This window comes from Flavobacterium salmonis (assembly GCF_903819435.1).
GTDB lineage: Bacteria > Bacteroidota > Bacteroidia > Flavobacteriales > Flavobacteriaceae > Flavobacterium > Flavobacterium chungangense.
Genome location: NZ_CAIJDP010000090.1, coordinates 57,514 through 115,184, shown reverse-complemented (window position 1 = coordinate 115,184; position 57,671 = coordinate 57,514). Strand labels below are relative to the sequence as shown.

The 57,671-nt window shown below is 33.6% G+C and carries 56 protein-coding genes and 1 pseudogene (1 of these 57 running past the window's edge); 36 read left to right on the top strand and 21 right to left on the bottom strand.

Annotated elements, in window-relative coordinates:
- On the bottom strand, nt 1–763 hold the start of the coding sequence (locus FLACHUCJ7_RS24155) for an FUSC family protein (protein ID WP_078229587.1). The gene continues 1,460 nt to the left of window position 1, outside the view; only the first 763 of its 2,223 coding nucleotides appear in the window; its start codon is at nt 761–763; its stop codon lies beyond the left edge, outside the window.
- A 197-nt stretch (nt 764–960) separates the two neighbouring features.
- Between FLACHUCJ7_RS24155 and def the strand changes: the two genes are divergently transcribed.
- The 3 genes from def (at nt 961) to mazG (ending at nt 2,938) form a co-directional block, all read left to right on the top strand.
- A complete protein-coding gene (gene def, locus FLACHUCJ7_RS24150; RefSeq protein ID WP_180910839.1) occupies nt 961–1,551 on the top strand; it encodes a peptide deformylase in 591 nt (196 codons plus the stop codon).
- Nucleotides 1,552–1,591: 40 nt separating this feature from the next.
- Nucleotides 1,592–2,071 carry a DUF5606 family protein gene (locus tag FLACHUCJ7_RS24145; RefSeq protein WP_078229586.1) on the top strand — a complete coding sequence of 160 codons (480 nt, stop codon included), beginning with the start codon at nt 1,592–1,594 and terminating at the stop codon, nt 2,069–2,071.
- 96 nt (nt 2,072–2,167) lie between these two features.
- A complete protein-coding gene (gene mazG / locus FLACHUCJ7_RS24140; protein ID WP_078229746.1) occupies nt 2,168–2,938 on the top strand; it encodes a nucleoside triphosphate pyrophosphohydrolase in 771 nt (256 codons plus the stop codon).
- Here the strand turns inward: mazG and FLACHUCJ7_RS24135 are convergent.
- Nucleotides 2,933–3,619 (bottom strand): Crp/Fnr family transcriptional regulator, encoded by a 687-nt coding sequence (locus FLACHUCJ7_RS24135; RefSeq protein WP_078229745.1) that lies wholly within the window; start codon nt 3,617–3,619, stop codon nt 2,933–2,935. The genes mazG and FLACHUCJ7_RS24135 overlap by 6 nt on opposite strands.
- A gap of 201 nt (nt 3,620–3,820) precedes the next feature.
- Between FLACHUCJ7_RS24135 and FLACHUCJ7_RS24130 the strand changes: the two genes are divergently transcribed.
- The 8 genes from FLACHUCJ7_RS24130 to FLACHUCJ7_RS24095 all read left to right on the top strand — a co-directional run bounded on the left by FLACHUCJ7_RS24130 (nt 3,821) and on the right by FLACHUCJ7_RS24095 (nt 12,602).
- The gene (locus tag FLACHUCJ7_RS24130) at nt 3,821–6,199 is read left to right on the top strand and encodes a heavy metal translocating P-type ATPase (RefSeq protein ID WP_180910838.1); all 2,379 of its coding nucleotides are present in this window, start codon (nt 3,821–3,823) and stop codon (nt 6,197–6,199) included.
- A 119-nt stretch (nt 6,200–6,318) separates the two neighbouring features.
- Nucleotides 6,319–6,510, top strand: coding sequence for a cbb3-type cytochrome oxidase assembly protein CcoS (gene ccoS, locus FLACHUCJ7_RS24125; protein ID WP_031454816.1), 192 nt, complete (start codon nt 6,319–6,321; stop codon nt 6,508–6,510).
- 93 nt (nt 6,511–6,603) lie between these two features.
- On the top strand, nt 6,604–8,790 hold the full coding sequence (ccoN, locus tag FLACHUCJ7_RS24120; protein WP_180910837.1) for a cytochrome-c oxidase, cbb3-type subunit I: 2,187 nt from the start codon (nt 6,604–6,606) through the stop codon (nt 8,788–8,790).
- Between the two features lie 7 nt (nt 8,791–8,797).
- Nucleotides 8,798–8,992 carry a cytochrome c oxidase subunit IV gene (locus FLACHUCJ7_RS24115; protein WP_031454814.1) on the top strand — a complete coding sequence of 65 codons (195 nt, stop codon included), beginning with the start codon at nt 8,798–8,800 and terminating at the stop codon, nt 8,990–8,992.
- 2 nt (nt 8,993–8,994) lie between these two features.
- On the top strand, nt 8,995–9,906 hold the full coding sequence (locus tag FLACHUCJ7_RS24110) for a cbb3-type cytochrome c oxidase N-terminal domain-containing protein (protein WP_180910836.1): 912 nt from the start codon (nt 8,995–8,997) through the stop codon (nt 9,904–9,906).
- Nucleotides 9,907–9,942: 36 nt separating this feature from the next.
- Nucleotides 9,943–11,361 (top strand): cytochrome c oxidase accessory protein CcoG, encoded by a 1,419-nt coding sequence (ccoG, locus tag FLACHUCJ7_RS24105; protein ID WP_180910835.1) that lies wholly within the window; start codon nt 9,943–9,945, stop codon nt 11,359–11,361.
- Nucleotides 11,362–11,373: 12 nt separating this feature from the next.
- Nucleotides 11,374–11,823, top strand: coding sequence for a FixH family protein (locus FLACHUCJ7_RS24100; RefSeq protein ID WP_180910834.1), 450 nt, complete (start codon nt 11,374–11,376; stop codon nt 11,821–11,823).
- Between the two features lie 77 nt (nt 11,824–11,900).
- Nucleotides 11,901–12,602, top strand: coding sequence for a sulfite exporter TauE/SafE family protein (locus FLACHUCJ7_RS24095; RefSeq protein ID WP_180910833.1), 702 nt, complete (start codon nt 11,901–11,903; stop codon nt 12,600–12,602).
- Between the two features lie 55 nt (nt 12,603–12,657).
- On the opposite strand, the gene FLACHUCJ7_RS24090 is transcribed toward FLACHUCJ7_RS24095, so the two are convergent.
- From FLACHUCJ7_RS24090 to prfB, 12 genes are all read right to left on the bottom strand, one after another.
- On the bottom strand, nt 12,658–12,963 hold the full coding sequence (locus tag FLACHUCJ7_RS24090) for a type II toxin-antitoxin system RelE/ParE family toxin (RefSeq protein ID WP_180910832.1): 306 nt from the start codon (nt 12,961–12,963) through the stop codon (nt 12,658–12,660).
- Complete coding sequence (locus FLACHUCJ7_RS24085) at nt 12,947–13,186, bottom strand: hypothetical protein (RefSeq protein WP_078229579.1); 240 nt, start codon at nt 13,184–13,186, stop codon at nt 12,947–12,949. The genes FLACHUCJ7_RS24090 and FLACHUCJ7_RS24085 overlap by 17 nt, the downstream gene beginning before the upstream one ends.
- 347 nt (nt 13,187–13,533) lie before the next feature.
- Nucleotides 13,534–13,944, bottom strand: a complete 411-nt coding sequence (locus tag FLACHUCJ7_RS24080; protein WP_180910831.1) for a hypothetical protein — start codon at nt 13,942–13,944, stop codon at nt 13,534–13,536.
- 541 nt (nt 13,945–14,485) lie between these two features.
- Complete coding sequence (locus FLACHUCJ7_RS24075) at nt 14,486–15,895, bottom strand: leucine-rich repeat domain-containing protein (RefSeq protein ID WP_180910830.1); 1,410 nt, start codon at nt 15,893–15,895, stop codon at nt 14,486–14,488.
- 206 nt (nt 15,896–16,101) lie between these two features.
- A complete protein-coding gene (gene hemN, locus FLACHUCJ7_RS24070) occupies nt 16,102–17,466 on the bottom strand; it encodes an oxygen-independent coproporphyrinogen III oxidase (protein ID WP_180910829.1) in 1,365 nt (454 codons plus the stop codon).
- 119 nt (nt 17,467–17,585) lie between these two features.
- Nucleotides 17,586–18,062 (bottom strand): hypothetical protein, encoded by a 477-nt coding sequence (locus FLACHUCJ7_RS24065; RefSeq protein WP_180910828.1) that lies wholly within the window; start codon nt 18,060–18,062, stop codon nt 17,586–17,588.
- Between the two features lie 105 nt (nt 18,063–18,167).
- Nucleotides 18,168–18,515: a hypothetical protein gene (locus FLACHUCJ7_RS24060; RefSeq protein ID WP_078229574.1), complete on the bottom strand. Its 348-nt coding sequence runs from the start codon at nt 18,513–18,515 to the stop codon at nt 18,168–18,170.
- 100 nt (nt 18,516–18,615) lie between these two features.
- A complete protein-coding gene (locus FLACHUCJ7_RS24055; RefSeq protein ID WP_078229573.1) occupies nt 18,616–19,038 on the bottom strand; it encodes a DoxX family protein in 423 nt (140 codons plus the stop codon).
- 118 nt (nt 19,039–19,156) lie between these two features.
- Nucleotides 19,157–20,785 carry an acyl-CoA carboxylase subunit beta gene (locus FLACHUCJ7_RS24050; RefSeq protein WP_180910827.1) on the bottom strand — a complete coding sequence of 543 codons (1,629 nt, stop codon included), beginning with the start codon at nt 20,783–20,785 and terminating at the stop codon, nt 19,157–19,159.
- Between the two features lie 215 nt (nt 20,786–21,000).
- Nucleotides 21,001–21,999 (bottom strand): UDP-3-O-(3-hydroxymyristoyl)glucosamine N-acyltransferase, encoded by a 999-nt coding sequence (gene lpxD, locus FLACHUCJ7_RS24045; RefSeq protein ID WP_078229571.1) that lies wholly within the window; start codon nt 21,997–21,999, stop codon nt 21,001–21,003.
- 328 nt (nt 22,000–22,327) lie between these two features.
- Nucleotides 22,328–22,771, bottom strand: coding sequence for a peptide-methionine (R)-S-oxide reductase MsrB (msrB, locus tag FLACHUCJ7_RS24040; protein WP_180910826.1), 444 nt, complete (start codon nt 22,769–22,771; stop codon nt 22,328–22,330).
- Between the two features lie 121 nt (nt 22,772–22,892).
- Nucleotides 22,893–23,991 (bottom strand): peptide chain release factor 2 gene (prfB, locus tag FLACHUCJ7_RS24035; protein WP_123922078.1). Its coding sequence is split into 2 segments (ribosomal slippage): nt 22,893–23,927 and nt 23,929–23,991, totalling 1,098 coding nucleotides; the frame shifts between segments, so codons are not numbered across the junction.
- Nucleotides 23,992–24,142: 151 nt separating this feature from the next.
- Between prfB and FLACHUCJ7_RS24030 the strand changes: the two genes are divergently transcribed.
- Nucleotides 24,143–25,162, top strand: coding sequence for a threonine aldolase family protein (locus FLACHUCJ7_RS24030; protein ID WP_180910825.1), 1,020 nt, complete (start codon nt 24,143–24,145; stop codon nt 25,160–25,162).
- Between the two features lie 46 nt (nt 25,163–25,208).
- Here FLACHUCJ7_RS24030 and FLACHUCJ7_RS24025 read toward each other — a convergent pair whose 3' ends face one another.
- Together FLACHUCJ7_RS24025 and FLACHUCJ7_RS24020 are read right to left on the bottom strand one after the other, a co-directional pair.
- Nucleotides 25,209–26,183, bottom strand: coding sequence for a hypothetical protein (locus FLACHUCJ7_RS24025; RefSeq protein ID WP_180910824.1), 975 nt, complete (start codon nt 26,181–26,183; stop codon nt 25,209–25,211).
- Between the two features lie 12 nt (nt 26,184–26,195).
- On the bottom strand, nt 26,196–26,516 hold the full coding sequence (locus FLACHUCJ7_RS24020; protein ID WP_031454795.1) for a YbaB/EbfC family nucleoid-associated protein: 321 nt from the start codon (nt 26,514–26,516) through the stop codon (nt 26,196–26,198).
- Between the two features lie 65 nt (nt 26,517–26,581).
- On the opposite strand from FLACHUCJ7_RS24020, the gene FLACHUCJ7_RS24015 reads away from it, so the two are divergent.
- On the top strand, nt 26,582–28,717 hold the full coding sequence (locus FLACHUCJ7_RS24015; RefSeq protein WP_180910823.1) for a S9 family peptidase: 2,136 nt from the start codon (nt 26,582–26,584) through the stop codon (nt 28,715–28,717).
- 70 nt (nt 28,718–28,787) lie between these two features.
- The gene (locus tag FLACHUCJ7_RS24010; protein WP_031454793.1) at nt 28,788–29,828 is read left to right on the top strand and encodes a PLP-dependent cysteine synthase family protein; all 1,041 of its coding nucleotides are present in this window, start codon (nt 28,788–28,790) and stop codon (nt 29,826–29,828) included.
- 63 nt (nt 29,829–29,891) lie between these two features.
- Here the strand turns inward: FLACHUCJ7_RS24010 and FLACHUCJ7_RS25670 are convergent.
- The 4 genes and pseudogenes from FLACHUCJ7_RS25670 to FLACHUCJ7_RS23990 all read right to left on the bottom strand — a co-directional run.
- Nucleotides 29,892–30,278: pseudogene (locus tag FLACHUCJ7_RS25670) on the bottom strand (peroxiredoxin family protein); the annotation flags it as partial.
- An 18-nt stretch (nt 30,279–30,296) separates the two neighbouring features.
- Nucleotides 30,297–31,058 carry a DUF4369 domain-containing protein gene (locus FLACHUCJ7_RS24000; protein WP_180910822.1) on the bottom strand — a complete coding sequence of 254 codons (762 nt, stop codon included), beginning with the start codon at nt 31,056–31,058 and terminating at the stop codon, nt 30,297–30,299.
- 260 nt (nt 31,059–31,318) lie between these two features.
- Nucleotides 31,319–31,759, bottom strand: coding sequence for a KTSC domain-containing protein (locus tag FLACHUCJ7_RS23995; RefSeq protein WP_026983258.1), 441 nt, complete (start codon nt 31,757–31,759; stop codon nt 31,319–31,321).
- Nucleotides 31,760–32,056: 297 nt separating this feature from the next.
- A complete protein-coding gene (locus FLACHUCJ7_RS23990) occupies nt 32,057–32,308 on the bottom strand; it encodes a hypothetical protein (RefSeq protein ID WP_078229564.1) in 252 nt (83 codons plus the stop codon).
- A 269-nt stretch (nt 32,309–32,577) separates the two neighbouring features.
- Here FLACHUCJ7_RS23990 and FLACHUCJ7_RS23985 point away from each other — a divergent pair, with 269 nt between their 5' ends.
- The 12 genes from FLACHUCJ7_RS23985 (at nt 32,578) to FLACHUCJ7_RS23930 (ending at nt 41,891) form a co-directional block, all read left to right on the top strand.
- Entirely contained in the window at nt 32,578–33,120 is a 543-nt protein-coding gene (locus FLACHUCJ7_RS23985) for a hypothetical protein (RefSeq protein ID WP_078229563.1), read from the top strand.
- Nucleotides 33,120–33,266: a hypothetical protein gene (locus FLACHUCJ7_RS23980; RefSeq protein ID WP_167343422.1), complete on the top strand. Its 147-nt coding sequence runs from the start codon at nt 33,120–33,122 to the stop codon at nt 33,264–33,266. The genes FLACHUCJ7_RS23985 and FLACHUCJ7_RS23980 overlap by 1 nt, the downstream gene beginning before the upstream one ends.
- A gap of 86 nt (nt 33,267–33,352) precedes the next feature.
- A complete protein-coding gene (locus tag FLACHUCJ7_RS23975) occupies nt 33,353–33,586 on the top strand; it encodes a hypothetical protein (protein ID WP_031454789.1) in 234 nt (77 codons plus the stop codon).
- The gene (locus FLACHUCJ7_RS23970; protein ID WP_180910821.1) at nt 33,576–33,956 is read left to right on the top strand and encodes a YchJ family protein; all 381 of its coding nucleotides are present in this window, start codon (nt 33,576–33,578) and stop codon (nt 33,954–33,956) included. Before FLACHUCJ7_RS23975 ends, FLACHUCJ7_RS23970 begins: the two co-directional genes overlap by 11 nt.
- Nucleotides 33,957–34,062: 106 nt before the next feature.
- Nucleotides 34,063–35,181 carry a vWA domain-containing protein gene (locus tag FLACHUCJ7_RS23965; RefSeq protein WP_078229561.1) on the top strand — a complete coding sequence of 373 codons (1,119 nt, stop codon included), beginning with the start codon at nt 34,063–34,065 and terminating at the stop codon, nt 35,179–35,181.
- An 88-nt stretch (nt 35,182–35,269) separates the two neighbouring features.
- Nucleotides 35,270–36,733 (top strand): AAA family ATPase, encoded by a 1,464-nt coding sequence (locus tag FLACHUCJ7_RS23960; protein ID WP_180910820.1) that lies wholly within the window; start codon nt 35,270–35,272, stop codon nt 36,731–36,733.
- A 5-nt stretch (nt 36,734–36,738) separates the two neighbouring features.
- Nucleotides 36,739–37,089 carry a hypothetical protein gene (locus FLACHUCJ7_RS23955; protein WP_180910819.1) on the top strand — a complete coding sequence of 117 codons (351 nt, stop codon included), beginning with the start codon at nt 36,739–36,741 and terminating at the stop codon, nt 37,087–37,089.
- Nucleotides 37,090–37,240: 151 nt separating this feature from the next.
- Nucleotides 37,241–37,834 carry a 2OG-Fe(II) oxygenase gene (locus FLACHUCJ7_RS23950; RefSeq protein ID WP_180910818.1) on the top strand — a complete coding sequence of 198 codons (594 nt, stop codon included), beginning with the start codon at nt 37,241–37,243 and terminating at the stop codon, nt 37,832–37,834.
- Nucleotides 37,835–37,951: 117 nt separating this feature from the next.
- A complete protein-coding gene (locus tag FLACHUCJ7_RS23945) occupies nt 37,952–38,626 on the top strand; it encodes a response regulator transcription factor (RefSeq protein ID WP_078229557.1) in 675 nt (224 codons plus the stop codon).
- A 1-nt stretch (nt 38,627) separates the two neighbouring features.
- Nucleotides 38,628–40,031, top strand: coding sequence for a sensor histidine kinase (locus tag FLACHUCJ7_RS23940; protein WP_031454783.1), 1,404 nt, complete (start codon nt 38,628–38,630; stop codon nt 40,029–40,031).
- 77 nt (nt 40,032–40,108) lie between these two features.
- Nucleotides 40,109–40,825: a universal stress protein gene (locus tag FLACHUCJ7_RS23935; RefSeq protein ID WP_180910817.1), complete on the top strand. Its 717-nt coding sequence runs from the start codon at nt 40,109–40,111 to the stop codon at nt 40,823–40,825.
- 118 nt (nt 40,826–40,943) lie between these two features.
- Nucleotides 40,944–41,891, top strand: a complete 948-nt coding sequence (locus FLACHUCJ7_RS23930; protein WP_180910816.1) for a bestrophin family protein — start codon at nt 40,944–40,946, stop codon at nt 41,889–41,891.
- A gap of 220 nt (nt 41,892–42,111) precedes the next feature.
- Here the strand turns inward: FLACHUCJ7_RS23930 and FLACHUCJ7_RS23925 are convergent, their stop codons facing one another.
- Nucleotides 42,112–43,536: an aminotransferase-like domain-containing protein gene (locus tag FLACHUCJ7_RS23925; RefSeq protein WP_180910815.1), complete on the bottom strand. Its 1,425-nt coding sequence runs from the start codon at nt 43,534–43,536 to the stop codon at nt 42,112–42,114.
- Nucleotides 43,537–43,712: 176 nt separating this feature from the next.
- On the opposite strand from FLACHUCJ7_RS23925, the gene FLACHUCJ7_RS23920 reads away from it, so the two are divergent.
- The 10 genes from FLACHUCJ7_RS23920 to FLACHUCJ7_RS23875 all read left to right on the top strand — a co-directional run bounded on the left by FLACHUCJ7_RS23920 (nt 43,713) and on the right by FLACHUCJ7_RS23875 (nt 57,621).
- Nucleotides 43,713–44,624 (top strand): EamA family transporter, encoded by a 912-nt coding sequence (locus FLACHUCJ7_RS23920; RefSeq protein WP_078229554.1) that lies wholly within the window; start codon nt 43,713–43,715, stop codon nt 44,622–44,624.
- Nucleotides 44,625–44,720: 96 nt separating this feature from the next.
- A complete protein-coding gene (locus FLACHUCJ7_RS23915; protein WP_180910814.1) occupies nt 44,721–45,575 on the top strand; it encodes an EamA family transporter in 855 nt (284 codons plus the stop codon).
- A 464-nt stretch (nt 45,576–46,039) separates the two neighbouring features.
- A complete protein-coding gene (locus FLACHUCJ7_RS23910) occupies nt 46,040–47,326 on the top strand; it encodes a Glu/Leu/Phe/Val family dehydrogenase (RefSeq protein ID WP_180910813.1) in 1,287 nt (428 codons plus the stop codon).
- A gap of 139 nt (nt 47,327–47,465) precedes the next feature.
- On the top strand, nt 47,466–48,689 hold the full coding sequence (locus FLACHUCJ7_RS23905) for a sterol desaturase family protein (protein WP_180910812.1): 1,224 nt from the start codon (nt 47,466–47,468) through the stop codon (nt 48,687–48,689).
- Nucleotides 48,690–48,984: 295 nt separating this feature from the next.
- Nucleotides 48,985–50,082, top strand: coding sequence for a hypothetical protein (locus FLACHUCJ7_RS23900; RefSeq protein WP_180910811.1), 1,098 nt, complete (start codon nt 48,985–48,987; stop codon nt 50,080–50,082).
- Between the two features lie 41 nt (nt 50,083–50,123).
- Nucleotides 50,124–51,602, top strand: a complete 1,479-nt coding sequence (locus tag FLACHUCJ7_RS23895) for a T9SS type A sorting domain-containing protein (protein WP_180910810.1) — start codon at nt 50,124–50,126, stop codon at nt 51,600–51,602.
- A gap of 5 nt (nt 51,603–51,607) precedes the next feature.
- Complete coding sequence (locus tag FLACHUCJ7_RS23890; RefSeq protein ID WP_180910809.1) at nt 51,608–53,320, top strand: hypothetical protein; 1,713 nt, start codon at nt 51,608–51,610, stop codon at nt 53,318–53,320.
- Nucleotides 53,310–53,795: a hypothetical protein gene (locus FLACHUCJ7_RS23885; protein ID WP_180910808.1), complete on the top strand. Its 486-nt coding sequence runs from the start codon at nt 53,310–53,312 to the stop codon at nt 53,793–53,795. The genes FLACHUCJ7_RS23890 and FLACHUCJ7_RS23885 overlap by 11 nt, the downstream gene beginning before the upstream one ends.
- 422 nt (nt 53,796–54,217) lie before the next feature.
- Nucleotides 54,218–55,750 (top strand): transglutaminase-like domain-containing protein, encoded by a 1,533-nt coding sequence (locus FLACHUCJ7_RS23880; protein WP_180910807.1) that lies wholly within the window; start codon nt 54,218–54,220, stop codon nt 55,748–55,750.
- Between the two features lie 59 nt (nt 55,751–55,809).
- The gene (locus FLACHUCJ7_RS23875) at nt 55,810–57,621 is read left to right on the top strand and encodes an O-antigen ligase family protein (protein ID WP_180910806.1); all 1,812 of its coding nucleotides are present in this window, start codon (nt 55,810–55,812) and stop codon (nt 57,619–57,621) included.
- The last annotated feature ends 50 nt before the right edge of the window (nt 57,622–57,671 follow it).

The window sequence follows — 57,671 nt, the reverse complement described above, 5'->3', positions numbered from 1 at the left end:
GGTCAAAAGAAGTGTATAAGGCTAATTCCTGAATTTCAACCAAAGTAATAAAAACCAACAGCATTTTTCGGTTTTGACTGCTTCCTACCGTAGCAGTTTGGTTACCAAATAATACTTCACGTAAATCTTCATGAATCTGATTCAGTTCAACCTGAATGGTTAATTGTTTTTCGATGATTACTTTTCTGTCGGCTTCAGGATTCCATAAATCGCCTCTTAGTTTTAGATATTTTGCTGTTAATCGTATTCCGTCAGCAATTTGAAGTTCAATATATTTATAAGGCTGTGCAAAATGAAATAGCAGGGATACTATTAAATACAATATTCCTCCGGTAAAAATATAAGATGAATAGTATACAGCTTCCATCCCCTGATGCAAATGACCGAATGACAATGAAATAGAGAGTAAGGCCGAAAACGAAACCAAAGTTGCCCGCTGTCCATAAACCGAAATCATAGAGCATAAAAAAAGTAATATTGCCAGAAAGGGATAAAATAAGTAAGGAAATGGATAGGCCAGATTTACTAATAAATTCACTCCTGAAACAATAAATGAAGTAACAACTAATCCTTTTATTTTATGACTGAGCGTACTTGGAATGTCGCTGGGATAGGTGTAAAAAGCACCTAATGCAATGGTAAACCCAATTTCAAAATGTCCAAGAAAATTCAAAATTAAAACAGGCACTACTGATGCAATAGTTACTTTTGTGGCGTTTAAAAAGGAAGTACTGTTGGTAAATTTTGCAATACGATCTAGCATATAAATGGGTTTAAAGCAAAGGTAAGAATTGTACGAATCAATTTGGCATAATTATAGCTTTGATTTTGAAGAGCAGGTTAAAATTGATATTTAATATTTATTTTTAAAATGTTGATTGACTTTTTTTACTATTTTTGCCTGCTGAATTCATTGAATTAATTAGTGTTTTCAATAGATAAATACATAAAAAAATAGAAATGATTTTACCAATTGTAGGATATGGTGATCCAGTTTTAAGAAAAGTGGGTGAGGCAATTACGCCAGATTATCCAAGCTTAAAAGAAACTATAGCAAACATGTATGAAACCATGTATAATGCTTACGGAGTGGGACTTGCAGCGCCGCAGGTAGGTATGCCTATTCGTTTGTTTGTAATTGATACAAGTCCTTTTAGCGATGACGAAGATTTACCATCTGATGAACAGAAAGATTTAAAAGGATTTAAAAAAACTTTTATTAATGCAAAAATTGTTAAAGAAGAAGGCGAAGAATGGAGTTTTAACGAAGGGTGCTTAAGTATTCCTGACGTTCGTGAGGATGTATACAGAAAACCTACTGTAACAATCGAATATTGTGAAGAGGATTTTATAATGAAAACCGAAGTTTTCAAGGGTTTGATAGCAAGGGTTATTCAACATGAATATGACCACATTGAAGGAATTTTATTTACAGATAAAATATCATCTTTAAAAAAGCGTTTGATTCAGAAGAAACTAAAAAATATTACCGAAGGCAAAACTTTTCAGGAGTACAGAATGAAATTTGCTGCCGCAAAAAAAGGAAGATAATTATAATACACCAAATTCTTAATACTATAATTTAATAAACATGAATTTAGAGAAAATTTTAGCCATTTCTGGCAAACCGGGTTTATATGTGTTGAAAGTGCAAACTCGTACAGGTTTTGTGGCAGAATCATTAACAGACGGAAAAAAAATCACGGTAAACTTAAAAAGTAATGTAAGTTTATTGTCTGAAATCTCTATTTACACTTACGAAGGTGAAAAACCTTTAACAGAAGTAATGCAGCGTATTGCTGTTAAAGAAAACAAAGGTCAGGCGATTTCACATAAAGAAGATAATGCAAAACTAACAGCTTATTTTAAAGAAATTTTACCTGAATATGATGAAGAAAGAGTATATCCTTCCGATATTAAAAAGGTATTAAATTGGTATAACATGCTTCAGGCAGAAGGGTTAGTTACGGATGAAGCTCCGGCTGCAACTTCAACATCAGAAGAAATTGTCGCTGAAGAACCGGTAAAAAAAGCTCCTGCCAAAAAAGCAAAAGCTAAAAAAGAAGAATAGTAGTTTTTAGATTCAAATATATTGATCCTGTTAAGATATTTCTTGACAGGATTTTTTACTTTTACAGTATTCGGTTACCACAAAAAAACTTCAAAAATGAGTAAAGAACTTCAGCTTAAAGCTTTCGAAAGATTATTGATTATTATGGATGAACTGCGTGAGCAATGCCCTTGGGATAAGAAGCAAACGTTACAAACCTTAAGACATCTGACTATTGAGGAAACGTATGAGCTAGGCGATGCTATTTTGGATAATGACCTGAATGAAGTTAAAAAAGAACTTGGTGATTTACTGCTTCACATAGTTTTTTACGCTAAAATAGGATCAGAAACAAATGATTTTGATATGGCTGATGTATGTAATGAAATCTGTGAGAAACTAATTCACCGTCATCCTCATATTTATAGTGATACTGTTGTGAAAGATGAAGAAGAGGTTAAACAAAACTGGGAAAAACTAAAGCTCAAAGAAGGTAAAAAATCAGTTTTGGAAGGCGTTCCGAGAAGTTTACCTGCGTTAGTTAAAGCAAGCCGAATTCAGGATAAAGTTAAAGGTGTAGGTTTTGATTGGGAAGAACCACATCAGGTTTGGGATAAGGTACAAGAAGAGCTGGAAGAACTGCAAGTTGAAGTTAAATCCGGAGATCAGGATAAAATTGAAGCCGAATTTGGTGATGTTTTATTTTCGATGATCAATTATGCAAGATTTCTAAATGTAAATCCCGAAGATGCTTTAGAGCGTACCAATAAAAAATTCATTAAACGCTTTCAGTATTTAGAAAATAAAGCGGGAGAATTAGGAAAGCCTTTAATGGATATGACTCTGGCAGAAATGGATGTGTTTTGGAACGAAGCTAAAAAACTATAATTGTTCAGCTAGTTTTTTTAAGGCATGTATGTTTTTTAGCACGATTTTTTTACCAACCAATTCTATAAATTCCAGTTTATTAAAGTCAGATAATAATCGGATACAGCTTTCTGTAGCAGTCCCAATCATACCGGCAAGTTCATCTCTTGTCAGCTGAACTTTTAGTGTTTTATCTGCGTTTTCACCAAAAGCATCATGTAGATGGAGTAAGGTCTCTGCTAAACGTTGCTTTACGGTTTTTTGCACTAAGGCAATTTTATCGTTTTCAGAGTCTTTCAAATCTTCACAAACAGATTGCATCAGGTTCATAGAGAATTGATTGTTATTATTAAAGAAATGGATAATTTCAGATTTCGGAATAAAACAAACTTCCATGTCAGCAACCGCTTTTGCAGACAAATTTGCAGGTTCATTACTAATCATAGAACGTTGTCCTAAAAGTTCTCCTGATTTTACCAGTTTTACAATTTGGTCTTTTCCGTTGGCACTTAATTTAGAGAGTTTTCCAATGCCGTCTTTCACACAAAAAACACCATTTGTGACTTCACCTTCTTCAAAAATAGCTTCACCTTTTTTTATTTTGTGAGTCGTTTTACTATTAGCCAATTTTACAACTTCCTCTTTATTAAGCGCTTTAAGAGAAGAAAGTTGTCGTACGATGCATTGGTCACATTTGTTCATAGCAAAAATATTTACAGCAAAATTAACCAATAATCGCTTTCATAGGTGATAATATTTCTGAAAATACACTAAAGAAAACCATTCTTAATAATTTACTTATTTATTTTCTCAATTGAATATTGTATTTCATTGCGACATGATAAATGTCATAGTTATAGCCGCTTCTTATTTTGAATATTTGTTGTATAAAATAAATAAGTTATGAGCGGGCAGAGTTGTTTTCATTGTGGACTTACAATTGCTAAAAATGAAGTAATCAATTTTGATGAAAAAAATTTTTGCTGTAGTGGCTGTAAAACAGTTTACGAAATTTTTAGTCTTAATGATCTAACCTGCTATTATGATTTTGAAAAATCTCCGGGTGCTACCCCGCAGGACATTCAGGGAAAATATGACTTTTTGGACAATGAAGCTATCATCTCAAAAGTTTTAGAATTTCAGGAAGGAAATACTTCTATTGTTTCTTTAAATATCCCGCATATTCATTGTAGTTCATGTATTTGGCTTCTTGAAAATCTTAATAAACTACAGCCCGGCATAAGTGCTTCTCAGGTTAATTTTCCGGAGAAAAAAGTCCGCATTACATTCAATTCAGAAACAGTTTCCCTTAAAGCAATTGTTTATCTGCTGAGTTCAATTGGTTACGAACCTTATATTAGTTTAGAAAACTATGAAACCGGAAATACGAAAGTAGACAGAAGTTTAACCTATAAATTAGGTGTTGCTTTTTTTTGTTTTGGAAATATAATGCTATTGTCATTTCCCGAATATTTTGAGATCAGAGAGTTCTGGCTTGATAATTACAAACCGTTTTTCAGACTTTTGATTTTTGTTTTGGCATTGCCAAGTTTTCTCTATTCAGCGAGTGGTTATTATGTTTCAGCTTATCATAGTATTAAAACGAGAATGCTAAATATTGATATTCCAATCGCTTTGGGAATTATCGTGATGTTTATTCGTAGTTCTTATGATATGCTAATGGATCATGGTCCTGGTTTTTTTGACAGTTTGGCGAGTTTGGTTTTCTTTATGCTGCTCGGAAAAATGTTTCAGACAAAAACCTATAGTTTTCTGAGTTTCGAAAGAGATTTTAAATCCTATTTCCCAATTGCAGTTACCAGAATCAATTCTAATACATCAGAGGAAAGTGTGCCGATTTATGATGTTTTAAAAGGAGACAGATTGTTAATTCGAAATCAGGAATTAATTCCTGTAGACGGAATTCTGATTAGCGAAAAAGCTGAAATTGATTATAGTTTCGTTACCGGAGAAGCAATTCCGATTACTAAAAAATCAGGAGACAAAGTATTTGCCGGAGGAAAACAAATTGGAAAAGTAATCGAAATGGAAGTGTTGCATTCGGTTTCACAAAGTTATTTAACGCAGTTATGGAGTAATGAAATTTTTCAGAAAAAAGTTGATCAAAAGCATAAAACGATAACAGATGCAATAAGCCGGTATTTCACTCCAATCTTACTGCTTATTGCATTTGCCGGTTTTGGTTATTGGATATTCATTGATGCGAATACAGCTTTTAATGTCTTTACAGCGGTTTTAATTGTAGCCTGCCCTTGTGCACTGGCATTGACGGCACCGTTTACTTTCGGTAATATTCTCAGAATAATGGGTAAACAAAAAATGTATCTTAAAAATGCTTTGGTAATTGAACAGCTCGCAAAAGTAGACACCATTGTTTTTGATAAGACAGGAACCATTACAACCAATAAAAAATCAAATATAGTGTATGAAGGGAATACACTTTCTGATGAAAATTACATACTGATTAAAAATGTGCTTCGGGCCTCCAATCACCCTTTGAGCAGGATGTTATATGATTTTCTGCCGGAAGTAAAAAGAATTAAAATTGATGAATTTGAGGAAATTACAGGAAAAGGGATTTTGGCTTCTTTTGAAAATAAAACCATCAAAATTGGCTCGGCATCTTTTGTTGAAAGTACTAATGATACTAATGAAATAGAAAAAACAGCTCTTCATATTAGGATTGATGGGATATATTATGGAGGGTTTAATTTTCAGAATCAGTATAGAGATGGTCTTGAAACGTTATTTTCAACCTTAAGCAAAAGTTATCAAATAAAAGTTCTTTCCGGTGATAATGATGGAGAAAGAGCTAACCTGGAAGCTATTCTGCCAAAAGACACCGAATTGATCTTCAATCAAAAACCGGAACAGAAGCTGGAATTTATTAAAAAACTGCAGGAAAAAGGGCAAAATGTAATGATGGTTGGAGACGGCCTGAATGACGCAGGCGCTTTAGCCCAAAGCAACGTTGGAATCTCAATATCTGAAAATGTAAATGTATTTTCTCCGGCTTGTGATGCTATTCTGGATGCCAGTGAATTTTCACGATTGGATTACTTTTTAAAGTTATCTCACAAATCAATCAGGATCATAAAAATGAGTTTTGTTTTATCGCTCCTTTATAACATCGCAGGGCTTTCATTTGCCGTTACAGGAAACTTGCTTCCGTTAGTGGCTGCGATCATTATGCCATTGAGTACCATTACAATTGTGAGTTTTGTAACGCTGATGAGCAATTTTTATGCGAATAAAAAATAAAGTACTGATAGTGAGTGTTTTATTTTTATTTTGAAACTCTTTTAAATTTTTTGAGCATGATAATTATCATATTTTAATAGGCATCAACACTCTAATTTTGTTACTATAAATTTAAAGATATGAGTGTTATTTATCTACTAATCTCGGTAAGTATTTTTGTTGCAATTTGTTTTTTCATTGCCTTTATAGCAGCTGTCAAATCCGGACAATACGATGATGATTACACTCCCTCGGTCAGAATCCTCTTTGATGATGAAACCAAAATTACCTCTCAAAATAATAATTTACCAATCGAAGAAAAACAAGTTTAATTATGAAATGAGCAAAATAGAGTTCATCGTAAAACCATAACGATATGCTAGTTGCATATAACCAATAAAAAATAAAAAAAAAATCAACAACTTATGGAAATGGAACAATTTTACTACGACAACAAAATCGTAAAAAAATTCATTTATGCCACCATTCTTTTTGGGGTGGTAGGTATGTTAGTGGGGCTGACCCTGGCGGTTATGTACCTTTTTCCCAATATGACCGACGGGATTTCGTGGCTTAGTTATGGTCGTTTAAGACCTTTGCATACCAATGCTGTAATTTTTGCCTTTGTAGGAAATGCTTTTTTTGCCGGGATGTATTATTCGCTGCAAAGATTACTGAAAGCCAGAATGTTCAGTGATTTTTTGAGCAACCTGCATTTCTGGGGATGGCAGCTTATTATTGTTGCTGCTGCAATTACGTTGCCATTAGGTTATACGTCTTCAAAAGAATATGCTGAATTAGAATGGCCTATTGATATCGCAATTGCGTTAATCTGGGTGGTAATGGGAATCAATATGATTGGTACAATGCTTAGAAGGAGAGAACGTCATTTATATGTAGCGATTTGGTTTTATCTGGCAACATTTGTTACAGTTGCAGTTTTGCATATTTTCAATAATATCGAAATTCCGGTTTCAGGATTAAAAAGTTATTCTGTTTACGCAGGTGTTCAGGATGCTTTGGTACAATGGTGGTACGGGCATAATGCGGTGGCATTTTTCTTAACGACTCCATTCTTAGGATTGATGTATTATTTTATTCCTAAAGTGGCCAACCGACCTGTATATTCTTATCGATTGTCGATTATCCACTTTTGGTCTTTAATCTTTATTTATATCTGGGCTGGACCGCACCATTTACTATATTCAGCTTTGCCAAACTGGGCTCAGAATTTAGGAGTTGCATTTTCAGTTATGCTGATAGCGCCATCCTGGGGAGGTATGATCAACGGATTATTGACATTGAGAGGTGCCTGGGATAAAGTTCGTGTAGAACCGGTTTTGAAATTCTTTGTGGTAGCCATTACTGGTTACGGAATGGCAACTTTTGAAGGGCCAATGCTTTCTTTCAAAAATGTAAATGCTATAGCCCATTATACAGACTGGATCGTAGCACACGTACACGTAGGAGCTTTAGCCTGGAACGGGTTCATGTCTTTCGGTATCATTTACTGGTTGATTCCACGAATGACAAAAAGCCAATTATTTTCTACTAAACTAGCCAATTTCCATTTCTGGATTGGAACGTTAGGAATCATATTGTATACAGTTCCAATGTACGTGGCTGGTTTTCAGCAGGCATCTATGTGGAAACAGTTTAACCCTGATGGAACTTTAACTTATGGAAATTTCCTTGAAACAGTTACAGCGATTATGCCTCTGTATTGGATGAGAGCTATTGGTGGAACTTTCTACCTAATCGGAATGCTGACTTTGGTCTACAATATTATTATGACCGTTAAAGCAGGTAATACAATTGAAGACGAATTGGCTCAGGCTCCTGCATTGCAGACTATTAAAAGCGGTAGAATCAGTGGAGAGAAATTCCATTCATGGTTAGAAAGAAAACCGATTCAGTTAACCATTTTGGCTACGATCGCCATTTTAATCGGAGGTATTATTCAGATTGTTCCAACGATTATGGTAAAATCAAACATACCTACAATTTCAAGTGTAAAACCATATACACCGCTAGAACTTGAAGGTCGTGATTTATACATACGTGAAGGTTGTGTAGGCTGCCACTCACAATCGGTTCGCCCATTTAGAAGTGAAGTGGAGCGTTACGGGCCTCAGGCAAAAGCGGGTGAATTTGTTTATGATCATCCATTTTTATGGGGATCAAAACGAACAGGACCGGATTTACAAAGAGTAGGTGGTAAGTATAATGATAACTGGCACTTTAACCATATGTGGAATCCACAGAGTACATCTGCAGGATCAATTATGCCGGGTTATAAATGGCTGTTTGATAACAAACCATTGGATATCTCCTTAATCGAAAAGAAAATGAAAGTTATGGTTACGCTAGGAGTTCCTTATTCAGAAGCAGAAGTTGCTAATGCGCAGAAAACATTGAGAGATCAGGCTCTTACTATTGAAAAAAGTCTTGAAAACGATCCTGATTACGTAAAAAGTTATGAGGATAGCAGAAAAAGAGCTGCTGCAAAAGGCGAAAAATTTGTTCCTATGAACGAAAGAGAAATTGTAGCCCTGATTGCTTACATACAAAGACTTGGAACTGATATTAAGGTAAAACAAACTTCAAAATAACAGCATTATGTTTGAACAGATAAAACACAATATGGAAACCATATCGGGTATAGAAATTTACCCGATTCTTTCTCTCCTGATTTTCTTTTTCTTTTTTGTAGGGCTGGGACTTTGGGTGTTCTCTTATAAAAAAGATAAAATTAATGAAATGAGTCAGATACCCTTGGCTGATGGAAGTAGTTTAATTTTAAAAGATAAATAAAAATGAAAAAGTTTTTCCCAGTATATGTTAGATTACCATTGGTTTTCTTTATCGTATTTGCTTTGATGGAATATTTTATAGATTCAGGCGACAGGCCAGCTTTTATTAAATACCCAATGGTTTCAGTCTTTTTATTTGTCTTTTTGTTTATTTTGATTGCTATCGAAATTACATTAAGTGCTGTAAACCGCGTAATGTACCAATTATTGTCTTCCGAAGAAAAAGAAAAACTGGCATACGAAGAAAGTCTGAGTTTGCAGGAAAGTACATGGTACAAGAACTTAATGCACAAACTTACCAAGACAGAACCAATTGAAAAAGAAGGTGACTTGTTGATGGATCATGATTATGACGGAATCAAAGAATTAGATAATAATTTGCCGCCATGGTGGGTGTATTTATTCTATATCTGTATCGTTTTTGGAGTGTTTTATGTTTTCTATTACGATGTTTTTGGTGGAGATAATCAGGAAATGGAATTGAAGAAAGAAATGGCTCAGGCTAAAATTGAAGTAGAAGAATATCTTAAAACTGCTCCTGATCTAATGGATGAAAAAACAGTAGTTCTGCTTACAGATGAAGCAAGTCTGGCTGCCGGAAAAGAAATTTTTACCACTAATTGTGCAGCCTGTCACAGGGCAGACGCAGGAGGGCAGATTGGTCCTAACTTAACAGATGATAAATGGATTTTGGGTGGCGGAATTAAAAATGTTTTTCATACCATTACCAATGGAGGTCGTGACGGAAAAGGAATGGTTTCCTGGAAAACGAACGGTATGAAACCAAAAGAAATTCAAAAAGTAGCAAGTTATATTTTGTCTTTGCAGGGAAGTAATCCAAAAGATGCAAAAGAAGCTGAAGGTGAAGTTTGGGTAGACGAAAGTGCTCCAAAAAACGATGCAGCAGCAAAATAAAACAACAGATAGTACAGCAGTTAAAAAATAATTACCATGTCAAATTTACCAGACGAAGCTTTTAGAGATACCATCGGAACTATTGATGAGGGCGGAAAACGAAAATTTATTTTCCCTAAAAAACCGTCTGGTAAGTTTTACGAATATCGCAAAATAGTCAGTTATGTTTTATTGGCGATTCTGATTGCAAATCCGTTTATAAAAGTTAACGGAAACCAGTTCATGATGTTCAATGTTCTTGAGCGCCGTTTCAATATTTTCGGATTCCCTTTCTGGCCGCAGGATTTTTATCTTTTTGTGATTTCGATGCTCGTTGGGGTAGTGTTTGTCATTCTGTTCACCGTTGTTTTCGGAAGGATATTTTGCGGATGGATTTGTCCTCAGACCATCTTTCTCGAAATGGTTTTCCGCCGAATCGAATATTGGATTGACGGTGACCGCGGCGCACAATTGCGTTTGGCAAAGCAGGAATGGAATGCAGAGAAAATCCGAAAAAGGCTTACCAAATGGTTGCTCTTCTTCCTGATTTCTTTCGGAATTGCAAATGTTTTTCTGGCGTATTTAGTGGGTAGCGATACCTTGTTTCTAATGATGGAGCAGGGACCGATTGAACAAGCGGGCAATTTTACGGCACTGCTGATTTTTACCGGTGTTTTCTATTTTGTTTTTGTTTGGTTTCGAGAGCAGGTTTGTATTATTGCCTGTCCGTACGGCAGATTACAAGGGGTACTTTTAGACAATAAATCCATAAATGTAGCTTATGATTTTGTGCGTGGTGAAAAGGAGCAGGGGCGAGCCAAATTCAATAAAAAAGAAGACAGGACTTTAACCGGAAAAGGAGATTGTATCGATTGCCATCAATGTGTGCATGTCTGCCCAATGGGAATCGACATTCGAAACGGAACGCAGTTAGAATGTACGAACTGCACCGCCTGTATCGATGAATGTGATTCGATTATGGATTCAGTTGGTTTGCCAAAAGGATTGATTCGTTATGCTTCTGAAGACGAAATAGAGAAAAAAGCCCCTTTTAAATTCACAGCCCGAATGAAAGGGTATACGGCCGTCTTATTCATTCTATTAAGTGTTTTTGTTGGAATGTTGTTTTTAAGAACCAATGTCGAAGCTATTATTTTACGTTTGCCAGGACAGCTTTTTCAGCACAAAGGCGATAAAATCAGTAATGTTTACACGTATAAAATCGTAAACAAGACTATGAAAGAGTACAGCGATATTCATTTTGAGTTAATCGATCAGAAAGGTGAAATCAGCAAGGTGGGTGAACAGCATTTTAAAGTAGCAAAAGAAGAAATTTCACAGGGAACATTATTCATCGAAATCAATGAAGTCCTTTTGGAAAGCGATAAAACCAAAGTTAAAATTGGTGTTTACAACGGCAACGAATTATTAGAAACCACAACAACCAACTTTTTAGGACCGAGAAGTTTTAATTAAAAAAGTGAAAATATGAAAATCAATTGGGGAACAGGAATTGTCATAGCATTCGGATTGTTTATGACCTTTATTTTATATTTTGTTTTTGAAGTGCAATCCAACAGCAAATACGACAACGATTTGGTTGTTGAAGAATATTACAAACACGATTCACATTTTCAGGAGGAGATGGCACGAATTCAGAATTCACATGATTTGCAGCACAAGCCTTCGATTAAGTATGTGGAAGACGGAGTCAGAATTACTTTTCCTGGAACTTTTGAAAGCAATAAACTTAAAGGAAACGTTTTGCTGTATCGTCCTTCAAACAAAAAGTTTGATTTTAATACTCAGATTGTCCTGACCAATTCATCTTTGCTTATTCCGCAAAAGAAATTAGTAAAAGGACGCTGGGATGTCAATATGGAATGGCAGTACGAAGGCAAAAAATACTTAACCAAAGAGGTTATTTACGTTAATTAAAAAACGTGAGCAGGTAAAAATTGAAGTTATTTTTAGTTTTTGAATCTGCAAAATCTGTGATAAAAAATAAATAATAAATGTTGTATTCCGCTTTCATATTAGGACTTATCAGCAGTTTGCATTGCGTTGGGATGTGTGGTCCCATTGCGATGATGCTTCCGGTTGATCATCAAAATGAAGCTAAAAAAGTAACACAGATTATCACCTATCATTTGGGAAGATTAACAGCCTACGCCACAATCGGACTGATTTTCGGATTATTGGGAAGAGGTTTTTTCCTGGCCGGATTACAGCAGAAAATGTCTATTATTATTGGTGTGGCGATGATTGCTGCCGTTTTAATTCCGGAAAGAATCTTTTCAAAATACAATTTCTCTAAACCGGTTTATAAAGTGATTTCAAACCTAAAATCTACTTTAGGAAGCCAGTTTAAAAACAAAAGCTACAAATCTCTTTTCACGATTGGATTACTTAACGGTTTCCTGCCTTGCGGAATGGTATATGTGGCTTTATTTGGAGCCATAGCGATGCAAAGTGCCGGTTTTGGTGTTTTATATATGCTCTTGTTCGGATTAGGAACTATACCTTTAATGACGATTGTGGTGTACATACATTCTTTACTGAAACTGCCTTTTCGAAATAAAATTCAAAAAGCTATTCCTTATGTAGCTGTTGTGATTGGAGTTTTGTTTATCCTCAGGGGTTTAGGATTGGGAATTCCGTATGTTTCTCCATCTAATATGAGTTTGTTTGTACAGGGGAGTCCTGATTGTCATTAAGCTAATGTTGAATTTATATCAATTTGTTCCACAGTTACTTGTTTCTGGGTTAAGGTCACTTTAACCTTCTTTTCGTAGGGTTTTGTTTATTAGAAAAAAATGAGATTATTTCAATTTGATTATTCTGAAATCTATAATAAAGTGTATTATGATTTAATATTATAACCCTGCGAATACCTTTTTTGACATCAGAGATTTGGAATAAATTTGGATTTTCTGAAATGAAGCTTAATGTTTCCTCAATTTTAATAGCGAGATGATGTAATTCTTTCTCGGTCCAGTTCTCTTCTAAGTATTCAATTGTTTTTTCTAATTCCTTTAGAGCAAAGTCTGTCCAAAGTATTTTATAGCCATTTTTCATATAGCTTTCTTGCGCTTGAATGAGAATTTAATTTTCCGGAATTAGCATCATTCAGACCTTGCTCGATAGATTCTTTTTCACTCTCAGAAATGGAATCCCACCAATCTTTTGATTCATTATTTCTCAAAGCAATAATTTTTTCTATAATCGTTGAATCCTCCAATGTAGAAAGCCATTGGATTAATTCCAATTTTTTGTTTTGTATGTTCAATTCAAGTTTCATAGTCTGAAATTTTAATATTCAAAATTACAAAAATAGTTAAGATGTTTCTTGAGATGCTTTGTTAAATTTCTCTTTTATACTACTTGAAGTCTTTCAAAAAAGTTATTAAAAGCAGGGCGCGAAGTAAGGAAAATTCGTGAAATAATTTCAATCTGGTGCTCGTTTGCAACGAGTAACTATTTACTTATACAAACTAAATAAAGCGTTTGAAACGCAGCTGTTTACATGAATTCCCTACAAACTTATTTAATAACCGCATTAGAAATGCTACAATTTATCTTTTTAATTTATGTAGGTGCTCGTTGCAAACGAGCACCAGAGGAGGGGCTGTGCAACAGTAACCGCCATTAGGTGCAGTTTATTTTGTCAAATTGTTCTTTTAGGTTTAATATAGCGTCTGAAGGAACTATAGTTTTATAAATGTTTATAATATTTCCACTTGTAACTTCTTTATCTATTAATTTAATTATTTCAAATTCTTCATCACTCCACAATTGTTTAAACCGGTTTTGATTAATAAGAATTAAAGAAAGCCAATTGTCTTTCCATGTTTCATTATACCAAGGATGACCTGCTCGATCAATTTTATTAATTAAGTCCAAAATCCTTGATTTTAATATTTTTTCCATCTCTTTATCAAGTCCATCAATAAATATAGTTTCCAGTGTGATTTTTTTGAAAACAACAATATTGGATATAGATTGTTTTTTAGAAACGCGGTTTATTTGACCTATCCATCCATCACTTAAGTATTTCATTCTGTACTTTGTTGATAGTATCTTTTTGAATGAGTTAATAAAATTGCATTTGTTTTTTCGTGCAATCGTATAACCTGTAATAAAACTATGAACATTATTGATGTCAATTGGATTTATATACATCCCAGTTCTTGTCACGAAATGGATTAATAGCAATTTATCCTTCTTTGTCATTTTGTTGCGTAATTTTTGGATTAAGTTGCACCTAACGTTTTGGTGATAAATCGGTTTTGGAGCTAAATTAACTCAATCTGGTGCTCGTTTGCAACGAGTACCTGTTTAGTTATAGAAACTAAATAAAGCGTTTGTAACGCGGCTGTTTGCATGAATTCCCTACAAATTTATAATGAACTTTTGTTTTAATAACCACATTACAAATGCTACAATTTATCTTTTAATTTATGTCGGTACTCGTTGCAAACGAGCACCAGAGGGGTGCGGAATGATTATTCTCTGCTAAGATATAATTTCTTCGTAAAAACAAAACTTCATTTTACCGAAAACTCCGCGATTGCGGCTAAAGGCGGTTATACGCAGTTTCTTATATTTCTAAAAAAATGTTAGGGATTACAGGCAGAGCTAACCATTGTGCAAATTTATTGTAAGATTTGCCTAATCCTTGTAGATTTTCTTTCAAGTGTTTCGATTTTTTTATTGCTTCATTTAAAGACGATTCTTCGTTGGTCATTTGCTCAAAAAGTCGTTTAATTCTTTTAAACGGTTTTTTGTCCACACTTTCGAGTTCTTCCATATCGATATTTAACAGTTCAGTATCGATAACTTCAAGTTCACGTTTTAAATCTTCTGGTGTTTCATCATCTATTTTTAATCCCAAAAGTTTTTTCTGCAAGTCTGGAAATTCTAATCGCATTTCTACAATATTCTCATTTTGCAAAGATGCATTTGACTCCGAAACTGATTGTGCCGATGAACTTGTTATTGCGTTTACGTAGATTGGAATAGGGCGGGCATTTTGTAAACTTAGCAAGTTGTAATATTCGGAAACTTGATTTTCTAAAAATTTGACTTGGAAATTTTTAAGTTCTAATTGTTGTTTAAAATGGAAAACTTGTTGCTTTAATTCCAACGCTAAAACTTCTCGTTTGGTTTCCGTTAGTGGAATTTCGAAATTTGGAACAATGTCATCAATATTATTTTTTACAAAACCTAAATACTCGTTGAAGTAAGTATTAATTTCTTGGAGCCCATCGTCTTTTGATGTCTCTATCATTACACCGTCTTCTGTACTCCGTATTTCAAATTCAATATGTTTTCCTTTTGTTTTTTCTACATATTCTTGGAAGTATATTAAGTATTGCTTTACAGCAGTTTTCATTTCTTCAGGTACACGAAAACTAAATCCAGAAATATTATTTTTTGACTTTTCATTTACTAGAAAAAATAACATTATTCTCATCAATCCAGATTTAATAATTATCGGATCGGGATATTCTATCGGGTTGTTGTCCAATGTTAGATTTCGAAGGCCTATTAGATTTCCAAACTTCTCTGGAAGTCGTTTTAAATTATTGCTTCTCAAATATAGGTTTTTTAATAGCCACATATCGCAGAAACCTTCCTCAATGATTTCAATTTCATTCCCAATTAAACTCAACGTTTGCAGTTTCTTAAAACTTCCAAATCGATTTGAGATAACTTTTAATTTATTCTTTTTAAGTGATAAATTTTCTAAATTTTTCAATTCGAAAAATTCAGCAGGTAAATCTTTAAGCTGATTTTGACCAATTGATAACAATGTTAATTCAGCTAAGTTTTTTATCTCTTTAGGGATTTCCATTATTTGATTTTCTTTCAATGAAAGATTTTTTAAATTCCGCAATTCAAAAATCTCTTTTGGAATTTCTGTGAGATTTTGACCGCTAAGGTTTAGTGACTCGGCATTAGTCTCTTTAGCATTTGCTATTAACTGTAAGATATTTTCGTTTATCATGTAGACAATTGTTAGTTGAAATTGCGTATAACTTGTTTATATGCGAAATAAACATTCGCATATTTACCCAAATTTAGGTGTATATACAAATGTTTGTTTGGTTTCATATTTCCAAATATAATCTTTTTCGCTCTAAATTATCCTTTCGCCTCAATTACCTGTGAGAAAGAAATATCTATTCAAAGTAATATAAAATACTGTTCCTTTTAAACAGTCATCGAAAACAAATTTGTTTCCGGAGATTTTCTTTTCAAATGCAAATCAAAAGCCATACAAATATTGCGGACAAAGGGTTTTCCGGCTTCTGTGATGCTGATTTTGTTTTCTTCAATTACAATCAATTCATCGTTTTCTATTTCTTTTAAATCCAACAAAACTGCAGAAAGTTCTTCAAAATATAAGTTTTCATCACTCCAGGAAGTTTCAAATTCACAGGTTAAATTCAAAATGTGTTTTCGGATAATTAAATCTTCATCGGTTAGAATATGTCCTTTTACAACAGGCAATTTATCCCATTCCAATATCTGATAATAATCTTCCAGACTCTTTGTGTTTTGGGCAAAACTGTACCAGCTATCACTGATAGAAGAAACGCCCAATCCAATCATCAATTGTGTTTTGGATGCACTGTAACCCATAAAATTTCGATGCAATTCCTGATTTTGACTTGCCATATACAAACTATCGGAAATCAAAGCAAAATGATCCATTCCAATTTCGTGATAACCGTTTTTAGAAAGTAATTGTTTTCCAATTTCATATAATTTTCTTTTTTCTGCATCTTTTGGAAGGTCTTCTTCGTTGAATCCACGCTGACCATTTCCTTTGATCCAGGGCGTGTGCGCGTAGCTGTAAAATGCTAAACGATCCGGTTTTAGAGAATTGGTTTTTTCGACAGTATCTACAACATCTTCAATTGTCTGAAAAGGCAAACCAAATATAACATCATGTCCTATTGAAGTATAGCCAATTTCTTTTGCCCAAAAAGTAACTTTGGCAACATTATGAAAAGGCTGAATCCTGTGAATGGCTTTTTGAACCTTTTCTGCATAATCCTGAACACCAAAACTTACTCTGCGAAAGCCCAGATCGTATAATTTTTTAAGCTGTTCGTAAGTCGTATTATTAGGATGCCCTTCAAAACTAAATTCATGTTTTTCAGCTTTAACGGCAAAAGAAAGAATACCGTTTATGAGCTGTTCTAAATTATTTTTAGAGAAGAATGTTGGAGTTCCTCCGCCTAAATGAATTTCCTTTATGATTGGTTTTTCGGGAAAAAGCCTGCAGTACAAACTCCATTCTTTCAAAAGCGCTTTAATATAGGTTTCTTCGACAGCATGATTTTTTGTAATTCGTTTATTGCATCCGCAAAAAGTACACATGCTTTCGCAGAATGGCAGATGAATGTATAAACTGATTCCGTTTTGTGAATTGCTTTCTGAAAAGGCTTTTTGAAATGATGCTGTCCACTTTTCGGTTGTAAAACCGGTTTCATCCCAATAAGGAACTGTTGGATAACTGGTATATCTTGGTCCAGGGACATTGTATTTTTGAGTAAATGAAATTTCCATAGCAAAGCATTTTTAGAATACCAAAATTACTTCGTCATTTGAAAAATTAAAATGATAAATATCATATAGACCTTAAATAAAAAGAGACTCATAATGAGCCTCTTTTCTGAATTAAATAACTAACGTGAAATAGAATCTTGAATGGTTTTAAGCCATTTTTTTGCAAAAATATGATCCTGGTAAGCGCTTATCTGTTTGATGCGATCATCATCAAAATCATAGAATGGTATTGTAATTTTTTTAGAAGTTTCCTTTTCCTGAAATTCAAAATCAATTTTAAGTATCGTATCTGAATTTCCATCGGTGGTCAAAACCAATTTACAGGAAGAAACACTCTTTAAATCCAAAAAGGTTGATTCCTGTTGATTTGGATTGAAATTCATTAGAATGAATTTTCTATGTTTTTGATCTATTGTAAGTGTTTTATTGTTTTGAGATTCAGTTAAATCAAAATCCTGTGGATGTGTTGGATTGAACTTCTTTTTAATATTTAGAATTTTTGATTTGTTTGCAGCGTTCGATCGTGCTGAAAAATAGATTGGAATGGCTACTATGATCGCAATCACAATGCCAATTATGGTTACACTTGTTTCCATGTCTTTTTGAATTAGGTAAATAAATGAATTATAAACAGTTTATAAGTAGCTGTTTATTGTTTTTTTAGAAGAATGAATTCTTCGGATTGAAATTCATGTATTTAACTACCAGAAAAAATGGAAGGGGTAGAGCATCAGTAAAACCTTTTTGCTCTGAGTGAAAAATTGATTTGAAAAGTTTGAAGCTGATTTAATTGCCTGATGATCTGGTACAGCAACTAACAAAGTATCAAACCACTTGATTATAGCAGGATAGTCTGTTTTGATATTTGCAGCAAATTGATAATTTGACTGTGGCTGTATAAAGGCTAAGGAATCTGTATAATCTTTAGAGAAATTGGTGTCCGTTTTTTGACTTTTGATTTTTTGCACAGCAATTTGGTTTGCCTGAGTAGCAAAAAATCCCATAATTAGAAGGGAAACAAAAATGACGGCCTTACGAATCCAATTCATGGTGGCGAATTTAATTCATAAAACACAATTAATGAAATTTAAATTGCTAATTACTTCTTAAAAGTTATCCTCAACTTTTATGAGTTGAGGATACGGTATGTTATTGCTGCATTTTGAAGTAATAATCTGCTGAATGTTTTCCTCCGCCATAGAATAGGAAGAAAATACAAAGTAATAATACAACTATTGCCAAAATTAAACTTTCAGAGTGCATACGTCCCATAAAATTTACAAGGACGGCACCAAATAATATGGGTAATTGAGCGGCAATTGCCCAGCGGGTGAGTAGCCCAAAAACAATCATTATTCCTCCAATCATGTGGGCTGGAGCGATGTAATGTAAAAGAAACATGCCGCCTCCATATTGATCAATAGGAGAAATTAAATCATGTAAATATTGAGCATTGGTTACAAACGAAATTCCTTTCATAAACAAAAAAACACCCAAAACAATACGTATTAAATCTACTGGTAAATAAGTGTGCGAATTTGCCCATTTATTCAAACTTTTTACATTTTCCATGATGCTACGTGATTAAAAATTATATACTAAGTTACTAATTTTTAGTGATGTATTTGTTTTAAGTAGCTGAAAATAAGTTTTTTACGATTTATTTAACGCATTCTGAGAATTCTTGAAATCAGACCTGAATAACACCCATATTGAATGGTTTTTGAATAGGAGCGTGGTTGGCAGCTTCGATTCCTATAGAAATCCATGTACGTGTATCAAGAGGATCAATAATAGCATCTGTCCATAATCTTGAAGCGGCATAATATGGAGAAGTCTGCTCATCGTAACGTGCTTTTATTTTGTTGAATAATTCAGCTTCTTTCGCCTCGTCTATGATTTCTCCTTTTGCTTTAAGCGAAGAAGCTTCAATTTGTGCCAGAACTTTTGCGGCCTGAGTTCCTCCCATAACTGCAAGTTCTGCACTTGGCCATGCAAAAATTAATCTTGGGTCATAGGCTTTTCCGCACATGGCATAATTTCCTGCTCCGTATGAATTACCTACAATAACAGTAAATTTGGGTACAACCGAATTACTAACGGCATTGACCATTTTGGCTCCATCTTTTATGATTCCGCCATGTTCAGATTTTGAACCAACCATAAAACCCGTAACATCTTGCAAAAATACCAATGGAATTTTCTTTTGATTACAATTCGCAATAAAACGGGTGGCTTTGTCAGCGCTGTCTGAGTAAATTACACCGCCAAACTGCATTTCGCCTTTTTTGGTTTTGACTACTTTTCTCTGGTTCGCTACAATTCCAACAGCCCAGCCATCAATTCGGGCATATCCTGTTATTATTGTTTGTCCGTAACCATCTTTATAAGCTTCAAATTCAGAATTGTCAACCAATCGATTGATGATTTCCATCATGTCATATTGTTCGTTTCTGGCTTTTGGCAGGATTCCGTAGATATCCTTAGGTTCCAGAGCAGGTTTTTCAGCTTTGATTCGACTGTATCCGGCTTTATCATAATCGCCAATTTTATCTACAATGTTTTTTATTTTATCTAAAGCGTCTTTATCATCTTTTGCTTTATAATCGGTTACGCCAGAGATTTCGCAATGTGTTGTGGCGCCTCCTAATGTTTCGTTATCAATTGTTTCTCCAATTGCAGCTTTAACCAAATAACTTCCGGCAAGGAAAATACTTCCTGTTTTGTCCACGATTAAAGCTTCATCGCTCATAATTGGAAGATAAGCTCCCCCGGCAACACAGCTTCCCATCACAGCAGCAATTTGAGTAATTCCCATGCTGCTCATTTGGGCATTGTTTCTAAAGATTCGTCCGAAATGTTCTTTATCCGGGAAAATCTCATCCTGAAGCGGTAAATACACACCGGCACTATCTACCAAATAAATAATGGGCAATCTGTTTTCCATGGCAATTTCCTGCGCACGTAAATTTTTCTTTCCTGTAATTGGGAACCAGGCACCTGCTTTGACAGTAGCATCATTAGCGACAACGATACACTGTTTTCCTCGAATATATCCTATTTTGATTACTACTCCCCCGGAAGGACATCCGCCATGTTCTGCATACATTCCTTCTCCAACGAAACCTCCAATTTCTATGCTTTTAGAATTTTCATCCAACAAATAATCAATTCGTTCACGAGCAGTCATTTTACCTTCAGCGTGTAATTTTTGAATGCGTTTTTCGCCTCCGCCCAATTTTATTTTGGCAAATTTTTGTTTCAATTCGGAAAGTAATAGTTTATTGTGATCTTCGTTTTTATTGAAGTTTAAATCCATAAGAAATTGATGTTTTTACAAAATAGTGTTGGCTAATTTACAAAATCAATTGAAACCTACATAATAAAATATTTCCTGAAGAAGGAATGAAAAGAGTGTCCTAAATATTAAAAAAAATAAATGATTTCAGGAGGGAAATAGAATATTCTGAACAGTTATAAAACAAAAAAACAGAAGCGAAACTTCTGTTTTTTGAATATTTAAATATGTTTAGATTATTTTTTAGAATCACAAACCAATCGTTTTAAAATAGCCCATTGTTTCAAGGCATCACGTGCTTCAACAGCAGGATATCCAAGCATTGTTTTGCCTGCCGGAATATCTCCCGTTACACCTGAACCCGCACCAACAATAGCTCCGTCGCCAATTGTAGTATGATCTTTTATAGAAGCGCTTCCGCCAATAATAACGCCATTTCCTAAAGTTACAGAACCGGCTAAACCACTATTTCCGGCCATTATACAAAATTTACCTAATTTGCTATTATGTCCAATCTGAACTAAATTATCAATTTTGCAGCCATCACCAAGAACAGTAGAACTGAATTTTCCGCGATCTACACATGAATTAGCTCCAATTTCAACTCCGTTTCCAATAATTACATTTCCGATTTGTGGAATTTTCACCAAACCTTTTTCACTGCAAGGGCGGAAACCAAAACCATCTGCTCCAATTGTTGCATTTGGATGAATAATACAATCGTTACCAATATGACAACGTTCACGAACAACTGCTCCGGACCATATAATTGTGTCTTTACCAATAGTACATTCGTCTAAAATTGTAACATTTGGATAGATTGTAACATTTGCTCCAATTTCTACTTTTGGGCCAATATAGCAGCCAGCGCCAATTCTTGCACCTTCGCCAACAATAGCTGTTTCATCGATAATTGCTGTTTTATGAATATTATTGTGAAATACCGGTGTAGGCGGAGCAAAAAGAGCTAAAATCTGTGACATCGCCAAATCAGCATTTTTAACTTTAATAAAAGCACGATTTTCTCCAGGTTCAATAGAGATGTCTTCATTAACAACTGCAATGGAAGCTTTCGAACCTTCCCATAATTTTTCGTATTTTTTATTCCCTATAAATGAGATATCACTAGAGGTAGCTTTATCTAATTGCTCTGTAGCTGTAATACACTGAGATGTAGTGCCATAAATTACGCCTTTTATGACTTCGTTAATTTCTTGAATTGAATAGGATTTCATCTAATGAATTAATTGCTTAATAGGTTATTTTTTGCCAAATAAAACCAATTAGATTTTAATTACCTAATATTTTTTTTTAGTTTGTTTAAAATTATGAGTATATATTGAAATTTTAACATTTATTAAGTTATTTTCTAATGATTTTTTAATTTTGCTTATCGTGTTTGTTGGAGGATATAAACTATAACAGACTTTACTTCAGTATTTTTACTAAGTAAAAATGAGTGATTTTGTTATTGATAAGCAGTAACTTACAATTTTTTTGTTAAGCATGGAAGAATAAAAAAAAGCAATTCATTTTTAAAAGGAATTCCTTTGGTGTTTTTCATTATTTTACTTTAGAAAGTGAAACAGCATTTATGCAATATCTTAGACCGCTTGGTTCAGGTCCATCAGGGAAAACATGCCCTAAATGTGCATCGCAGGTATTGCAGACTACTTCAACACGAATCATTCCGTATGATTTGTCGGCATGATAGCCAATAGCATTTTCTTTGATTGGTTGCGTAAAAGAAGGCCAGCCGGTTCCGGATTCAAATTTTTCAGATGCGTCAAAAAGCAAAGTACCACAACATTTACATTCATATATTCCCGGATCAAACAGACTGCAAAGTTCAGAACTGAAAGATCTTTCAGTGCCTTTTAAACGTGTTACCTGATACTCTTCAGGAGTTAAAAGCTGCTTCCATTCTTCTCCTGTTTTTTCAACTCTTTTATCCGGAGTTGGATTTCCTTTATTTGTAAAATGAATTACGTCTGCCCATTTAATCATAATAGTATACTTTAAATGAAATTATTTTTTGAAATTTAACCGTTAAGGTATTAAGAAAAATAAAGCCAAACAATGCTTAGAATCTTAATGCCTTAACGGTGAAGTTTTAAATGGATTAAATTTATTCCTCTTCTTTTTGTCCCATCATCATTAAAAACGCTTTTAAAAACGGATCTATGTTTCCGTTCATCACGCCATCAACATCACTGGTTTCATAACCGGTACGAACATCTTTTACCAATTTATAAGGCTGCATTACATAATTACGTATTTGCGAGCCCCATTCGATTTTCATCTTTCCGGCTTCAATATCGGCACGCTGTGCTTGTTGTTTCTTTAATTCAATTTCATACAATTGAGAACGAAGCATCTGCATGGCACGCTGTCTGTTATCCTGCTGGGAGCGTGTTTCTGAACACTGAATTTGAATTCCGGTTGGTTTGTGTACCAATTGGACTTTCGTTTCAACTTTGTTTACATTTTGTCCTCCGGCACCGCTGGAACGAGAAGTTGTAATCTCAATATCCGCAGGATTAATATCAATTTCAATACTGTCATCGACAAGAGGATAGACATAAACAGATACAAATGATGTATGTCGTTTGGCATTACTGTCAAAAGGTGAAATTCTAACCAGACGGTGTACACCATTTTCACCTTTCAGATAGCCAAAAGAATAATCACCTTCGAATTCTAAAGTTACGGTTTTTATTCCGGCAACATCACCTTCCTGAAAGTTAAGTTCCTTTATTTTATAGCCATAACTTTCTCCCCACATCATGTACATACGCATCAGCATTCCAGCCCAGTCACAACTTTCTGTTCCACCGGCACCGGCAGTAATCTGAACTACAGCGCTAAGGCTGTCGCCTTCGTCAGAAAGCATGTTTTTAAATTCGATGTTTTCAATGTGCAGCTGCGTTGTATTGTAATTTTCATCCAATTCTTCTACAGAAAGTTCTCCTTCTTTATAAAAATCATAAGCAAGCTGAAGTTCATCTGTAAGTTCGACAGCTTTATTGTAATCTTCGATCCATTTTTTTTTGTTTCGAAGATTTTTTACAATGATTTCTGCTTCTTTTGGTTTGTTCCAAAAATCAGGAGCAAAAGTTTTTTCTTCTTCGTTTGCAATTTCGATTAGCTTGGCATCAACGTCAAAGATACCTCCTCAACGCACCTAGGCGCTCCACAATACCTTTTACTTGTTCGGCTGTTGTCATAAATTAATAGTAGTTTTATATTTTTTTTACAAATATTACGTTAATTTGGTTGAGTAATAAACCGCAAGTTAAAATTTATTAAAACTCGCTGTTAATAACTATCAGTTATACGTAATTTTGCACTACAAAAATAAGATATAGTTTTTAGAATATGGAAATAAATTTAATCAGCGATACTATTACCAAGCCTAGCTACGAAATGCTGCAGTATATGTTCAACGCTCATGTTGGCGATGATGTATATAGACAAGATCCGACGGTTATCGAATTAGAGACCAGGGTAGCTGAATTTTTTGGTATGGAAGCTGGGCTTTTTTTTCCGTCAGGAACTATGGCGAATCAAGCCGCAATTAAACTCCACACACAACCCGGAGAACAATTAATCGCCGACAAGTATGCTCATGTTTATCATTATGAAGGCGGTGGAGTTTCTTTTAATAGCGGAGTTTCATGCTGTTTATTAGATGGAGACAGAGGAATGATAAATGCGGCAAAAGTTGCTGCTGCAATTAATGATCCGGAGTTTTATCACAGTCCGTTAACGAGTTTAGTTTGTGTAGAAAATACTACAAATAAAGGAGGTGGTGCCTGTTATGAACTGGAAGATTTATGGGAAATAAAAAAAGTCTGCGATGCCAATAATTTGAAGTTCCATCTGGATGGAGCCAGAATTTGGAATGCATTGGTTGCAAAAAGGCAGAATCCCAAAGAATTTGGAGCTATTTTCGATACTATTTCAGTTTGTTTATCAAAAGGATTAGGGGCTCCGATAGGGTCAATACTGTTGGGGACCAAAGCAGATATTCACAGGGCGTTAAGAATCAGGAAGATACTGGGAGGTGGGATGCGTCAGGTTGGTTATTTAGCTGCAGCAGGATTGTATGCGTTGGCACATAATATTGAAAGACTAGCCGAAGATCACCGCAGAGCAAAGGAAATAGCAGCAGTTTTAAGGACTAAGTCATGGATTGCGGCAATCGAACCTGTAGAAACTAATATTTTAATTTTTTCTCTGGCAGAAGGGTATAGTGATAAACTTTTAATAGAGAAATTAAAACAGAAAAATATTCTTATTAGTTCTATGGGGCACAATAAACTTAGAATTGTAACACATTTGGATTATAAAGAAGTAATGCATACCTATGTTATTGAGACGCTTCAGAAGTTTTAAAGTTAAGATCAAATAAATTAAAAAAGGCAGGATTTACCTGCCTTTTTTAATTTATTTGATCTACTATTATGAAATTACTGTCAATTGAAGTATCCGATTTTAGTTCGAAATATTTATAAGTTTTAGACAAAACATTAAATTTTAAAAGAACAAATATTTCAGATCCTTTTTGTACACAGCATATATATTCATTATTATTTTTGTCGATGTATCCAGGTCCGTTAAGATATGTATATCCTAAACTGTCGTTAGGTAGTAAATCTTCGGAAGTATTGTTTGTTAAATCAATTTTTACAATTGTATTGCCTACGACACCTGTTTTATTTGTTATGCAGTATACTGAGTTGTTTGAAAAAACAGCAGCTTTTAAAAATGAAAAATTGGTATTGTTGAATAATGCCTTTTTTTCCGTGTTGTTTTCCGTGTCAATTTCATAAGTGTCCTGATTGTTATAAGAACTATATAATTTATTTCCATTTAAAAAAGTCGAAAAGGAAGCAGTTTGATCGAAACTTAAACCTGAATATGAAACTTCAAAAGTATCTGGATTGATTTTTACATAATACGATATGCTATTTACAGGTGTAATATAGGTGTTTGGTACAATTATTCCATGAAGAATTTTTTTCGAATTATCCCATATAAGTGCAGAAATTGATGGATTTGGACCAGTTACTTCAGTTGGGAAAACTAATGATTTAGAGGTCGTTTTTTTTGTTTTTTTATCAAAAACAAAAATCTTATTTGAGGGTGGATGATATTCGACTAAAAAAATCTTATCAGTACTCGAAGTGACTGTGTTTAGATTTATTGTATTAGAAGTTAGTCCTTCAAATTCTGAATAAGACGTAATTTGTCCACTGTTGTTTCCAATTTTGTTTATTTTTCCTGCAAATGTTACTGCTAAAAAATTAAAATCATCTTTAACTGATTCATCCTTTGGGTTTGATGAATCATTTACACAGGAAAATAAAAATAAACTGGCAAAAGTAATTGCCAGAGTTTTGTATGTTAGTTTCATATGTGGTTTAGATTACTTAAAAAGATTATCCATTCCCGGAATCATTGGCATATCCATTTTAGCAACAGCATCAAGCTCTTGTTCGTTTACCCTAGTTGCTTTTTCAATTGCTTTATTTAGCGTTACAATTAAATAATCTTCCAATTGTTCTTTATCTTCAAGTAAAGAGTCATCAATAGAAATTGATTTTACTTTTCTGTTTGCTGTTAATGTTACTTTTAATAATCCGTCGGCACTTTGCTCATCAATTAAAACTGTATCTAAGCGTTTTTTTGTATCTTCAATTTTTTGTTGGGTTTCTTTAAGTTTTCCCATCATTCCCATTAAATCCATTTTTGTTGATTTTAAATTATTTCAACAAAATTAGTTTATTACAATATATAATAAAGTAATATTTTATGAAAAAATTAATCCTGTTCTACTCTCTATGTGTTATTTTTGCCTTGTCTTATATAAAAACCAATGCCCAATCAATGCTAAACAATATACCGGCTCCACAAGCCAAATTAATTCCTAAATCATTAAAAAAGCATAAAGAAGTCCGAATCGATAATTATTTTTGGCTCAATGACAGAGAAAATCCGGAGGTTATTGATTATCTAAAACAGGAAAATGCCTACTACGAAAGTATGACTTCGCACACTAAAGGTCTTCAGGATGCTTTATACGAGGAGATGAAAGGCAGAATTAAAGAAGATGATTCTTCTGTTCCATATTTCTATAATGGGTATTATTATATTACCCGTTTTGAAACAGGACAGGATTATCCTATTTTTTCAAGAAAAAAAGGCAGTCTTTCTGCTGAAGAAGAAATCATGTTTAATTGCAATGAATTGGCAAAAGATCATGCTTACTTTAAATTAGGAGGCTTAAGTGTTAGTCCCGATAACAAATTTGCGAGTTTTGCTGTTGATATTGTGGGGAGAAGAATTTACACAATTCAGATTAAAAACTTAGAAACCGGAGAAATTCTCGCAGATAAAATAGAAAATGCAACTGGAGAATCAGTTTGGGCAAATGATAACAATACCATTTTTTATGTCAGACAAGACGAAGTTACTTTACGATCTGATAAAGTGTTCAGACATAAATTAAATACAGATGCTGCAACTGATGTTTTGGTTTTTAATGAAACAGATGATACTTTTAATGTATCAGTAAGTAAAGAAAAATCAAGAAAATATATTGTTATTGGTTCAGGAAGTACTTTAACGACAGAATACAGGATTTTAAATTCGGATAATCCTGATGGTGAATTTGCAGTATTTCAGACACGTGTTCGTGGTTTAGAATACAGTATTTCGCATTACGAAGACTCATTTTATATTTTGACCAATAAAGATAAGGCAACCAACTTTAAGTTGATGAAAACGCCAGAAAACAGAACAGAGAAAAAATTCTGGAAAGATGTTATTCCACATCGTGAAGATGTTTTATTGGAAGATATCGAAATATTCAAAAATTATTTAGTGGTTGAAGAACGCTCAAACGGCTTAAATCATATCCGAATCATGCCATGGAATGACGAACCGGATTATTATTTGCCTTTTGGAAGTGAAACATATAACGCTTATACTACAACAAATGTTGATTTTGATACGGATGTTTTGCGTTACAGCTACCAATCGCTGGCAACACCATCGTCTGTAATTGATTTTAATATGAAAACTAAAACTAAAGAAATCTTAAAAGAGCAAGAGGTTTTAGGTGGTAAATTTGATAAAAACAATTACATCGAAGAAAAAGTGTGGGTAACAGCTAGAGATGGAGTTAAAGTGCCTATTTCTATGATTTACCGTAAAGGACTAGAGAAAGATGGTAAAAATCCGTTATTGCTATATGCGTATGGTTCATACGGAATCACGATGGATACTTATTTTTCATCAACAAGACTTTCTTTGCTTGATCGCGGATTTGTGTTCGCTATAGCTCATATTAGGGGAGGTGAGGACTTGGGAAGGCAATGGTATGAAGATGGAAAACTGTTAAAAAAGAAAAATACCTTTACAGATTTCATTGATTGCTCTAAATTTGTAATAAACGAGAAATATACTTCTGCTAAACATTTATATGCAGAGGGAGGATCTGCCGGAGGACTTTTGATGGGCGTTATCGTAAATGAAGCCCCTGAATTGTATAACGGAGTTATTGCTCAGGTGCCTTTTGTAGATGTTATTACGACAATGTTGGATGATAGTATTCCGCTGACAACAGGTGAGTATGACGAATGGGGTAACCCGAATAATAAAAAATATTATGATTATATGTTATCGTATTCACCATATGATAATGTAAAAGAGCAAAAATATCCTAATATGTATGTTTCTACCGGATTGCATGATTCGCAGGTTCAATATTGGGAACCAGCCAAATGGGTGGCCAAACTTAGGAGTTTAAAAACAAATGACACTGTGCTGTTTTTAGATACTAACATGGATGCTGGTCATGGCGGGGCTTCAGGGCGTTTCCAAGCTTTAAAAGACTTAGCAAAGGAATTTAGTTTTTTATTAGATTTAGAGAAAATACAAAGCTAATTAGAAATTTTTTGTTAAATTTGCAACCTATCAAGGTTATTTAAAATTACCTTTGATTAACTATTTTTTTATGAAAGAAGAAATAAATGCTTATAATAATGTTTTAGAGTTAATAGGTAACACCCCACTTATTAAGCTAAATAAAGTCACCGAAGGGTTAGAAGGAAATTTCTACGCAAAGGTAGAAGCTTTTAATCCGGGACATTCGTCAAAAGATAGAATAGCATTATATATTATTGAAGAAGCTGAGAAAAGAGGGATTTTATCTCCAGGTGATACCATAATTGAAACAACATCCGGAAATACAGGTTTTAGTTTGGCTATGGTAAGTATTATAAAAGGTTACAACTGTATATTAGCAGTAAGCTCAAAATCATCCAAAGATAAAATTGACATGTTGAGAAGTTTAGGAGCAAAGGTTTATGTTTGTCCGGCTCACGTTTCAGCAGATGATGAAAGATCGTATTACAACGTTGCAAAACGTTTACATGAAGAAACAAAAGGTTCTGTTTACATCAATCAATATTTTAATCAGCTAAATATTGATGCACACTACAATACTACTGGTCCTGAAATCTGGAAACAGACCAAAGGACAAATTACTCACCTTGTTGCTTGTAGTGGAACCGGGGGAACAATCTCAGGGACTGCAAAATTCTTAAAAGAACAAAATCCAAATATTAAAATCCTAGGTGTTGATGCTTTTGGATCGGTATTGAAAAAATATCATGAAACAAGAGAATTCGATAATAAAGAAATATATCCATATAGAATTGAAGGCTTAGGGAAGAATTTAATTCCTTCAGCAACTGATTTTGATATTATCGATAAGTTCATGAAAGTAACGGATGAAGAGAGTGCTCATACAGCCAGAGAAATTACCCGTAAAGAAGGTTTATTTGTAGGGTATACTTCCGGTGCTGTAATGCAGGCAATTAAGCAGTACGCAGAAGAAGGAGAATTTACAAAAGACAGTAATATTATTGCTATTTTTCCTGATCATGGCTCTCGCTACATGAGTAAGGTATTCAGTGATGACTGGATGAATGAACAAGGATTCTTCGATAGTGTAAATGAGGAAGAAGTTCAAAAAATTGAATTTGTAAAGTAATCAAAAATCAACTTTTAGACATAAAAAAACTCCAGATGAAAATCTGGAGTTTTTTGTTTATTCTTATTTTGCTAAAAGCTCTAAAATTTTTGCTCTTAATTCAGGACCTCTTAAATCCTGTGCAACGACTTTTCCTGATGAATCAAGTATAAAGGTTGCAGGGATAGATTGTACATTATATTGCTTTGCAATAGGTTCTTCCCAGGATTGTAAGTTTGAAACCTGTGTCCAGCTTAAATTGTCTTTTGCTATGGCTTCTTTCCAGGCTGATGCTTCCTTGTCTAAAGAAACACCTATGATGTTCAGTCCTTTCGAGTGCAGTTCTTTGTATATTGCTACAACATTTGGGTTTTCTTTTCTGCATGGTCCGCACCATGAAGCCCAAAAATCTACAATTGTTACTTTTCCTAAACTTTCTTTAAGCGAAACTGTTTTGCCTTCAGGATTAGGAGCTGAAAAATCTGATCTTCATTTAGCGCTGCCAACCGGAGGAGCTGATGCACCTACTGCAGGCATTTTCATTTGGCCAATTTTTTCTTTAATAGCTTTTCCTGGCTTTGTGTTTTTTAAAGACTCATCTAAAGAGTTGTATAAAGCTTCTGTTTTTTTGAAATCTGCCGCTGGGTCATTAATTAAACTTTGGATAATTAAAGCTGAGATAAATGATTTTGGGTGAGTTTCAGCATAAGCTGTGTATTTCTTTTTAGATTCAGCCTGAACATCAGTTTGAATAGCCATATATTCTTTCATTAAACCATTGATAACTGCTGTGTCTTGTTTTTGCTGAGCAGCCTGCATAGTTTGAGTGTTTTTTTTCTGAAAATCCATTAATCTTTTTTGAACTTTAGTAAGATCTTCGTTGAATTTTACATACTCGTCATTACTGTAAGTTCCGGAAATTTTTGATTTGTGAATACTATCTTTATCAACGTCAATTTTAATTTCACCAGTTTCTAAGATAAACGGAACCGGACCTTGTAAATCCTGAACAATCAAAGTATGAAAAGCAGGTTCAGTAACTTTTCCTTTTATTTCAAATTTTCCATTTTCAACTTTTACAGTGTCAAGTGCTAAAGGAGCCATTGTTGTTGGATCCTGCCCTTGAAGAATTATTGTTTTTCCGTTCTCAATTCCTTTTGCAGTTCCGGTAATAAGGAATTCTCCGTCTTTAACTTTACTGCAAGAAATTATCGCTGCAGAAGCGGTAAGTAAAAAAAATATTTTTTTCATTATAAAAAATTAATTAGTTAATTGATTTGTGCAACAAAAGTATTTAAAAATATAGAACATCAATAATTTTACTACCTAAAATTTTGTTATAGTTTTTTTTATGTCAACTGCTTTATAGATAGTGTTTTAATTGATTTTTTTTAATTAAAAAACAGCTAATAATTTTATTATTCAGAATTAAATCAATGATTTTGTCACTTTTTAGCATAAAAAAAGCATTCTGGTGTCAGAATGCTTTTGAAAATAGTATTGTAGAATCTCTATTCCTGATTTGTTTTCTTTCTCCAGGTAAAAGAGTTTAAAATGTGTCTTTTTGCGAATCTTCCCGGAGAATCTGCATTAACCATTTTCACGTAAGTTGCTTTAGGAACACTAATATATTCGTAAACACTTCCGTTAGAAAAATCGATGATCAAACGACCTTCAACAAACTTATAATCTGTAATTGAACAAGTCGAAATCGTTTCAGTATATTCAGGTAAATTAGCTTTAATCGTCTCAGGATTAATACTTACTAAAAAGTGATATGCCTCAATGATAGCTTTACTTTTTTCTTCTGCAGCTTTCAAACCAGCATCATCTCCCTGAAATTTATCAGGATGAGATTCTTTCATCGCATTACGATAAATGGTTTTTAAATCTTTTAATTCTGCAGTTTTGTCTACGTTTAGTAACTTTCTGTATTCAACTATTTTTTTCATAAATAAAGGTAACTACTTGTCTATTAGTTTGAAATTGATGTTAATTGTTCAAAAAGACAAATTTTTTGCAAAGGTACACTTTTTTTTAACTTTTTACTTTTGATAGAAAAAATATTCAGAAAATAAGCAAAAATTAGATAATGAGTCAATTAGGAAATGTAAAAAATAAGGAGCTGTTCCCGCTATCCGTTCTAATCTTTCATGCCGAACCCCGGCATAAAAGGATTTCCACTTCTATCGGGGCTAGGGCACTTGTTTTTATAATATATTTTAGGATTTAAGCTAAAACTTAAGTAATTATTTGTTTTCAGGTTTATGATTTGCCTTATCGAAGTTTTTCGATTTTTTCGGATATTTATCATAACTGATATCGCTTGGGTTTTCAATAACCGATTTAATTGTAATCCAATCTCCAATAGTAAAGTTTGAATGCGCAATTTTATAATCTAAAAGATATTCACCACAAAAATAATTGTTGTTTTCATCTTTTTCGATGATGCCGGTGTAAACTCCTTTTTGAGGCATTTTTTCTTGTGAATCCTTAGACATAAGTTTTTTATTTTAAATTGAGGGGGCAAAGTTAATCAATATTCTGTTCAAATTAGCTGGTTAATTTTAACGCAAAGAATAGCAAAAGCTTTTTTATCTTCTAAATGTGTATATCTGTGATTTTTTATCAAAACGTAACGACAAACTTGTCATTTCGACGAAGGAGAAATCACTGAGGGTGAGCAACCAGTGTGGCTTCTCCTTCGTCGAAGTGACAAAATGAGAATAAAAGATAGCAACTAAGTTCGGCAATCTCAGTATATTTGCACATGCAAAAAAACTTTAAGCCACATCCTAATTCCTTTAAAAATACATTTTGTGTTTTTAATGAAGTCGTGCCGGAAGCCATTAAAGGATTGAAAGTTCAGTTTGAAAGTTCAGCAGGAAGCACTTATTATTATACCGAAGCCGGAATGTACCGTGTTTCGAATCATTGGGGAAGATTAGCTAACAGTAAGTGGAGATTAATTGCTATGGAGCCGGAAACTCCTTCTAAAACAAAAACAGGTTTTGCCGCCTGGAATGAATTTTATCCTGATACTGCTGAAGAAAAGTTGTATTATATCGAAGCGGATTATGGTAAAAACACCGTAACTTATCAGCACAAAAATAATCCGAAGTATGATAAAAAAGCAATTCTGAGAACGAGTTTTGAAACTACAAAGCGTATCAAACAAATCCGGAATCTGCAACAGCTGACATCCTGGGCAAAACATTTTGACTATGATGATATTGCAGATTTAAGAAAGCAAATCATTGATGAATTGATTTATACCGGGAAGACTTTAGACGAAATTAAAAGAGAAATATAATGGGACGCAACAACGAAAGGAATATCAAGAAGCATAATGACAAATTGCATAAAGCCCAAAACAAAGTAAAACAGGCAGAAATTGCAAGGAAAGAAAAGCTAAAAGAAATTATTAAAAAGTTTAACGAAAACAAAACTGAAGAGTAAAGTTTCAAGTTACGTTACGCAACCTGAAACCTGAACCGAGACTTTAGTCGAACTGGCGAGGCAAACAAAAAGTAACAACAAAAAATATGAATACGAAATTTGAAAGTTTAAAGGCAAGCGTACAGGAAATCATTGATTTGATTGCTGCAGAGAATAATAGAGAAGCGAATAATAAATTACTTGATGTAAGTGAAGTATTAGATGAAATGCTGGATTTTGCAGAAGAAGATGAAGAGTTGAGAGAAATAAGCCGATATCAGGTTTTATTGAATCAGCTGCATGTAAAACTTAATGGCGAAGAGCAGGTTGATGGAGAATAAAAAATGCTTTTGCGATACCGGTTTATTGTTCGCGGAATGTTGCGGATTGTATCTTGAAAAGTATCAAAAAGCCCCAACAGCATTAGCTTTGATGCGTTCGAGATATTCGGCTTACGCGACTCATAATGCCGATTATCTTTTAGAAACGACTTATGTTTCAGAAAGAAAATTTTATTCAAAAAGTGAAATTTTGAAATGGGCAGTGAACAATAAATGGCAAAAACTGGAAATTCTAAGTTTTACCGAAAATACGGTCGAATTCAAAGCTTATTTTTTAGACAGTAGTCAAAAACCTCAAGAACATTATGAGTTTTCGACTTTTAAATTTGAAAATAGTGCATGGTTTTATCTTGATGGGAAGTTTGAATAATTGTGAGTATCATCGCTAATTACTGTTCGTTTTATTTAAATACTTTAACTAAAAATTAGTAAACGTTTCTTTTTTCATAATTCTAAAAAAACGTACTTTTAAAATTATGAAAAACGAATTTAAAAAAGGTTTTTATTTCAAGACGTACGAAGCACCTTTTCAGTCTCCGTTTGAAAAACTTTTTGGCATTTTCAAAGAGTTAATTACCCATACCTCGGGAGATTTTGACGAAGCTATTGACTGGCTTCGTGAGTTAGATAAGGAATATAAGCTAACAGACGAAAATTACTCAATCGATGATTTTATTGAAGATCTCAAGAAAAAAGGATATATAAAGGACGAAGCAAAACCTGACGGAACTTCCGGTTTTGGAATAACAGCAAAGACAGAAAGGGCTATTCGCCAGCAGGCTTTAGATCAGATTTTCGGAAATTTAAAACGCGCAGGAAGCGGAAATCACAAAACCAAACATGCCGGAAACGGAGATGAACATACCGGTGAATTCCGTGAGTTTAATTTCGGAGACAGTATAGAACGTATTTCTTTGACAGAAAGTTTGAGAAATGCCCAAATAAACAATGGCGCTGAAAGTTTCATGCTGACCGAAAATGATCTGGTTGTTGAAGAAACCCAGTTCAAAGCACAAATGAGTACCGTTTTAATGATTGACATTAGTCACAGTATGATTTTGTATGGCGAAGACCGGATCACACCTGCTAAAAAGGTAGCAATGGCTTTGGCCGAATTAATCACAACACGTTATCCAAAAGATACACTTGATATTTTGGTTTTTGGAAACGATGCCTGGACAATTCCAATTAAAGATTTGCCGTATTTGCAGGTTGGTCCTTATCATACCAATACCGTTGCAGGTTTACAATTGGCAATGGATATTTTGCGTAGAAAACGAAATACAAACAAGCAAATTTTCATGATTACCGACGGCAAACCAAGTTGTGTACGTGAGCGTGACGGATCTTATTATATGAACAGCAATGGTCTGGACGAATATATTGTTGATAAATGCTACACACAGGCACAGCAGGCTAGAAAATTACACATTCCGATTACAACTTTTATGATTGCCAGAGATCCTTATTTACAGCGATTTGTGAATCATTTTACCGAAGCCAATCAGGGAAAAGCATTTTACACCGGATTAAAGGGTTTGGGAGAAATGATTTTTGAGGATTATGAAACGAATAGGAAGAAAAGGGTTCGTTAAGTTTTAAAGGTTTTGTAGAGATGCATTGCTGTGAATCTAACACCATTCTAAATCAAAATGTAATAACACAATCGATATTTCAATAAAAATGGAAATAAACAATATAAAGACATTAGGACAATTAAAAGCTGCAGGATATAAAAGCATAAGTATAAAAGACGAATTGCGAAATAACCTGCGTGAAAAAATCAAATCTGCAAAACCGGTTTTTGAAGGTGTTCATGGTTTCGAGAATACCGTAATTCCGGAATTGGAACGCGCTATTTTATCCCGTCATAATATTAATTTATTAGGACTTCGCGGTCAGGCTAAAACCAGACTGGCGCGTAAAATGATCGAATTATTAGATGAATATATTCCGTTTGTAACGGGTTCTGAAATTAACGACGATCCTTTCAATCCGATTTCACGCTTTGCTAAAGATTTAATTGCAGAAAAAGGGGATGAAACCCCAATTTCATGGCTGCACAAGAGTGAGCGTTTCTTTGAAAAATTAGCCACGCCAGATGTAACGGTTGCTGACTTAATTGGAGATGTTGACCCTATAAAAGCTGCCAATTTGAAGTTATCTTACGCAGATGATCGCGTGATACATTTCGGAATGATTCCGAGAGCGAATCGCTGTATTTTTGTGATTAATGAATTGCCGGATTTACAAGCCAGGATTCAGGTAGCATTATTCAATATTTTACAGGAAGGAGATATTCAGATTAGAGGTTTTAAGTTGAGAATGCCGCTTGATATGCAATTTATTTTTACGGCAAATCCTGAAGATTATACCAATCGGGGAAGTATTGTAACACCTTTAAAAGATAGAATCGGTTCGCAGATCCTTACACATTACCCGGAAAGTGTAGCAATTGCCAGAACCATTACAGAGCAGGAAGCAAAGCTGGATGAAAATCAGGCAGATATAGTATATGTTCCTGGACTCGCGAGAGATATTTTAGAACAAATAAGCTTTGAAGCACGAGAAAGTGAATACATCGATAATAAAAGTGGTGTAAGTGCCAGAATGAGTATTACAGCCTTTGAAAATTTAATTAGTACCGCAGAGCGTCGCGCTTTAATTTCTGGTGTTGATAAAACTTCACTTCGTTTATCAGACTTTATTGGAATCATTCCTGCGATTACAGGAAAAGTAGAATTAGTGTATGAAGGAGAGCAGGAGGGAGCGGCAGTTGTAGCGCAGAATTTAATAGGTTCTGCTATTAAAACTTTATTTTCTGATTTCTTTCCGAAGATTGAAAAATTAGAAAAACCCGGTGAAAAAACGCCATATTCTGATTTAATTGAATGGTTCTTTGCAGAAAGTGGTTTCGAATTACTGGATGAAGCTTCCGATACCGAATATCAAAATATTTTGGATGAAGTTACTCCTTTAGATATATTAGTAAAAAAATATCAATCTCAATTAGATAAAAAAGATCAGTATTTCATGAAAGAATTTATTTTGTGGGCATTGGTAGAACATAAAAAACTAAGCAAAGATCGTTTTGCAACAGGCCATCAGTTTAAGGATATGTACGGAAGTTATATTAGCAAATTATAAATTGTATGCTGACCAAAAAGCAAATTTTAATTTTATTTTTAATTTCAGGAAATCCCGGAATAAGAGGTATTTATACTTTGATGAAGTTTTTTGATAGAGCAGATTTCCCTTCTGATATAATGATAAACCTGAATGTTTTAGTAGAAAATAATTTTATAATTGGTCTTGAAAAATTTGAGAATAGCACTGATAAAAATTATATGATTACGAAAAATGGAGAGAATTTTTTATCAGAGAATTTTAGTAGTTCAGAAATTATAGATTATATTAAAACTATGGATGATCCAACTTTTATGTTAGAATTGACTAAGGCTTATATTGATAAAATCGTAGATAATACAAAAAGAGAAAATTAATAGTTTTTGTATCCTTTTCTTAAACTCACTTTCTGCCCCGACAGGTTGCAAAAAACTTGTCGGGTTTATTATTTCCAAAAAGAACCATTACCAGTTTTATTTCGGCTACCTTGCTACGTTGGCTGTATTTGCAGTTTTTCCCAAACAATAAATGGAAAATAGTTTCGAAGATTTGATTGCGAGTTATATTGAAAATAAAGTAGGTATTTCAGAGCATTTTTTAAGTAAAGAATTAGCTGATAATCTTAAACAAAATCTACTTGATTTAAATCACAAGAGTTTGCTGTCAGACGCTGGAATTGGAAATTCAGAAAAGCTTTCTTACGATGGCGCAATCAGGAGCGATTCTATTTATTGGTTAGATAAAACACATAACAATGTTTTTGAAAATGCTTTTTTTGCCCAGATCGAGGCCTTTATCATTTATCTAAATGAGAGTTGTTACGCCGGAATCACGGGTTATGAATTTCATTATTCTTTATATGAAAAAGGTGATTTTTACCTAAAACATCTGGATCAGTTTAAAAATAATCCAAGTCGGAAATATTCCATGATTAGTTATCTCAATAGTAATTGGCAAGAATCTGATGGTGGGGAATTGATGATTCATCAGGAAAATAATGATCAAAAGATTTCACCAACTCAGGGAAAAACAGTGTTTTTTAAAAGCAATGAATTGATGCATGAAGTTTTGGTGACCCAAAATACGAGAATGAGTATTACAGGCTGGCTTAAAAGCGATTAATTTCTTTTGAATAGTAGTTTATTTCTTTATTTTCTTCATAATAAAATCATAATTCAGGTTTAAGTAATTTGTATTTACGTTTCAATCCTTATTTTTGTTATTCATACATTTATTCAAATGAAATTACTCATAGTCGAAGACGAACCAAATCTACTTTCCATTTTACGAAAAGGATTCGCTGAAAATAATAACGATGTCAGCGTTGCTCTGGATGGTAAAACGGCATTGGAAATGATTCATAATTATACTTTTGATGTAGTCGTTTTAGATGTAATGCTTCCGGATATTAACGGAATTGAAATTTGCAGAAGATTACGCGCCAGCAAAAACTTTGTACCTGTTTTGCTTCTGACAGCCCTTGGAACTTCTGAGAATATTGTTACAGGACTCAATGCCGGTGCTGATGATTATTTGGTTAAGCCTTTTAAATTTGGAGAACTCGATGCAAGAGTAAATGCCTTAAACAGAAGAGCTAATCAGGATATAGACAGAGTCGATGTGATCACCATTGGCGATCTCGAAATAAACGGCCGTGCAAAAACGGTTAAAAGAGATGGAGAACAGATAATTTTAACTGCCAAAGAATTTAAATTACTGTATTATTTAGCGAAAAACAGTGGCAGAATTGTATCGCGGGATCAGATTTTGGATAATGTCTGGGATATTAATTTTGATATGAATACAAATGTTGTTGATGTTTATATTACGTATTTAAGAAAAAAAATAGACAAACCCTTCAAAACCAAACTTATTCATACCACGAAAGGTTTGGGTTATGTTATACAGCCATAAAATGGATATTAGAAAAAGAATTACTTTTACTTACGTAGCACTTTCTACCTTTAGTACTTTGCTATTGAGCATAATTGTATTCGTTTTATTTAGAGAAAATAATCGTTATCATTTCTTAAAAAGACTTGAAGACAGGTCTAAAATTGTGGCTTCTATTCATTTTCAGCATGATCCCGAAAAAATAAAATATTACAGTAATTTAAAGAAAAACGGGCTCGAAGAACTTATCGAAGAAGAAGAATATGTTCTTAAAATCAACAGTGCCAATAGTTTTGATTATAATACCAAATTAAATCTACCGAATGAATTTTACTCCAATATTCTGCAGACAGGCAAAGATTATTTTGAGATTAACAGCAAGTATTATTTAGGTCAGGTTTTTACAGAAAGAGATCAAAAATATATTGTAATTGTTGGGGCACGCGACCGAAGAGGGAAAACGACTACCGTTTATATTGTAAAGATATTGCTGTTTGGTGGCATCGGTTTTATACTCCTGGCCTTTTTTTTAGGACGCTTTTTGGCAAAAAGAGTCATCAATCCAGTAGCCAGGATTACGAAAGAAGTAAATAGAATTAGTGCTTCGAATCTCCATAACAGATTGCCGGAAGTTAAAAATGCTGATGAAATTTCAGATCTTACAGAAACGTTCAATGACATGCTGGACCGACTGGAAACTTCTTTTGAAATTCAGGCAAATTTTATTAACAATGCATCACACGAGTTAAAAACGCCAATTACAACCATAATTGCTGAAGCTGAAATTATGTTGATGAAAGAACGTCCAGTTTCAGAATATGTTCAGTCATTAGAGAATATTTACAGTCAGGCTTCCAGATTAGGAAATTTAACTGAAAGCCTTCTTAAGCTAACGCAAACAGGGTACGACGGAAACAAACAAGTTTTGGATATTGCCCGAATCGATGAGTTATTATTGGAAGTTAAGTCAGATTTGGATAAAATTTTTCCTGACAACCGCGTGAGTATCAAACTTAATTTTGCCCCTAAAGATTCCAATTTGTTGTTGATTCCGTGCAACAAACCACTTTTAGAACTGGCCATCAATAATATTATTACCAATGGTGTAAAATATTCTGATAATAATGAGGTTTTTGTAACGCTTTCAGCCAATAATGAGGCAATAAAAATTTCGATCAATGATATCGGAATAGGGATTCCGCCAGAAGATATCCCGCATTTGTATGAGCCTTTTTTCAGAGGAAAAATTGCAGCCAAATATATTGGTTACGGGTTGGGGCTTCCCCTGGCTTCCAAAATTATCCGTATGCACGATGGGGAAATTCAGGTACAATCAGAACAGGATAAAGGAACGATTGTGACTATCATTTTTAACAAATCAAACATTAAAAAGAGGAATATTAAAAATTCTAATGTTGAATCTTAGAAAATTCTAATTTTAGATTAAGACCCTTCTAATTTTCAGGTAGTTATTTTGTCTGTATATACTAAAAGATTATACATATGAAAAATTTCCTGATACCCACTACTTTAAAAGACGATACAATTTCTGCTGTAAAATGGGCGATAAACCAAGCAAAAAAATCAGATTGTGAAATTGTTTTAATGATGATTGCAGAAACTCCCGATTCTTTTTCATCATCTAATTTTTTGCGCGAAATGCGAACCGGACTTACCAAAAGTCAGGAAGAGGTTTTAGCAACCTGCAGGTATATGATCGATCATACTCAAAACTGCAAAATTAAAATTCATAATCAATACGGGATTTCTTCTCCTGTTTTTAGAGGGATTATTGAGCATTTTTCTGTAAAATTAATAATCTTATCTAATTCGTATAAACAGGAAACCAAGCGTATTCATCATTATCTGATACAATTGGCAGGAAATCAAAAATGCCCAATTCTGCATTTAGGGAACGAACAATTCAGGGAAGATTTCAATAAAGCACTTTATATTGAAAATAGCAATGCCAACATGCATGTAAAAGATGTACAGCAGTTTCTTAATGATAATTTTTCTTATGAAATTGTAAGTCAGGCTTCAAAAACTGAAGATCTCGAAAATATGACGCCTTTATCTGAAGCAATTTCAAAATACGAAATTGATCTTTTGGTTGAAACCCGAAAAGGAGAAAAAATCAAATTTAAAAAATCAAAAAAACAAAATATTAATGAAAAACTCGGACTTCCGATACTTTCATTATATGAGGAGCTGGTTTAATAGTTTTAGTGAATAAAAATTAGCCTTTGAACGCAATAAATATTAAAAAATACAGAGCTATAGCTATTCATTAATTACTAAGACTCAATCCCTGTAATATTAATTTAAAACCGAAAATATGTTATTAAAGAAAAGAATACCAATGAATTACGTTCTCGGGAAAATTAAAGTAGAACTTGCCCTAGTAGCCGCATACACTATAGTATTTGAGGTTTTTCATCACTATTTTGTTACGCTTCCTGTAGATATTCCGATTGCTATTCCAACCATGATTGGTACAATTATATCGTTATTATTAGCCTTTAAATCCAATCAGGCTTACGATAGATGGTGGGAAGCCCGAATTGTATGGGGAGCAATTGTAAATGATTCCAGAACATTAATCCGCCAGGTTTTAACCTTTTATAAAGATCCTGATTTTTCTGTTGGAGCGAGTGAATTCAAAGAGAATTTTGCTAAAAGACAAATTGCATGGTGCTATAGTTTAGGTCAGGCACTTAGAAATAAAGATGCCATAAAACCACTTAAGGGATTGATAAGTGAAGAGGAATTAAAGTACATCAAAAATCATCAGAATATACCAAATGCGATTTTGATGCTGCATGCACGTGATCTTCGAAATGCAAAAAATGACAAGCGAATCAATATGTATCAACAAGTAGAAATTGATAATACCTTGTCGAGACTATGCGATGAAATGGGTAAATGTGAACGAATTAAAAATACCATTTTTCCAACCACTTACAGCATGTATATCCGATTAACACTGTGTTTGTTTATTTTGTTACTGCCTTTTGGATTAACAAGCGTATTGAGCTGGTTTGCTATTCCATTAATTGTCGCTATTGCCGCTGCTTTCTTTTTAATCGAAAGAATGGCAATTCATTTACAGGATCCTTTCGAAAACAGGCCAACAGACACACCTGTTACGACTATTGCAAACACAATCGAAAAAAATATTAAACAAATGCTGAATGAATATCAAAGCGAATTTGATATTCTAAAAGAGTTTGATTTAGAAGACGAACCTAAAAAAGTGGACAGCAACGCTTATTTTGTTTTATAAATTAAAGTTAATTTTGGTATTTTAATTGTTGACCGGTCAGTGAGTAGTTGTACTGTCCGGTTTTTTTATGTTTTAATAGAGATTTTAAATACACAGATGAATAGATTAAAGTCCAAATTAAAAGAGGCTTGAAAAATCCGGATTTTCAATATAACTGTATGTTTGTATATTAGTGAGTGTGTTTATGTACAAAGAAAAACGATGTCGCTATGTGTTAATTTTAAATACTTTTGGCAGCCAGTTTACCTAATGTTTGTATAGATTGGCGTAATTCATTTGTCCATGGCAAACCAAAACTCAAACGCATACAATTGGAGAACTGATCCTGAAAAGAAAAAATACGACCGGGAGCAATGCTGATATTGTGTTTCATGGCCAAATGATAAAATTCGGCAGTATCTATTTTTTTATCGAGTTCGATCCAAAGAAAAAAACCGCCCTGTGGCTGACTTACCTTTGTGCCTTTTGGAAAAGATTCTAAAATAGTGTTGATGTAATTACTGCAATTATGATTCAGAATCTGACGAATTTTACGAAGATGATTTTCATAGCGGCCGTTTTTCAAAAAATCACCCACAACTTCATGTGTAATGGTAGGTGAAGAGATGGTATGGTATAATTTTGTCCGTAAAATTTCTTTTTTGAATTTCCCCGGAATAACCCAGCCTACACGATATCCCGGTGCCAAAGTTTTAGAAACCGAACTGCAGCACATCACGATTCCGCTTTTATCATACGTTTTGCAATTTGTTGGTCTGGCTGAGCCAAAATATAAATCACCGTGAATATCATCTTCAATTAACGGAATATTATGTAATTCCATTAAGCTAACGGTTTCTTCCTTGTGTTCATTAGGCATCATACTTCCCGAGGGATTGCTGAAATTACTCATTAACACACAAGCCTTAATTTTTTTAGTCGAAATAGCTTTTTTTAAAGCATCTAATTCTATTCCCGTTGTTATATTGGTGGGCAGTTCCATAACATACAAACCTAGAGATTTAGCCAGTTGTAAAACGCCAAAATAAACGGGGCTTTCTGTAATAATGGTATCTCCCGGTTTTGTAACCGTCATTAAGCAATGTGACATCGCACTCACGCAGCCCGGAGTAGTTATAATGTCATCTTCTGTTAGAGATCCTCCCCATGCAAAAGACCAGCGTGCGATTTCTTTTCTAAGATTAACATTGCCCTGTATTTCTTCATAACTGGTACCACTATTGGGTAGTTGCCGCATTGCCTGAACCATGCCCTTATTTAGTTTTGCTATCGGAAGAAGTTCATTTGATGGAAAACCTAATGAAAGCATGGTAACGTTTTTATCTGTCATATTTCCATAAACCAAATCAATTAAATCTTCTCTTTCAATATTTTGTGTGGTCAGAATAGGGGAGCTGGCTGTTGGTTCGGGAACAATTCTTGCCGAAATATTGCTTACATAATAGCCCGATTGTGGTCTTGATTCTATTAGAGATCTGCTTTCGATTTCATAATACGCTTTACTGACTGTACTCATGCTGTAGCCTGTTTCTGCACATACTTCCCTAATCGAAGGTAATTTGTCTCCCACACTTAAAAGACCCGATTTTATTTGTTTTTCAATAACATCGGCAAATTGCAAATACAGGTAGTTTGAGTTTTTCATATGAGATAATAGTGTTTAATGAAACATCGTATCGCGATTTTTATTCTTTCAGTTTATACGATTTTGGTGATTTCATAAAATAAAACTGTTATGGTGCAATTTACAAAAACTGTATCTGTATTGCTGTTTTATTTTTAAGAAATTTGCTTCATCAGATATACACCAAAAGAAACATCATGAAAACTACAAAATATTACCTGGCAGCTATTACTGCTTACACCGTTTGGGGATTTTTTAGTCTTGTGCTAAAACCAATTCATGAATATGCTTCAATGGATATTTTATTTTACCGTGTTTTTAGCTGTAGTATTTTAATGCTCTTAATTGCTTTTTTGTTCAAACGCAAAAAAATTAAGGAGACAATTGAGGTTTTCAATTCTTTATCTGCTTCTAAAAAGAGATACACCATCTTACTTAATATTGGAGGAAGCTTCTTTCTAATGGCCAACTGGTTTACATTTATTTATGTAATGAACCATGTAAGTGTGAAAGCGACCTCACTTGCATATTTGGTTTGCCCAATTTTAACAACACTGCTGGCCTATTTTGTACTGCATGAAAAACTGGGAAAAACACAATGGCTTTCGGTTGGATTAAGTATTTCGGGCTGTTTGTTGTTGTCGTATGCAGACATTATGGATATGTTTTTTAGTATCATTATCGGATTTACTTATGCGTGTTATTTAGTAAGCCAGCGTGTTAATAAAGGCTTTGACAAGTTTATTATCCTGACATTCCATATATCTGTGGCGGCTTTGTTGCTGGTACCGTTTTATCCGGTATATAGCGGTCCGGTACCTACTGAACTTACGTTTTACTTTTGTATCGAAACCATTGCTATATTTTTTACAATTATACCGTTGTTTTTAAATTTATATGCATTGGGCGGAATCAATTCTTCAACAGTTGGAATGCTGTTAAATATTAACCCGATGATTGCTTTTGGTCTGGCTTGTTTTGTTTATAAAGAGAAAATAACTCCGCTACAGATTCTGGCATATAGTATTATTTTCCTGGCGGTATTGGTTTTTAACTCGAATCATATTTTTGCTAAGAAAGTAAAAAATGTAGTAGCCGCTAAAAATTAAAAAGTATACAGAACATTAAAGTTTGAGGGAAGTTTTGGTAATCTTCTGCTTTTTTTGAATGAGTTTAAATACTACTTTTACAGTAAAAATAGTAATATGTTATTTCTGGTTTTAAGTATCATTTGCAGTGTGACAGTTGGTGTCATTTTTAAAATAACACGTAATTACAATTGCAATCCGGCTCAGATAATTACTTTCAATTATGTATTTGCACTACTATTTTGTTATTTTTCGTTTACTCCAAGTCTGGTTGAGGTTACCACAAACGCTCCGTGGAATATTTATTTGGCAGTCGGTTTTCTGCTGCCTGTTGTTTTTTTGTTTTTAGCAATATCCATTAAACATATGGGAATTGTAAAAACAGATGCTGCTCAACGATTATCACTCTTTATTCCAATACTGGCTGCCTGGTTTATTTTTAAGGAAGAATTCAATCTTTATAAGTTAGTTGGACTTGTAACTGGTTTTTTTGCACTTTTACTCATTTTAAGAAAACCAACCCAAAATGAGCAGAATAAATGGCTTTATCCGGCCATAGTTTTATGCGGTTTTGGTTTAATTGATGTTCTTTTTAAACAAATTGCACTCTATAACGCTTTACCTTACACAACTTCATTATTTGTTGTTTTTTGTATTGCTTTGTTGGTTTCTACATTTGTGGCTGTTTATATGTATTTTTCCAAAAATGTAAAATTTGATTCTAAAAATATTCTTTTTGGAGCACTGGTAGGGCTTTTTAATTTTGGAAACATACTATTTTATCTTAAAGCACATAAAGCATTTTCTGAAAATCCGTCGACAGTTTTTGCCGGAATGAATATGGGGGTTATTGTTTTAGGAACTCTTGTCGGTCTCTTTTTTTTCAGGGAAAAATTATCTAAAACCAATTTTATTGGGGTCATTTTAGCCTTAATTGCAATTTTTTTCATTGTTTTTTCTCAAATAAGGTAAAATTTATTCTCTTGTAAGAGTTTGATTTACAAGGCTTTTGTAAATATTTTTGTTTTTTTTAAATAAACTCTATCAATTCTATAGAATTTATAAAATATATTTATAAATTTGCCATAACAATGAAGAACTATAGCCAACATATGATGTCTTTCAATTGCAGCTCCACGATGTGCTGTATGTTGAATCATGTCTTGAAATGGTGTTAATAGAGAAAGTACTTGTTAGTTATTTTTTTTTTAGCCTTTCATACCCGTGAAAGGCTTTTTTTAGAATTTATTTAAAAACATAGATATGAGATCAAATAAATACACCAATACACTGATGCAATGCTGTCTGATGAAAATCCCATGTCGCAGCTACAGTAATTAGAGACAGGAAAACGTAAATATCTTTTGTCCATAACAGAAGACTTTAAAATATAAAATTTCAAAATCAATTGAATAAAATCTTAAACCTAAAAAAATATGAGCCTAGAAATAATTAAACAGAATCCTTTTCAGTCTATGATTGATCGTTTTAATATCGCAGCCGATATTTTAAACCTTGATGATTCGATCATACAGAAATTACAAAAACCGGAAAAACAAATTGTTGTAAATTTTTCGATTACACTTGACAATGGTAAAATTCAAAATTTTGAAGGCTACAGGGTGATTCATAATACAGCGTTAGGACCATCAAAAGGGGGAATACGTTATGATAAAGCTGTAAACCTTGATGAGGTAAAAGCACTGGCAGCCTGGATGACTTGGAAATCTGCTGTAACCGGAATTCCGTTTGGAGGAGCAAAAGGCGGAATTATTTGCGACCCCAGAGAGCATTCAAAAACAGAATTAGAAAAAATTACAAGAGCGTATACAAAAGCATTATCTGATATTTTTGGTCCGGAAAAAGATGTTCCTGCACCGGATATGGGAACAGGTCCGGACGAAATGGGCTGGCTAATGGATGAGTTTTCTTTAGTACACGGAAAAACGATTCATGCTGTGGTAACAGGAAAACATTTGCATTCAGGAGGTTCCTTGGGAAGGGTAGAAGCAACAGGAAAAGGGGTAAGTATCATTACGCTTCTGGCACTGCAAAAATTAAAATTAAGACCGGCCAGATCTTCAGTTGCTATTCAGGGATTTGGAAATGTTGGATTACATTCAGCTTTATTTTTATATGAAAAAGGATTAAAAGTGGTTGCCGTAAGTGATGTTTCTGAAGCGTTTTATAATCCGGAAGGACTTAATATTCCGGAACTGATTTTGTATTATAACCTCAACAATAAGAGTATCAAAGGCTATCCAAATTCCGTTGCGATCAAACATGAAGAGTTATTGCTTTTGGATGTTGATGTGCTGATTCCTGCTGCGAAAGAAGATGTAATTACACAAAAAAACGCAGGTGATATCAAGGCAAAAATAATCATAGAAGGTGCTAATGGCCCTGTTTCGTCTGATGCTGATAAAATTCTGCATGATAATAATGTACTGGTTGTTCCGGATATTTTGGCGAATGCAGGTGGGGTAACAGTTTCATACTTCGAATGGCTTCAGAACTCGCTTTTGGAATCCTGGAGAATCCATCAAATTAACAAGCGACTGGAAGATATTTTAGAAAAAGGTTTTGAAACTGTTTTCAGAGTTGCAGCAAAACATAACGTTACGCCTCGTATCGCTGCCTATATTATTGCTTTGCAAAAAGTTGCCGACACACAGTCGGTAAAAGATATAGCCTTAGAAGCGTCAAAATACAAACAGAACTAAGAATTATACATAATAAGAAAAGAATTTTTTATTAATGGAATGTCTGACAGACAGTTAAAATCAATTAATGAAAATTTCTTTTCTTTCATTAACAGAATTGAAAATAAGTTGTTTAGAGTCAAAAAATAATTTTTAAAAAATGGAACATATTAATTTTCTTGCGTTTGCAATGCCTGCGTTTTTCATTTTTTTATTTTTGGAATATAAGCTGATACAGCGCAGAAAAAAACCGGAGATTTTCAATTACGAAAGCTCGGTTTCGAATATTAGTATTGGTATTGCAGAAAGATTAATCAATCTTTTTATTGCTGCAAGTTTTTATCAGTTGTATTATTTTATTTATAACAATTACAGGCTGTTGGATATTCCGAGCAATATTTTTGTATGGTTTGCCTTAATTCTTGCAACTGATTTTGTGTGGTATTGGTATCACAGGCTTGGGCATGAAGTTAATTTTTTCTGGGCGGCACATATTGTACATCACCATAGCGAAGAGTTTAACTTTACTGCTGCTGCCAGAATTACTACTTTTCAGGCTGTCGTAAGAACTGGTTTTTGGTGTGTTCTTCCGCTTGTCGGGTTTCATCCGGCTATGGTTATTACTATGCTTATTGTGCATGGAGCCTATTCATTTTTTACCCATACACAACTTATCGGTAAAATAAAATGGCTGGAATATGTTTTTGTAACACCTTCCATTCACGGGGTGCATCACGCCTCTGACGAAAAATATTTAGATAAGAATTACGGAGATATGTTTACTTTTTGGGACCGTATTTTTGGAACTTTTCAAGAAGAGGAGGAGAAACCAAAATACGGTTTAACCCATCCGTTAAAAAGCTATAGTTTTCTGTGGCAGCATACTCATTATTACTTCGAGATTTATGAATTATGGAAACGCTCAAAAGGTTTTAAAGCAAGATGGAAAGCTGTTTTTGGTAGTCCTGCACATATGGATCAGGATATTAGGCCAACATTAGAAAAACGATTTTTGCAGGATAAAAGCAATCCGCATCAAAGATTGCGATTTAGAAATTACCTTTATATTCAATTAGGAATCTGTACTTTGATTCTAACTGTTTTTACTTATTATTTTAATCTTTTAAATGGGATTGATAAAGTCTTTGTATTGGCATTTATCCTAATCACATTAGTGAATTGCGGTGCTTTACTGGAACAGCGAAAATGGATGTATTATCTGGAATATGGCCGAATTTTTATTGTAACAACCTATTTTTTATATGAAGAAGACTTAACTTCATTCTTCTTTATTCCATTAGCCATTATGATTTTTGTAGAACAGTTGTTCTCGCTTAGTAAACGTTATCAAAATGTGGTACTTCAATTGGATAATTCAGAGTAGAAAGCACAAGCATTATATATTTCACCGCATGATTTTTAATCTTGCGGTTTTTTTATGCTTTTATTTATTGTAGTTTCAAGATGCCTTTTGTTTGCGAGAGAGTTTTTTTATGACTTTACTTCTTAATTTTTCTATTTAAAAATAATAAAATCTGACTATTTTGCAATAAATGCTATTATATTTTGATAGAATACTATTGCGTTTTGATTAAATAATACTACATACTGATGTTTCTTGCGGTTATTTTTGATGAAAATTTTTACAAAAAATAACTACCTGCAATTTCCAGTATTTCATGATTAAAAAACTACCTCTTCTATTTCTTGTCTTATTTTTATTTCAAATTGAATTCGCTTTTAGCCAGACAAATACAAATAATCTGATCGATAGTTTTGTAGCTACGATGGAAAATGCCGGTTTATCAAAAAGCCAAATTACCAAAGTTAAAGACTTACTAATAGAAAGAGACAGGATTATTGCTGAAGACGCAAAACAACAAAATGAACTGAAAGCTAAATATCCCGTTCCCTTTCGTGATGATGAAATTACCGAGGAATACAATAATAAGCAATTCATTCTGTCATTATCCAAACTGATTACAATCGAGCAATTCGGAAGAATATTTTTTCCTCAGTTAGAATATCGCATTGACAGGATTACTGCTGAAAAATGGCAATTAGCCAAAGAAAAATACACGCTTACAAAAGAGCAGGAAAAAAAGTACCGGAATTTACTTTATGAAAATACCAAAAAAGAAATCTTTGTGCGGGAATACTATAGCTATGATAAAGATTTGTCATGGAATACCTATACCGAAGAAAAAATAAAATCTTCCAATAAAGAATTTGACCTGATAAAAAGTTTTGGACAGCTCTATTCTAAAAATTCAAAAACAGATGCTTTAATCAAAAAGCTTACAGATGCTAAAATCGACACCGAGAGAATAAACCAGATTTTACTCGCATTGCAGATCTTTCAGGAACGCAACGATAAAAGACTGAAGACATGGAGAGAAAATGATGGAGCCAATATTTTTAATTTTCATGATCCGGGCGATGACGAATACGCCATCTATCTGGAGTTTCGCGAAAAATTATCCAAAACATTAAAAATAGAAGAATTCAAAACTGTTTTTGTATCCCAGATGCAGAACAGGATCAATCGGGATAGCGAAAAAGAATTTCAAACCTTAAAAAGTGCTTACAAGCTTACCGATCAGCAGTATGATGAGATTCAAAAGCTGGTGTTAGAAAAAAATACCGAAAAAATAGTAACCGAAGAATACTATAAATACAGCTACGAATTGTATCAGCAAAAATTACGCGCTGTAGAATACCGTCATGAAAAAGGAATCAGGGAAACCATTCAAAAATTTAATTCCCTGAAATCCTAAACTCTTTACCCATTACCATTAAATAAACTTCAAACCAAAATATGAAAAAAACAATACTCGTTATTCTCTTACTGATTATTTGTCACGTCTCTTTTTCGCAGGATATCGGCATAAACTATGTGAATTACATCAGTAAAAATATAGTTGACATAGGAGAAAATCAAAAGGATTTTAAATCTTTAGCTGAAATTGAAGCGTGTGCGGATCTGGGCGATGCCAATTGCCTGAATATTTTAGGGCTGCTGTACAAACAAGGCCTTGGGGTGCAGAAAAACGAAGAAAAAACTTTTGAGCTGGTGATGGAAGCCGCAAAAAAAGAGTTTCCTGCTGCCGAATACAATATCGGGAGATTTTATATGATTGGCCTTGGCTGTGATATTGATTTTGATAAAGCCAGGTACTGGCTAACCATAGCTGCAGACCACGGAAACCAGCGTGCAGCCTATGCCCTTGGCTATATGTATTTTAAAGGATTTGGATTTGCCCAGGATTATAAAACTGCCGTATCCTGGTTTGAATTGTCACCATGGCCTATGGCAAAACATTATTTAGGATTATGCTATTATTTTGGGTACGGAGTTGAAAAAGATGAAGACAAAGCCATTTTATATTTTTCTCAAAGCCATACAACCAACAGCGATATGCTTTTAAAACATATTACTGAAAATGTAAAAGAAAGTGTTGCCGCCAGCCTAGCAAAAGAAATTGGCGAAACAGAAACCAAAACCAATACAGCCATTGCAAAAGAAGCAATTGACAAAACAACAGAGAAATCAGACAACACAGAACCGGTTGCTTCAAAAAAAGAGTTAAAACCAAAATACTTTAACGGAAAATGGAAAGGCAAACTGGTAGAATTAGACTGGTCAAAAAAAGAAATAGTGAGGGTTTTGCCTTTGTCGTGTGAGTTTACCGCCGAAGATAACAATGTGCATTATAAATGGAACTTTAACAATGAAACTGCCGAAAGTACTGCAATTCTGGAAGACAATGCTTTGTATTTTGACAAACTGAACATGACTTTTGATATGCCGTATTCTGAAAATCCTAATTCGAATATTTTGGTTTCGCAATTATTATCCTCCCAAATGGAATTTAAAACAGTAAATAAAAAAGTCTATTTAACAGGCAGCCTTCAAACGTTTACAGAGGAATGGCAGGAACCCGGGCCGCCAATGCATATCATCCTGAAACAAACAGAAGAAGGGGATGGCGACGACCTGACCGCCGAAGAACTGCTGGCTTTAACCGACCAGAAAGAGCATTTTATTACCCTGTATCCTAACCCTTTTGTCAATGATGTTCTGATAGAATACGAACTCGAAAACGATGCCACTGTAAATGTTGGTGTATATGACTTTTCTGGAAATAATACTACCATAACCTTACAAAAAGAAACCCTTCAAAAACAGGGTAAACATCAATATAATTTAGACGGTACTACACTAAAATCCGGAATGTATATTGTACGTGTGGGCGTAGGAAACGAAATGCACTCCAGAATACTAATTAAAAACTAAAAACCATGCAAAAAACTATCTATATTTGTCTGATGACATTATTTTTCTCATTATCTGCTTTCGCCTATGGTTATGATGAATATGGGGGAAATTCAGGCTGGAATAGTGCTTCCTTTGGTAGTCCTGTAAACAATACCGGCGGTATGACCGCAGGGGGTAATTTCTGGTCTACAAATGTTTCTTCTATGATAGACAGGAATGGTGCTGTCACAAACAATTTTGACTACTATAGTCCTAGATATTATGTTGGAAGCGGAGGGAATACTCAGCAACAAGACGATACAAATTGGCAAACTGCACCTTCTATAATGGATTATGAACAACGTGCTGGAGACGTAATTAATATGTACTGGTTACACGAAACTACCAATCCCAGTTCGCCACTCGTACTGGATGCGAATGGAAACGCACAATTTGGGTTTATCATAACAAATGGAGGCAGTATCATGCAGCCGACAAATGAGTATACAGGATATACTCCGGCGCAAATCAATAATGCGATTATGGGTATTGGGAACTACGATCCTAATCCTCCTGTTAAGCCTTATTTTTCATATAACAACTATAATAGCACTAACAACACTAATACAGTGACTGTATATGAGGCCACACCAACAGGACCAGTAGTTGTAGACTCTAAGGTTATTGTAACTTATAACGATATTCCCAGAGTAGGAATATTAGGTTTCACTGCACAACCCCCTCCTGAGTTTTATGCAGCTGGACAATTGTTAAATAAAACAACTTTAACATTAAGCGAAACACATCAATTTATTGAAAATTACATAGATCGTATCTTTGCAGATGTTGATGGTCCTACAGGAAGAGTTGCGCAAATAAAAAATGCTATTGCTAAATATGCTAATAGTCTTTCAGATGAGCAAAAACCTTATGCTGAAGAAATCGTTATCGCAGACAAGTATAGTCTTGTGATAGATGGAAGCCCTCTAGCATCAAATCCATTTGTAGATGGTAAAAATTATGTTTTTGACTCAAATGGTTACCCAAAGGCTGCTGGAGCTGATGGAAAGTTAATTCAAATAGAAATAGATGGGGTAAAGAAATTGCCTTCTGAACTTGACGCTAATAACACTAGTCAACGAATGATTCTAACTAGAATCGCTATATTTTTAGCTCAAAAGATTAATGCTCCTGTTGGGTCACATTTTGCTACAGGAAAACACCCAAAACCTAATCAATTAAGTTCAAATGTGCCTGCATTTACCTCGCCCATAGCTCCCTATTTGATAGTATTAAATATGAGAGGAGGCAAGTATTCAGAAGATCTGGATAATATTTATAGCTTTACCCATATCGTAGTACATGAACTAGGTCATCAATATAATAAAAAACACGATATTGAGTCTAACGTAAAAACACACATAGATGTTTATATAGATGCAATGGAAACCACATCATTTAAATTATCGCCTCCAGAATTTAAGTTATCTATAGTTAAATCCTTAGCAAATTATATTTGGAATATGGATAAAAAACCAGGCTACTATCTAAGTGAAATCCAAGACAGAATTATTAGATTTAATAGTAACGCAATACATAATGGAGGGTATAAAATTGAAGCACCGAAAGATCCTGAAAATTTAGGACATATATTATTTAAAAAAGGGGAACTTAATAATAACAATTTAAAAGTATACAACCCTGAAACAGGTCAAAATGAAAATTTTACAATTAATTTCTTAGCAGATGAAAAATAAAATTCACTTATTATTCTTATTAGCAATTTTTATAAGTTGCAGTAGGACAAAAACAATCGAAGAAGTTTTAATCGCCAAACCAAATGATTATTGGATATATTATAGCCCTTATTCAGGTGGCTATACATATTATAAATTTGGTGAAGATAAAATAAGTCAGAGATATGAAAGAGACAGTAAAAATAAGTTTTATAAATATGAAGGAGAAGGAGACGTGATGGAAACACCTCAAAAATGGAGCGTATCTCAAGACAGTATTTTAAGATTTAAAGGTTTTGTATATGATGTGGTTAGCTACAATGAGGAGGTGGTAGTTTTATATTATAAAATCGAAGATAATAAAGAAGGCAATTTTGTTTTTTTGACAAAAGAAAAAACAAATAAACCTATAAATTATCCAGGTTTTTATCTTGACAGAAGAGTCAATCATCCAGAAAAGTATAAGGTTCCTTATTCATGGTGGATCTCTAAGTGAGGCACACAAGGGGATTTACTATTATTTGATTAAAAATTATACAATTAAATCATTTCTAAAAAAAATGAATAAAATATGTTATTAAATAAAGATTAGAACTTGTTTTGTAGCAAGTCTATTATCAATGCTATCTATTCTTTCATAATCTAAAAAAATAAAAATAAAATTCAAGGATGAACTTTGAAAAAAAATAAGTAAGAGTTCGTTAAAAAAATAGCTTGACCTATTCAAATCAAAAAAAGTATTTTTAAAACTGGTTAGCATTTAGCGAACCAGTTTTTTTTAAAATAAAATTATAGTAATTAAAGCTGAGATTTGAGTTATAAGTTAAATCCAAAAATCAATTAATTCTCTTGAATTGTAAATACTATTAGACAATAACAAGATTTTTTTTTCATAATCAAATTTATTTTAATTAGAACATGTGTTTAATAAAAACCCTAGCCATCATTTTATTTTTAAGTTTAATTTCTACAACTGTTGGTACCTCTCAAATTAAAAATACAGGGGTAACAAAAGTTCCAAAATTTGCCGAAGTTTTAGACTATTTTCATAAAAAAGGAGATAAAGAACAATACGATGCTGCTGTGTTTTTGGTGACTAATATGCCTATACATTATGCAGAAGATAATATATGGCTTGATAAAAATGGAAAAGAAACTTCTTTTAAAGTAACAAACTATAAAGACATCGAACAGGCCACTATAGTCTTTAACAAACAGAAAGACAGTATCGGAATGATTTCCAGAAATACAGTCATCAGAGACACTGATGTCATTAAAAGTGGGTTGTTGATTAAAAATATAGAAATGGCCTTTAAATCATGGAAAGAAAACCCATGGTCTAAAAGCTATGATTTTAAGACATTCTGTGAGTACATTTTGCCTTACCGCAGTTTAACGGAGCCAATGCAGGACTGGAGACCTGAATACCAGTCCAGCTTCGAAAAACTGTCAACAGGAATGGCTGACCCTAATGATCCGGTTGAATTGGCTTCTAACATAATAAACAATATAAAACACTTTGATTTTGTACTAAAACGTTTTGATCCTAAACCGCTTTTAGGCGCAACAGATTTATTATTCTGGCGTGAAGGCAATTGTCCGGATTTGGCCAATGTGGCAATTTTCGCCAACAGGTCTTTAGGTATAGCAACCACGTTTGATTATACCCCGCATTATGCCGCTTCTTCGAACAGACATTTCTGGAATACCGTTATCGACAATAAAGGCGTTCATATCCCTTTTAACGGGAATCAGGATTTGCCCTATTCTTATAACGCTGTGGCTAAAAGATTAGGCAAAGTATTCAGGGTTACATTTTCAGAACAAAAAGGAAACTTAACTACTATAATCCCTGAAAATGAAATCCCGGATGATTTTTTGAAAAGCAAAAATATTTTGGATGTCACATCAGAGTATGTAGAAGTTAGCGATATTAGCTATTCTTTTAATCCGCAGGTGACTTCAAGGGTAAGTTATATCAATGTTTTTAACAGAGGCAACTGGAGACCACTGGACTGGGCGAAAATAAATAATAAAATTGCCGTCTATAAAAATATGGGAAGGGACATTGTTTATTTGCCGGGTGTTGTGGTATCAGGAAAAATGGTTTTCGAAAAATACCCGGTCCTGCTGGACCAAAAAGGTATAAAAACAATTTTAAAACCCGATATGTTGAATTCATTTTCTCCAACATTGTCCAGAGAAAATGAATACAAAAGCAAGTACACCGATAACAATCCTTTTCAGATTATAAAAGGAGAAAAATACAGAATCATGGTTTGGGATGGAGACTGGCGTTTTGTAGAAGAACAAATTGCCTCAGATGACAATAAAATCACTTTTAAAAGATTGCCAAAAAACGGGTTGTTTTTAATGTTTCCCTTAAAACCGAATTTTTATGAAAGAATATTTACTATTGATCCCAAAACAAATTTAATAACGTGGTATTAAAAGGCTGCATCATGTCGGGCGATTTTTTTGGCTATGAATTTTTATCAACCATTTTCTAAATGATGAAATCCAACATATCAAATCTAAAGGATACTCTTGCAGGAATAATCGATTCTTGTTTTATTATTTTAGTTTTTGTACTTCCGTTTGTATCTTATCCGTTTATTTTAAATTCTAATAAAACCGGTAAGGAATTGTTTTTCGTAACCGTAGTTTTTGCATGGCTTTTTTTTAAAGCATTGAAAGGTTTTAAAAATAAAACACTTAATATCCATACAGCCGATTTAATGATGCTGCTGTTCTTTTCGTATGTCATTATACATTTTTTTATTTTTTCGTATTACGATTTCCTTTACAATCAATTTTGGGTATTTACAGGTTACATCGCATTGTTTTATTTATTTCGGTTAAGTTTGGATAACAAAAACAAACCAGGTGCTTCTTTTGATTTTATCATAAAACTTATTTGGTTTTCTTGTTTTGCAGAGTCTATTATTGCATTGCTGCAAAAAACGGATTATCTCAATGCAGGAAATGAATATTTCCAGGTGGTAGGTACCTTTATCAATCCCAATTTTTTAGGCGTGTATATGGTTACAGGCCTTATCATTACATTATATCAGTTTCTCTTTTTGGGACTTAAGAATAGCATCGCCAAATTGCTCCTGCTGTTAAGTGCTTTATTGATGTTGTATATTTTATATTTAACTGATTCGCGGGCTTCATGGATTTCATTAGTGGTTGGCGTTTTGTTTTTGTTATGTACTTCTTCAAAAAGCTTTACATTTCTAAAGGCAAATAAAAAGAAGGCAATAATGCTAATTTCAGCCCTGTTTTTTGTAGGTGTTTCAGGTTCATATTTTTTATATCAGCTGAACAAAGATTCTGTTGACGGAAGAACTTTAATCAGAAAAATTACAATTTCAGAGATTAAAGAAAAGCCCGTTTTTGGTAACGGAATTTTTAATTTTCCTGGAATTTATAATAATTCAAAAGCGGAATATTTTAATAAGCAACAACGTTCATGGGCTGAAATTAAAGTAGCCAATTACGTATCTACTGCTTTTAATGATTACCTTCAAATCCTTTTTGAAATAGGTTTTTTTGGTTTTGTTTTGCTGGGACTCCTGTTGTTTGTGATTATCCGAAAAACTGAACTTAATCCTAAAACGAGATTAGGACTCACTTTTGTTGTCATTTTTGCTTTTTTAGGATTGTTTACATCAGTATTATACAACCCGACAGCGATCGTCTTATTGGTTTTGGGATTGTCTCTTTTAGTTGTTTATGGAGGTAATAAAAAAGAAATGTTAACCATTACAAATCCTTTTTATATAAAAAGTATAAACATTAGTTTTATAATTGTGTCTTTCTTAATTACTGCACTTTTTTATGTAAAAACCCAAACATTAATTGATTTTAAAATTGTGTCAGATAGTGGAAACCAAAAGTTTTATTATAAGATAAGTGACAATAAAATGAGACTCATTGAAGACGATCCCTTTATTGAATTTAAATTTGGATTTGAAAAATTTCATGAAGGGGAATCCATTAAGGGAATTTTCATGATGGAAAATTCAGTTAAGAAATCACCGATTCCAGATGCAAACGTCGTTTTGTCAAATTTATATCTCCAGCAGAAAAAAATCCTAAACGCAGAAAAATTATTATTGTTGAATGTAGGTATAGAACCTTTTAGATTTGAACCACGTGAAAGCCTTCTTAAATTTTACATAGAAAATAAGAAGTTTGGAAAATCTTTTAAGACTGCAAATGAAATAATCAATCTGCCTATAAAAATTGAATCTAAAAAAGCTCATTTATATAAAGAAAATGCGAGGAAAATAATTTCCAGATATGACTTAGATTAATGACACTAATATGATTTATAATTATGAAGCGGATCAGATTAGAAAAACAC

What these genes read in the sequence shown, in the direction of transcription:
- def (WP_180910839.1), top strand. Translation starts at nt 961, where the DNA reads ATGATTTTACCAATTGTAGGATATGGTGATCCAGTTTTAAGAAAAGTG.
- FLACHUCJ7_RS24145 (WP_078229586.1), top strand. Translation starts at nt 1,592, where the DNA reads ATGAATTTAGAGAAAATTTTAGCCATTTCTGGCAAACCGGGTTTATAT.
- mazG (WP_078229746.1), top strand. Translation starts at nt 2,168, where the DNA reads ATGAGTAAAGAACTTCAGCTTAAAGCTTTCGAAAGATTATTGATTATT.
- FLACHUCJ7_RS24135 (WP_078229745.1), bottom strand. Translation starts at nt 3,619, where the DNA reads ATGAACAAATGTGACCAATGCATCGTACGACAACTTTCTTCTCTTAAA.
- FLACHUCJ7_RS24130 (WP_180910838.1), top strand. Translation starts at nt 3,821, where the DNA reads ATGAGCGGGCAGAGTTGTTTTCATTGTGGACTTACAATTGCTAAAAAT.
- ccoS (WP_031454816.1), top strand. Translation starts at nt 6,319, where the DNA reads ATGAGTGTTATTTATCTACTAATCTCGGTAAGTATTTTTGTTGCAATT.
- ccoN (WP_180910837.1), top strand. Translation starts at nt 6,604, where the DNA reads ATGGAAATGGAACAATTTTACTACGACAACAAAATCGTAAAAAAATTC.
- FLACHUCJ7_RS24115 (WP_031454814.1), top strand. Translation starts at nt 8,798, where the DNA reads ATGTTTGAACAGATAAAACACAATATGGAAACCATATCGGGTATAGAA.
- FLACHUCJ7_RS24110 (WP_180910836.1), top strand. Translation starts at nt 8,995, where the DNA reads ATGAAAAAGTTTTTCCCAGTATATGTTAGATTACCATTGGTTTTCTTT.
- ccoG (WP_180910835.1), top strand. Translation starts at nt 9,943, where the DNA reads ATGTCAAATTTACCAGACGAAGCTTTTAGAGATACCATCGGAACTATT.
- FLACHUCJ7_RS24100 (WP_180910834.1), top strand. Translation starts at nt 11,374, where the DNA reads ATGAAAATCAATTGGGGAACAGGAATTGTCATAGCATTCGGATTGTTT.
- FLACHUCJ7_RS24095 (WP_180910833.1), top strand. Translation starts at nt 11,901, where the DNA reads ATGTTGTATTCCGCTTTCATATTAGGACTTATCAGCAGTTTGCATTGC.
- FLACHUCJ7_RS24090 (WP_180910832.1), bottom strand. Translation starts at nt 12,963, where the DNA reads ATGAAAAATGGCTATAAAATACTTTGGACAGACTTTGCTCTAAAGGAA.
- FLACHUCJ7_RS24085 (WP_078229579.1), bottom strand. Translation starts at nt 13,186, where the DNA reads ATGAAACTTGAATTGAACATACAAAACAAAAAATTGGAATTAATCCAA.
- FLACHUCJ7_RS24080 (WP_180910831.1), bottom strand. Translation starts at nt 13,944, where the DNA reads ATGAAATACTTAAGTGATGGATGGATAGGTCAAATAAACCGCGTTTCT.
- FLACHUCJ7_RS24075 (WP_180910830.1), bottom strand. Translation starts at nt 15,895, where the DNA reads ATGATAAACGAAAATATCTTACAGTTAATAGCAAATGCTAAAGAGACT.
- hemN (WP_180910829.1), bottom strand. Translation starts at nt 17,466, where the DNA reads ATGGAAATTTCATTTACTCAAAAATACAATGTCCCTGGACCAAGATAT.
- FLACHUCJ7_RS24065 (WP_180910828.1), bottom strand. Translation starts at nt 18,062, where the DNA reads ATGGAAACAAGTGTAACCATAATTGGCATTGTGATTGCGATCATAGTA.
- FLACHUCJ7_RS24060 (WP_078229574.1), bottom strand. Translation starts at nt 18,515, where the DNA reads ATGAATTGGATTCGTAAGGCCGTCATTTTTGTTTCCCTTCTAATTATG.
- FLACHUCJ7_RS24055 (WP_078229573.1), bottom strand. Translation starts at nt 19,038, where the DNA reads ATGGAAAATGTAAAAAGTTTGAATAAATGGGCAAATTCGCACACTTAT.
- FLACHUCJ7_RS24050 (WP_180910827.1), bottom strand. Translation starts at nt 20,785, where the DNA reads ATGGATTTAAACTTCAATAAAAACGAAGATCACAATAAACTATTACTT.
- lpxD (WP_078229571.1), bottom strand. Translation starts at nt 21,999, where the DNA reads ATGAAATCCTATTCAATTCAAGAAATTAACGAAGTCATAAAAGGCGTA.
- msrB (WP_180910826.1), bottom strand. Translation starts at nt 22,771, where the DNA reads ATGATTAAATGGGCAGACGTAATTCATTTTACAAATAAAGGAAATCCA.
- FLACHUCJ7_RS24030 (WP_180910825.1), top strand. Translation starts at nt 24,143, where the DNA reads ATGGAAATAAATTTAATCAGCGATACTATTACCAAGCCTAGCTACGAA.
- FLACHUCJ7_RS24025 (WP_180910824.1), bottom strand. Translation starts at nt 26,183, where the DNA reads ATGAAACTAACATACAAAACTCTGGCAATTACTTTTGCCAGTTTATTT.
- FLACHUCJ7_RS24020 (WP_031454795.1), bottom strand. Translation starts at nt 26,516, where the DNA reads ATGGATTTAATGGGAATGATGGGAAAACTTAAAGAAACCCAACAAAAA.
- FLACHUCJ7_RS24015 (WP_180910823.1), top strand. Translation starts at nt 26,582, where the DNA reads ATGAAAAAATTAATCCTGTTCTACTCTCTATGTGTTATTTTTGCCTTG.
- FLACHUCJ7_RS24010 (WP_031454793.1), top strand. Translation starts at nt 28,788, where the DNA reads ATGAAAGAAGAAATAAATGCTTATAATAATGTTTTAGAGTTAATAGGT.
- FLACHUCJ7_RS24000 (WP_180910822.1), bottom strand. Translation starts at nt 31,058, where the DNA reads ATGAAAAAAATATTTTTTTTACTTACCGCTTCTGCAGCGATAATTTCT.
- FLACHUCJ7_RS23995 (WP_026983258.1), bottom strand. Translation starts at nt 31,759, where the DNA reads ATGAAAAAAATAGTTGAATACAGAAAGTTACTAAACGTAGACAAAACT.
- FLACHUCJ7_RS23990 (WP_078229564.1), bottom strand. Translation starts at nt 32,308, where the DNA reads ATGTCTAAGGATTCACAAGAAAAAATGCCTCAAAAAGGAGTTTACACC.
- FLACHUCJ7_RS23985 (WP_078229563.1), top strand. Translation starts at nt 32,578, where the DNA reads ATGCAAAAAAACTTTAAGCCACATCCTAATTCCTTTAAAAATACATTT.
- FLACHUCJ7_RS23980 (WP_167343422.1), top strand. Translation starts at nt 33,120, where the DNA reads ATGGGACGCAACAACGAAAGGAATATCAAGAAGCATAATGACAAATTG.
- FLACHUCJ7_RS23975 (WP_031454789.1), top strand. Translation starts at nt 33,353, where the DNA reads ATGAATACGAAATTTGAAAGTTTAAAGGCAAGCGTACAGGAAATCATT.
- FLACHUCJ7_RS23970 (WP_180910821.1), top strand. Translation starts at nt 33,576, where the DNA reads ATGGAGAATAAAAAATGCTTTTGCGATACCGGTTTATTGTTCGCGGAA.
- FLACHUCJ7_RS23965 (WP_078229561.1), top strand. Translation starts at nt 34,063, where the DNA reads ATGAAAAACGAATTTAAAAAAGGTTTTTATTTCAAGACGTACGAAGCA.
- FLACHUCJ7_RS23960 (WP_180910820.1), top strand. Translation starts at nt 35,270, where the DNA reads ATGGAAATAAACAATATAAAGACATTAGGACAATTAAAAGCTGCAGGA.
- FLACHUCJ7_RS23955 (WP_180910819.1), top strand. Translation starts at nt 36,739, where the DNA reads ATGCTGACCAAAAAGCAAATTTTAATTTTATTTTTAATTTCAGGAAAT.
- FLACHUCJ7_RS23950 (WP_180910818.1), top strand. Translation starts at nt 37,241, where the DNA reads ATGGAAAATAGTTTCGAAGATTTGATTGCGAGTTATATTGAAAATAAA.
- FLACHUCJ7_RS23945 (WP_078229557.1), top strand. Translation starts at nt 37,952, where the DNA reads ATGAAATTACTCATAGTCGAAGACGAACCAAATCTACTTTCCATTTTA.
- FLACHUCJ7_RS23940 (WP_031454783.1), top strand. Translation starts at nt 38,628, where the DNA reads ATGGATATTAGAAAAAGAATTACTTTTACTTACGTAGCACTTTCTACC.
- FLACHUCJ7_RS23935 (WP_180910817.1), top strand. Translation starts at nt 40,109, where the DNA reads ATGAAAAATTTCCTGATACCCACTACTTTAAAAGACGATACAATTTCT.
- FLACHUCJ7_RS23930 (WP_180910816.1), top strand. Translation starts at nt 40,944, where the DNA reads ATGTTATTAAAGAAAAGAATACCAATGAATTACGTTCTCGGGAAAATT.
- FLACHUCJ7_RS23925 (WP_180910815.1), bottom strand. Translation starts at nt 43,536, where the DNA reads ATGAAAAACTCAAACTACCTGTATTTGCAATTTGCCGATGTTATTGAA.
- FLACHUCJ7_RS23920 (WP_078229554.1), top strand. Translation starts at nt 43,713, where the DNA reads ATGAAAACTACAAAATATTACCTGGCAGCTATTACTGCTTACACCGTT.
- FLACHUCJ7_RS23915 (WP_180910814.1), top strand. Translation starts at nt 44,721, where the DNA reads ATGTTATTTCTGGTTTTAAGTATCATTTGCAGTGTGACAGTTGGTGTC.
- FLACHUCJ7_RS23910 (WP_180910813.1), top strand. Translation starts at nt 46,040, where the DNA reads ATGAGCCTAGAAATAATTAAACAGAATCCTTTTCAGTCTATGATTGAT.
- FLACHUCJ7_RS23905 (WP_180910812.1), top strand. Translation starts at nt 47,466, where the DNA reads ATGGAACATATTAATTTTCTTGCGTTTGCAATGCCTGCGTTTTTCATT.
- FLACHUCJ7_RS23900 (WP_180910811.1), top strand. Translation starts at nt 48,985, where the DNA reads ATGATTAAAAAACTACCTCTTCTATTTCTTGTCTTATTTTTATTTCAA.
- FLACHUCJ7_RS23895 (WP_180910810.1), top strand. Translation starts at nt 50,124, where the DNA reads ATGAAAAAAACAATACTCGTTATTCTCTTACTGATTATTTGTCACGTC.
- FLACHUCJ7_RS23890 (WP_180910809.1), top strand. Translation starts at nt 51,608, where the DNA reads ATGCAAAAAACTATCTATATTTGTCTGATGACATTATTTTTCTCATTA.
- FLACHUCJ7_RS23885 (WP_180910808.1), top strand. Translation starts at nt 53,310, where the DNA reads ATGAAAAATAAAATTCACTTATTATTCTTATTAGCAATTTTTATAAGT.
- FLACHUCJ7_RS23880 (WP_180910807.1), top strand. Translation starts at nt 54,218, where the DNA reads ATGTGTTTAATAAAAACCCTAGCCATCATTTTATTTTTAAGTTTAATT.
- FLACHUCJ7_RS23875 (WP_180910806.1), top strand. Translation starts at nt 55,810, where the DNA reads ATGATGAAATCCAACATATCAAATCTAAAGGATACTCTTGCAGGAATA.